57 protein-coding genes and 1 pseudogene (1 of these 58 only partly in view) are annotated in these 56394 nt (G+C 73.4%); 41 read left to right on the top strand and 17 right to left on the bottom strand.

The window, feature by feature from the left end:
* The first annotated feature begins 40 nt into the window (after window positions 1–40).
* Window positions 41–265, top strand: a complete 225-nt coding sequence (locus A4R25_RS14295; protein WP_064447019.1) for a hypothetical protein — start codon at window positions 41–43, stop codon at window positions 263–265.
* A 172-nt stretch (window positions 266–437) separates the two neighbouring features.
* Complete coding sequence (locus tag A4R25_RS14300) at window positions 438–1541, top strand: D-alanine--D-alanine ligase family protein (RefSeq protein WP_043325953.1); 1104 nt, start codon at window positions 438–440, stop codon at window positions 1539–1541.
* Between the two features lie 16 nt (window positions 1542–1557).
* On the opposite strand, the gene A4R25_RS14305 is transcribed toward A4R25_RS14300, so the two are convergent.
* Window positions 1558–2142, bottom strand: coding sequence for a DUF3515 family protein (locus A4R25_RS14305; RefSeq protein ID WP_043325952.1), 585 nt, complete (start codon window positions 2140–2142; stop codon window positions 1558–1560).
* Complete coding sequence (locus tag A4R25_RS14310) at window positions 2143–2376, bottom strand: Lrp/AsnC ligand binding domain-containing protein (RefSeq protein ID WP_013284547.1); 234 nt, start codon at window positions 2374–2376, stop codon at window positions 2143–2145. It lies immediately after the preceding gene.
* Window positions 2377–2539: 163 nt separating this feature from the next.
* Between A4R25_RS14310 and A4R25_RS14315 the strand changes: the two genes are divergently transcribed.
* Both A4R25_RS14315 and A4R25_RS14320 read left to right on the top strand, forming a co-directional pair.
* Window positions 2540–3490, top strand: a complete 951-nt coding sequence (locus A4R25_RS14315) for a thiamine-phosphate kinase (protein WP_064447020.1) — start codon at window positions 2540–2542, stop codon at window positions 3488–3490.
* A gap of 62 nt (window positions 3491–3552) precedes the next feature.
* Window positions 3553–4020: a GNAT family N-acetyltransferase gene (locus A4R25_RS14320; protein WP_064447021.1), complete on the top strand. Its 468-nt coding sequence runs from the start codon at window positions 3553–3555 to the stop codon at window positions 4018–4020.
* Here the strand turns inward: A4R25_RS14320 and A4R25_RS14325 are convergent.
* A complete protein-coding gene (locus A4R25_RS14325) occupies window positions 4017–5273 on the bottom strand; it encodes an ATP-grasp domain-containing protein (protein ID WP_064447022.1) in 1257 nt (418 codons plus the stop codon). The genes A4R25_RS14320 and A4R25_RS14325 overlap by 4 nt on opposite strands.
* A 184-nt stretch (window positions 5274–5457) precedes the next feature.
* Window positions 5458–5649 (bottom strand): 50S ribosomal protein L28, encoded by a 192-nt coding sequence (gene rpmB, locus A4R25_RS14330; RefSeq protein WP_011905179.1) that lies wholly within the window; start codon window positions 5647–5649, stop codon window positions 5458–5460.
* Between the two features lie 210 nt (window positions 5650–5859).
* On the opposite strand from rpmB, the gene A4R25_RS14335 reads away from it, so the two are divergent.
* Genes A4R25_RS14335 through A4R25_RS14345 form a run of 3 tightly spaced genes read left to right on the top strand, consistent with a single transcriptional unit; the run spans window position 5860 to window position 10667 of the window.
* Entirely contained in the window at window positions 5860–7473 is a 1614-nt protein-coding gene (locus A4R25_RS14335; protein WP_064447023.1) for a DAK2 domain-containing protein, read from the top strand.
* Window positions 7470–9671 (top strand): ATP-dependent DNA helicase RecG, encoded by a 2202-nt coding sequence (recG, locus tag A4R25_RS14340; RefSeq protein WP_064447024.1) that lies wholly within the window; start codon window positions 7470–7472, stop codon window positions 9669–9671. The genes A4R25_RS14335 and recG overlap by 4 nt, the downstream gene beginning before the upstream one ends.
* A gap of 60 nt (window positions 9672–9731) precedes the next feature.
* On the top strand, window positions 9732–10667 hold the full coding sequence (locus tag A4R25_RS14345; RefSeq protein WP_064447025.1) for a serine hydrolase: 936 nt from the start codon (window positions 9732–9734) through the stop codon (window positions 10665–10667).
* A gap of 83 nt (window positions 10668–10750) precedes the next feature.
* On the opposite strand, the gene A4R25_RS14350 is transcribed toward A4R25_RS14345, so the two are convergent.
* A complete protein-coding gene (locus A4R25_RS14350; protein ID WP_064447026.1) occupies window positions 10751–11689 on the bottom strand; it encodes a hypothetical protein in 939 nt (312 codons plus the stop codon).
* Window positions 11690–11938: 249 nt separating this feature from the next.
* Between A4R25_RS14350 and rsmD the strand changes: the two genes are divergently transcribed.
* The 9 genes from rsmD (at window position 11939) to A4R25_RS14395 (ending at window position 19672) form a co-directional block, all read left to right on the top strand.
* Window positions 11939–12502: a 16S rRNA (guanine(966)-N(2))-methyltransferase RsmD gene (gene rsmD, locus A4R25_RS14355; RefSeq protein ID WP_064447027.1), complete on the top strand. Its 564-nt coding sequence runs from the start codon at window positions 11939–11941 to the stop codon at window positions 12500–12502.
* Window positions 12499–12975: a pantetheine-phosphate adenylyltransferase gene (gene coaD / locus A4R25_RS14360; RefSeq protein ID WP_043325944.1), complete on the top strand. Its 477-nt coding sequence runs from the start codon at window positions 12499–12501 to the stop codon at window positions 12973–12975. Before rsmD ends, coaD begins: the two co-directional genes overlap by 4 nt.
* Window positions 12976–13116: 141 nt before the next feature.
* Window positions 13117–13614: a hypothetical protein gene (locus A4R25_RS14365; protein ID WP_043325943.1), complete on the top strand. Its 498-nt coding sequence runs from the start codon at window positions 13117–13119 to the stop codon at window positions 13612–13614.
* A gap of 123 nt (window positions 13615–13737) precedes the next feature.
* Window positions 13738–14301 carry a DUF177 domain-containing protein gene (locus tag A4R25_RS14370; protein ID WP_043325942.1) on the top strand — a complete coding sequence of 188 codons (564 nt, stop codon included), beginning with the start codon at window positions 13738–13740 and terminating at the stop codon, window positions 14299–14301.
* A 5-nt stretch (window positions 14302–14306) separates the two neighbouring features.
* Complete coding sequence (rpmF, locus tag A4R25_RS14375; RefSeq protein WP_030500827.1) at window positions 14307–14480, top strand: 50S ribosomal protein L32; 174 nt, start codon at window positions 14307–14309, stop codon at window positions 14478–14480.
* Between the two features lie 132 nt (window positions 14481–14612).
* On the top strand, window positions 14613–15572 hold the full coding sequence (locus A4R25_RS14380; RefSeq protein ID WP_176722757.1) for a phosphate acyltransferase PlsX: 960 nt from the start codon (window positions 14613–14615) through the stop codon (window positions 15570–15572).
* Window positions 15569–16357 carry a ribonuclease III gene (rnc, locus tag A4R25_RS14385; protein WP_043325941.1) on the top strand — a complete coding sequence of 263 codons (789 nt, stop codon included), beginning with the start codon at window positions 15569–15571 and terminating at the stop codon, window positions 16355–16357. Before A4R25_RS14380 ends, rnc begins: the two co-directional genes overlap by 4 nt.
* Window positions 16350–17207: a bifunctional DNA-formamidopyrimidine glycosylase/DNA-(apurinic or apyrimidinic site) lyase gene (gene mutM / locus A4R25_RS14390; RefSeq protein WP_064447028.1), complete on the top strand. Its 858-nt coding sequence runs from the start codon at window positions 16350–16352 to the stop codon at window positions 17205–17207. The genes rnc and mutM overlap by 8 nt, the downstream gene beginning before the upstream one ends.
* 239 nt (window positions 17208–17446) lie before the next feature.
* Complete coding sequence (locus A4R25_RS14395; protein WP_064447029.1) at window positions 17447–19672, top strand: MMPL family transporter; 2226 nt, start codon at window positions 17447–17449, stop codon at window positions 19670–19672.
* 226 nt (window positions 19673–19898) lie between these two features.
* Here A4R25_RS14395 and A4R25_RS14400 read toward each other — a convergent pair whose 3' ends face one another.
* The gene (locus A4R25_RS14400; protein ID WP_064447030.1) at window positions 19899–20768 is read right to left on the bottom strand and encodes an endo alpha-1,4 polygalactosaminidase; all 870 of its coding nucleotides are present in this window, start codon (window positions 20766–20768) and stop codon (window positions 19899–19901) included.
* Window positions 20769–20845: 77 nt separating this feature from the next.
* Window positions 20846–22048: a CAP domain-containing protein gene (locus A4R25_RS14405; protein WP_064447031.1), complete on the bottom strand. Its 1203-nt coding sequence runs from the start codon at window positions 22046–22048 to the stop codon at window positions 20846–20848.
* Window positions 22049–22421: 373 nt separating this feature from the next.
* On the opposite strand from A4R25_RS14405, the gene A4R25_RS14410 reads away from it, so the two are divergent.
* The 3 genes from A4R25_RS14410 (at window position 22422) to A4R25_RS14420 (ending at window position 27145) form a co-directional block, all read left to right on the top strand.
* Window positions 22422–22616, top strand: a complete 195-nt coding sequence (locus A4R25_RS14410) for a hypothetical protein (RefSeq protein WP_013284566.1) — start codon at window positions 22422–22424, stop codon at window positions 22614–22616.
* A gap of 315 nt (window positions 22617–22931) precedes the next feature.
* Window positions 22932–26531, top strand: coding sequence for a chromosome segregation protein SMC (smc, locus tag A4R25_RS14415; protein WP_064447032.1), 3600 nt, complete (start codon window positions 22932–22934; stop codon window positions 26529–26531).
* On the top strand, window positions 26528–27145 hold the full coding sequence (locus tag A4R25_RS14420) for an HAD-IA family hydrolase (protein WP_064447033.1): 618 nt from the start codon (window positions 26528–26530) through the stop codon (window positions 27143–27145). Before smc ends, A4R25_RS14420 begins: the two co-directional genes overlap by 4 nt.
* Before the next feature lie 6 nt (window positions 27146–27151).
* Here the strand turns inward: A4R25_RS14420 and A4R25_RS14425 are convergent, their stop codons facing one another.
* The 5 genes from A4R25_RS14425 to A4R25_RS14445 all read right to left on the bottom strand — a co-directional run bounded on the left by A4R25_RS14425 (window position 27152) and on the right by A4R25_RS14445 (window position 32084).
* The gene (locus tag A4R25_RS14425) at window positions 27152–27679 is read right to left on the bottom strand and encodes a DinB family protein (protein ID WP_064447034.1); all 528 of its coding nucleotides are present in this window, start codon (window positions 27677–27679) and stop codon (window positions 27152–27154) included.
* A 62-nt stretch (window positions 27680–27741) separates the two neighbouring features.
* The gene (locus A4R25_RS14430; RefSeq protein ID WP_043325931.1) at window positions 27742–28230 is read right to left on the bottom strand and encodes a universal stress protein; all 489 of its coding nucleotides are present in this window, start codon (window positions 28228–28230) and stop codon (window positions 27742–27744) included.
* A gap of 2 nt (window positions 28231–28232) precedes the next feature.
* Window positions 28233–29822: an MDR family MFS transporter gene (locus A4R25_RS14435; RefSeq protein ID WP_064447035.1), complete on the bottom strand. Its 1590-nt coding sequence runs from the start codon at window positions 29820–29822 to the stop codon at window positions 28233–28235.
* Window positions 29823–29932: 110 nt separating this feature from the next.
* On the bottom strand, window positions 29933–30358 hold the full coding sequence (locus A4R25_RS14440; protein WP_043325928.1) for a MarR family winged helix-turn-helix transcriptional regulator: 426 nt from the start codon (window positions 30356–30358) through the stop codon (window positions 29933–29935).
* Window positions 30359–30371: 13 nt separating this feature from the next.
* Entirely contained in the window at window positions 30372–32084 is a 1713-nt protein-coding gene (locus A4R25_RS14445) for an alkaline phosphatase D family protein (RefSeq protein ID WP_064447253.1), read from the bottom strand.
* 148 nt (window positions 32085–32232) lie between these two features.
* On the opposite strand from A4R25_RS14445, the gene ftsY reads away from it, so the two are divergent.
* The 8 genes from ftsY to A4R25_RS14485 all read left to right on the top strand — a co-directional run bounded on the left by ftsY (window position 32233) and on the right by A4R25_RS14485 (window position 41956).
* Complete coding sequence (gene ftsY, locus A4R25_RS14450; RefSeq protein ID WP_064447036.1) at window positions 32233–33429, top strand: signal recognition particle-docking protein FtsY; 1197 nt, start codon at window positions 32233–32235, stop codon at window positions 33427–33429.
* Window positions 33430–33437: 8 nt separating this feature from the next.
* A complete protein-coding gene (locus tag A4R25_RS14455; protein WP_174537508.1) occupies window positions 33438–34301 on the top strand; it encodes an aminoglycoside phosphotransferase family protein in 864 nt (287 codons plus the stop codon).
* A gap of 227 nt (window positions 34302–34528) precedes the next feature.
* Entirely contained in the window at window positions 34529–35824 is a 1296-nt protein-coding gene (locus tag A4R25_RS14460) for an ammonium transporter (RefSeq protein ID WP_231915538.1), read from the top strand.
* Window positions 35825–35849: 25 nt separating this feature from the next.
* Entirely contained in the window at window positions 35850–36188 is a 339-nt protein-coding gene (locus tag A4R25_RS14465) for a P-II family nitrogen regulator (RefSeq protein WP_174537509.1), read from the top strand.
* A 17-nt stretch (window positions 36189–36205) separates the two neighbouring features.
* Complete coding sequence (locus tag A4R25_RS14470) at window positions 36206–38470, top strand: [protein-PII] uridylyltransferase (protein WP_064447037.1); 2265 nt, start codon at window positions 36206–36208, stop codon at window positions 38468–38470.
* Window positions 38471–38656: 186 nt separating this feature from the next.
* Complete coding sequence (gene ffh / locus A4R25_RS14475) at window positions 38657–40210, top strand: signal recognition particle protein (RefSeq protein ID WP_064447038.1); 1554 nt, start codon at window positions 38657–38659, stop codon at window positions 40208–40210.
* Window positions 40211–40276: 66 nt separating this feature from the next.
* Window positions 40277–40858: a Uma2 family endonuclease gene (locus tag A4R25_RS14480; RefSeq protein ID WP_064447039.1), complete on the top strand. Its 582-nt coding sequence runs from the start codon at window positions 40277–40279 to the stop codon at window positions 40856–40858.
* A gap of 18 nt (window positions 40859–40876) precedes the next feature.
* Window positions 40877–41956 (top strand): amidohydrolase family protein, encoded by a 1080-nt coding sequence (locus A4R25_RS14485; RefSeq protein WP_064447040.1) that lies wholly within the window; start codon window positions 40877–40879, stop codon window positions 41954–41956.
* Between the two features lie 26 nt (window positions 41957–41982).
* On the opposite strand, the gene A4R25_RS14490 is transcribed toward A4R25_RS14485, so the two are convergent.
* Window positions 41983–42558 carry a TetR/AcrR family transcriptional regulator gene (locus A4R25_RS14490; RefSeq protein WP_064447041.1) on the bottom strand — a complete coding sequence of 192 codons (576 nt, stop codon included), beginning with the start codon at window positions 42556–42558 and terminating at the stop codon, window positions 41983–41985.
* A 92-nt stretch (window positions 42559–42650) separates the two neighbouring features.
* Between A4R25_RS14490 and proS the strand changes: the two genes are divergently transcribed.
* The 12 genes from proS (at window position 42651) to A4R25_RS14550 (ending at window position 51001) form a co-directional block, all read left to right on the top strand.
* Entirely contained in the window at window positions 42651–44057 is a 1407-nt protein-coding gene (proS, locus tag A4R25_RS14495) for a proline--tRNA ligase (protein WP_064447042.1), read from the top strand.
* 76 nt (window positions 44058–44133) lie between these two features.
* Window positions 44134–44781, top strand: coding sequence for a DUF402 domain-containing protein (locus tag A4R25_RS14500; protein ID WP_064447254.1), 648 nt, complete (start codon window positions 44134–44136; stop codon window positions 44779–44781).
* Between the two features lie 242 nt (window positions 44782–45023).
* Window positions 45024–45479 (top strand): 30S ribosomal protein S16, encoded by a 456-nt coding sequence (gene rpsP / locus A4R25_RS14505; RefSeq protein WP_013284587.1) that lies wholly within the window; start codon window positions 45024–45026, stop codon window positions 45477–45479.
* Complete coding sequence (locus tag A4R25_RS14510) at window positions 45454–45714, top strand: RNA-binding protein (protein ID WP_026268109.1); 261 nt, start codon at window positions 45454–45456, stop codon at window positions 45712–45714. The genes rpsP and A4R25_RS14510 overlap by 26 nt, the downstream gene beginning before the upstream one ends.
* A complete protein-coding gene (gene rimM, locus A4R25_RS14515; protein WP_043325915.1) occupies window positions 45714–46253 on the top strand; it encodes a ribosome maturation factor RimM in 540 nt (179 codons plus the stop codon). The genes A4R25_RS14510 and rimM overlap by 1 nt, the downstream gene beginning before the upstream one ends.
* Before the next feature lie 27 nt (window positions 46254–46280).
* A complete protein-coding gene (trmD, locus tag A4R25_RS14520) occupies window positions 46281–47069 on the top strand; it encodes a tRNA (guanosine(37)-N1)-methyltransferase TrmD (RefSeq protein WP_043325913.1) in 789 nt (262 codons plus the stop codon).
* 143 nt (window positions 47070–47212) lie between these two features.
* The gene (gene rplS, locus A4R25_RS14525) at window positions 47213–47572 is read left to right on the top strand and encodes a 50S ribosomal protein L19 (RefSeq protein ID WP_013284591.1); all 360 of its coding nucleotides are present in this window, start codon (window positions 47213–47215) and stop codon (window positions 47570–47572) included.
* A 168-nt stretch (window positions 47573–47740) separates the two neighbouring features.
* A complete protein-coding gene (lepB, locus tag A4R25_RS14530) occupies window positions 47741–48625 on the top strand; it encodes a signal peptidase I (RefSeq protein ID WP_064447043.1) in 885 nt (294 codons plus the stop codon).
* Window positions 48622–49254, top strand: a complete 633-nt coding sequence (lepB, locus tag A4R25_RS14535) for a signal peptidase I (RefSeq protein WP_043325910.1) — start codon at window positions 48622–48624, stop codon at window positions 49252–49254. The genes lepB (A4R25_RS14530) and lepB (A4R25_RS14535) overlap by 4 nt, the downstream gene beginning before the upstream one ends.
* A gap of 90 nt (window positions 49255–49344) precedes the next feature.
* Window positions 49345–49812: an NUDIX hydrolase gene (locus tag A4R25_RS14540; RefSeq protein WP_064447044.1), complete on the top strand. Its 468-nt coding sequence runs from the start codon at window positions 49345–49347 to the stop codon at window positions 49810–49812.
* On the top strand, window positions 49806–50681 hold the full coding sequence (locus A4R25_RS14545; protein ID WP_064447045.1) for a ribonuclease HII: 876 nt from the start codon (window positions 49806–49808) through the stop codon (window positions 50679–50681). The genes A4R25_RS14540 and A4R25_RS14545 overlap by 7 nt, the downstream gene beginning before the upstream one ends.
* Complete coding sequence (locus A4R25_RS14550) at window positions 50678–51001, top strand: DUF2469 domain-containing protein (RefSeq protein WP_011905215.1); 324 nt, start codon at window positions 50678–50680, stop codon at window positions 50999–51001. Before A4R25_RS14545 ends, A4R25_RS14550 begins: the two co-directional genes overlap by 4 nt.
* A gap of 24 nt (window positions 51002–51025) precedes the next feature.
* Here A4R25_RS14550 and A4R25_RS14555 read toward each other — a convergent pair whose 3' ends face one another.
* A complete protein-coding gene (locus tag A4R25_RS14555; RefSeq protein WP_064447046.1) occupies window positions 51026–52132 on the bottom strand; it encodes a sulfite oxidase in 1107 nt (368 codons plus the stop codon).
* The gene (locus tag A4R25_RS14560; RefSeq protein WP_064447047.1) at window positions 52129–52788 is read right to left on the bottom strand and encodes a methyltransferase domain-containing protein; all 660 of its coding nucleotides are present in this window, start codon (window positions 52786–52788) and stop codon (window positions 52129–52131) included. The genes A4R25_RS14555 and A4R25_RS14560 overlap by 4 nt, the downstream gene beginning before the upstream one ends.
* Before the next feature lie 194 nt (window positions 52789–52982).
* Here A4R25_RS14560 and A4R25_RS30630 point away from each other — a divergent pair.
* Window positions 52983–53519, top strand: a pseudogene (locus A4R25_RS30630) (murein hydrolase activator EnvC); the annotation flags it as partial.
* Between the two features lie 57 nt (window positions 53520–53576).
* On the opposite strand, the gene A4R25_RS14565 reads toward A4R25_RS30630, so the two are convergent.
* Both A4R25_RS14565 and A4R25_RS14570 read right to left on the bottom strand, forming a co-directional pair.
* On the bottom strand, window positions 53577–54758 hold the full coding sequence (locus tag A4R25_RS14565) for an aminotransferase class V-fold PLP-dependent enzyme (protein ID WP_064447048.1): 1182 nt from the start codon (window positions 54756–54758) through the stop codon (window positions 53577–53579).
* A gap of 49 nt (window positions 54759–54807) precedes the next feature.
* Window positions 54808–55734, bottom strand: a complete 927-nt coding sequence (locus A4R25_RS14570) for a tyrosine recombinase XerC (protein WP_064447255.1) — start codon at window positions 55732–55734, stop codon at window positions 54808–54810.
* A 426-nt stretch (window positions 55735–56160) separates the two neighbouring features.
* On the opposite strand from A4R25_RS14570, the gene A4R25_RS14575 reads away from it, so the two are divergent.
* Window positions 56161–56394, top strand: partial view of a hypothetical protein gene (locus A4R25_RS14575; RefSeq protein ID WP_043325899.1) — the 5' portion only. It continues 108 nt past the right edge of the window; 234 of the gene's 342 nt are visible here — the first part of the coding sequence; its start codon is at window positions 56161–56163; its stop codon lies off the right edge, out of view.

Consider the following 56394-nt stretch of genomic DNA (forward strand, 5'->3'; position numbering starts at 1 on the left):
CGGTGACGGCCTGCCGCCTGCGGAGCGGAGGTGGCCGGGAATGACCCGGTTCCTCGTGGTCCTCACCGACGTGCGACCCCCGGACGGCGCCGGGCGCGACGAGCGGACCAGCCCCGAACGCCGACGGCAGGTCGTCGGCGCGAGCAGCCGGGAGGCGGCCGACCGGATCGCCGGCGCGTTCATGGCGCTGGGCATGGTGCGGGCCGGCCGGCAGCGCGTCAAGGTGATCGCGGTCGGCCGCCGGCCCCGGCACCCGGTCTTCTGAGCCACGGCCACCCTTGTATCGTTACTCCCTGTATATGTCACCTTGACCGTTTGCCACGCGGCTCCGCGTCTCCCCGGGTATCGACCACCCCCGCCGACAACGCACAGTAAGGTCAATCGGGTGAGCGCCACCGGCGAGCACGGCCAGCCGCAGTCGCGACGATGAGGTGACCATGACCACCCCAGGCAAGACCCGTGTGGCGATCGTCTTCGGTGGCCGCAGCCCCGAGCACGGCATCTCCTGCGTCAGCGCCGGCAGCGTGCTGGCCGCGCTCGACCCGGACGAGTTCGAGGTGGTGCCGGTCGGCATCACCCGGCAGGGCCAGTGGGTGCTCGCCGACGGCGAACCGAGCCGGCTCGCCATCACCGACCGGAAACTCCCGGAGATCACCGCCGGGTCCGGCGCCGAGCTGGTGCTGCGCGCCGACCCGGCCGCGGGCGGCCTGATGGTGCTCGACCCGGCCCAGGGGCCGGTCGCGCTCGCCGACGTGGACGTGGTGTTCCCGGTGCTCCACGGCGCGTACGGCGAGGACGGCACGATCCAGGGAATGCTGGAGATGGCCGACATCCCCTACGTCGGCGCGAACGTGTTCGCCTCCGCCGCGGCCATGGACAAGGAGTTCACCAAGAAGCTCTGCGCCGCCGAGGGCATCCCGGTCGGCCCGTACGCGGTGCTGCGCGCCGGGATGTCGCTGAGCGAGGAGGACAAGGAGCGCCTCGGGCTGCCCGTCTTCGTCAAGCCGTCCCGGGCCGGCTCCTCGTTCGGCATCACCAAGGTCGACGACTGGGCGGACCTGGACGCCGCGCTCGTCACCGCCCGGGAGATCGACAGCAAGGTGCTCGTCGAGGGCGCCGTGGTCGGCCGCGAGATCGAGTGCGGTGTGCTGGAGGGCGAGGCCGGCGGCGCGCCGGAGGCCTCGGTGCTCGCCGAGGTGCGGATGATCGGCGACCGCGACTGGTACGACTTCGAGGCCAAGTACATCTTCGCCGACGAGGTCTGCGAGTACGACGTACCGGCCGACCTGCCCGAGCCGGTCGCGCGGCAGGTGCGCGACTACGCCACCCGGGCCTTCACCGCGCTCGACTGCTCCGGCCTGGCCCGGGTCGACTTCTTCGTGACCCCGCAGATGGACGTCTACCTCAACGAGATCAACACGATGCCGGGCTTCACCCCGACGTCGATGTTCCCGCGGATGTGGTCGGCCAGCGGGCTGGAGTACCCGAAGCTGGTCAACCGGCTGATCCGTACCGCCCTGCACCGCCGCGCCGGCCGCTGAACCGGCCGGCCGGGCGTCAGGCGGAGCAGCCCGAGGGGGCCTGCTTCGCCGAGGGCACGGAGCTGACGATGGTGTCGGAGATCGTCGTCACCCACTGCAGCGGCGGCTCGTACGACTTCGGCACCCGCACCCGGATCGGCGTCTCCCGGTCGACGGTGGTCAGCACCGTGGCGTCGGCCTCCTCGGCCGCGTGCCAGCAGACCTTGTTCACCGTCCACACCTCGTCGGTGGGCGGGAACTGCGCCGGGCTGCCGCCGCAGGCCACCGTCAGCGCCGGGTCGCCGTACGCGGCGTTCTGCTCCGGGCCCGCGGTGACCGGACGCTGCGGCAGGTCACGCACGCTGTCCGGAAGCTGCGACATCAGGGCACGGCAGAGTACGGTCGGGCGCTCGGCCAGCGCCGGGGCGGCCATCTCGACCGGCGCGCTCGACTGTGCCCGGGGGCTCGCCGACGCGCTCGGCCCGGCGTCCGGCGACTCCGGGGCCAGCTTGGCGAACGTGAACCCGGCCACCGCCACCGTCACCGGCACGGCGACCAGAGTCGCCCAGAGCGCGGCGCGGCGGGTGGAGCGGTCCGGGCGCGGGGAAGTCTTCTCGTCCACTTACAGCCGCACCACCGAACACGTGAGGGTGCGGGTGATGCCGGGTACCATCTGCACCTTGCTGACAATGAGTTTGCCGAGCTCGTCGACGGTGTTCGCCTCGGTGAGCACCACCACGTCGTACGGCCCGGTGACGGCGTCGACCCGTACCACGCCGGCCAGGTCCGCGATCAGACCGGCCACGTCACGCGCCCGGCCGACCTCGGTCTGGATGAGGATGTACGCCTGTACCACGACTCGACCTCCGTCCGTCGCCTCCGGGCGACCCGAAGGGTGAAACTACCGTACTGAGCGGCAGTGATCCCTATCGGTTGCCGGTCGTACGCGGTGAGCGAGCACACGCCGGCGCGGACAGGGGTGGAACGTGCGCAACGACGCAGCGGATCGAGGGGACGGCATGACGGTCACGGATGTCGGCGAGTTCGGGCTGATCGACCGGGTGACCGCCCGGCTGGCACAGGGACAGAGCTGCCTGCTCGGCCCGGGCGACGACGGCGCGGTGGTGGCGGCGCCGGACCGGCGGGTGGTCGCATCGACCGACGTGCTGGTGGAGGGACGGCACTTCCGGCGCGACTGGTCGGCGGCGCGGGACGTGGGACACCGCGCGGCGGCGGCCAACCTCGCCGACATCGCGGCCATGGGCGCCACCCCGACCGCGCTGCTCGTCGCGCTCTGCATGCCGGCCGAGCTGGACCCGGCCTGGGCCGAGGAGCTGGCCGACGGGCTGGGCGCGGAGGCGGCGCTCGTCGGCGCGAGCGTGGTCGGCGGGGACATGTCGGCCAGCCCGACGCTCACCATCGCGGTGACCGCGCTCGGCGACCTGGCCGGGCGACCACCGGTGGTCCGCTCCGGCGCCGGGCCCGGCGACGTGGTGGCGCTGGCCGGGCGCACCGGCTGGGCGGCGGCGGGCTACACCGTGCTGTCCCGGGGCTTCCGCACGCCCCGGCTGCTGGTCGAGGCGTTCCGCCGCCCGGAGGTGCCGTACGCGGCCGGACCGGCCGCCGCCGCGGCGGGCGCCACCGCCATGATCGACGTGTCGGACGGCCTGCTGGCCGACCTCGGGCACGTGGCCGCCGCCAGCGGCGTGGCCGTCGACCTGCGCCGGGAGGCGTTCGAGGTGCCCCGGCAGATGCGCGACGCGGCGGCGGCGCTCGGCGTCGACCCGTACACCTGGATCCTGGCCGGCGGCGACGACCACGCCCTGGCGGCGACGTTCCCGCCCGACGCCGCGCTGCCCGACGGCTGGCGGCCGGTCGGGCGGGTGGCGGCCGGCGCCGGCGTCACCGTCGACGGCGCCGGGTACGACGGCCCGCGCGGCTGGGACCACTTCCGCCGAACGGCGGAGTGATCTGCGTCCGACCCCCGGCCGCCCGGCCGGGCGGGGGTCGGAGGCGGTCGTAACCTGGCACGGTGAGCGAGATCGAGATCCGGGAGCGGCGCTTCGACGCGCCCGAGTCGCAGGCGCTGATCCGGGCGGCGCTGGCCGACCTCGGCGCCCGTTACGGCGGCAGCGGCGACGACACCCCTGTCGACGCGGCCGAGTTCACCCCGCCGGACGGCGCGTTCCTCGTCGCCTACCTCGACGGGCGTCCGGTGGGCTGCGGCGGCTGGCGCAGCCACGGCGCGGACGGCGACACGGCCGAGTTGAAGCGGATGTACACCGACCCGGCGGCCCGGGGCCGGGGCGTGGCCCGTGCGGTGCTCGGCGCGGTCGAGCGCTCCGCCCGTGACCACGGCCGCAAACGGATCGTGCTGGAGTGCGGCGACAAACAGCCCGAGGCGATCGCCATGTACACCTCGTCCGGCTACGAGCGGATCCCGAACTTCGGCTACTACAAGGACGCCCCGGGCTGCCTGTCCTACGGCCGCACGCTCTAGCCGACGGTGATGCGGATCTCGTCCGCGGCGCGGCGTGCGGCACTGGCCGCCTCGTCCGGGGTCGCGCCCCAGGCCATCAGGTGCCCGCTGCGGTGCGCCGAGGAGAGCAGTTCCGGCACGGTCTGACCGACCTTCGTCTCGACCTGCACGTCGAGCACGCCCGGCACGCGCAGCGCGTCGCGCTTGCCGTCGACGGCGGTGACCTGTCCGGGCGGCGCGATCAGGAACTCGATGGCCGCCGCGCCGGTCGGCCGCGCCGGCAACGCCGGCCGTTCGCCGCGCAGCACCCGCAGGTACGCCTCGATGACGTCGCGCTCGTAGGCGATCGAGATCAGCGCGGTGATCATGTCGCCGGGCATCCGGGCCGCGCACTCCACCAGCGTCGGCACGCCGTCGACGAGGATCCACTCGCTGTGCAGCATGCCGCTGCGGAAGCCGGCCGCCTCGGCGAGGCGTACCGCGGCGGCGCGCAGCGCGTCGTGCTCGGTGGCGGGCAGCGCGGACGGCACGGTGTGGCCGGTCTCGACCGGGTACCGGCCACCGGCGATCCGCTTGTCGGTGACGTTAGCGAAGATCACCTCGCCGTCGGCGACCAGCAGCTCGACGCTGTGCTCGGAGCCGACCAGCAGCTCCTCCACCAGCACGCCGGTGGGCAGGCCGCGCTCGGTGGCCTCGGCCGGGTCCGGCGGCGCGGCGCTCGCCGCCCAGCGGGCGGGCACCTCGGCCGGGTCGGTGATCAGCTGCACGCCCAGGCTGCCGGAACGGCGGGTGGGCTTGAGCACGCACCGGCCGCCGTGCGCCCGCGCGAACTCCACCGCCCGCGCCGGGTCGTCGACCAGCTCGTAGACGGGGTTGGCCAGTCCGATCCGGTCGGCGAGCAGCCGCATCCGGTGCTTGTCGGAGAAGATGTCAGCGGCCTCCGCCCCGGCGCCGGGCAACCCGAGCCGTTCGGCGAGCCGGGCGGCGGCGCCGACCGCGTACTCCAGGCCGGGCAGGACCAGCCGGGCGTCGGCCAGGGCGGGCTCGCGGGCGAGCAGGGCGTCGGCGTCGAAGCCGGTCTGGTACTCGGCCTCGACCAGTCGCCCGATCATCGGCAGCCGCTCGGCGAACCGGGCCAGGTCGCGGCGGGCGATCACGTCCGGCTCCTCGACCAGTACCACGGTGCCGGCCGGCAGTTGCTGGTCGAACCAGCTCAGTGAGCCGAACGACGCGCCCACCACCACCAGTTGCTCGCGACCCAGATCGAGGTCCACCGGTCACCCTCCCCACGGCTCGCGCCGGAACCGGACGGCCGGCGCAGCAGCACCCTAACCGGCCCGTACCAGCCGGTCGCCGTACGGTCGGTCAGGTGTGCGGCGCGGGTCGGTGGATACGACAGAAGCCGGCGGATCCCGAGGGATCCGCCGGCGACCGACGATGTTCGGTGGCGCTACCGCGTCAGGCGCGGGTGACCTTGCCGGCCTTGATGCACGAGGTGCAGACCTTCAACTTCTTGGTGTTGCCGCCACCGGCCGGGGTGCGCACCGACTGGATGTTCGGGTTCCAGCGGCGGTTGGTCCGCCGGTGCGAGTGGGACACGTTGTGGCCGAAGCCCGGCCCCTTGCCACAGACGTCGCACACGCTAGCCACGGGATACTCCTGGGATTGAAACGTTCATGAGGTCGCCGCCAGGCGCTGCCCGGGCAACCTGGTCAGGTTACCCGATGACAGTCGGTACGCCCAACCGGCCCTTTCGCGAGCCCACCCAGCGTACCGGCGACCCGGCCGGGCCGGCGGGCGGGGCGGACACGCGGCGGACGACCCCGGCGCGTGTCGGTGCGCGCCAGTAGGCTTCCCGACGTGCTGGAGACCCTCGACGCCGCAGCGGTGCGCCGCTGGTGCGCGAGCGGGCTGGCCGCCCTCCGGCGGCACCAGGGCGAGATCGACGAGCTGAACGTCTACCCGGTGCCCGACGGCGACACCGGCACCAACCTGGTCCTCACGCTGACCTCGGCCCAGCAGGCCCTGGCCATGGACCTCGGCACCCTCCCCGACGACGGGCACACCCCGCACGGGCACGCGCTGCGGCTGATGGCCCGGGGCGCGCTGCTCGGGGCGCGCGGCAACTCCGGGGTGATCGTCTCGCAGATCCTGCGCGGCCTCGCCGACACGCTCGCCGCCGCTCCCGCAGTGGGCGGGCGGCAGCTCGCCGACGCGCTGGCCGACGCCACCACAGCCGCCTACGCCGCGGTCGCCCGGCCGGTCGAGGGCACCCTGCTCAGCGTGGTCGCCGCGGCGGCCCACGCGGCCCGTCTCGCGGACAGCGACGACCTGCGCACAGTGGCCCGGGCCGCGGCCGAGGCGGCGGCGCACGCGCTGGCGCGTACCCCCGAGCAGTTGCCGGAGCTGGCCCGCGCGGGCGTGGTCGACGCCGGTGGGCGCGGCCTGTGTCTGCTGCTTGACGCGCTGGTCGAGGTGGTCACGGGGGAGAGCCCGGCGCAGGCGGCGCCCGCGCCGCCCACCCGCCGTCCGCCGGCCACGGCCGTGCGGGAGAGCGGCTCCGACGTGTACGCCTACGAGGTGCAGTACCTGCTCGACGCGGACGACGAGGCCGTGGCCCGGCTGCGCGCCGAGTTGGCAGTGCTCGGCGACTCGCTGGCGATCGTCGGCGACGGCGCCGGCACCTGGAACGTGCACGTGCACGTCAACGACGTCGGGGCGGCGATCGAGGCGGGCGTGGTCGCCGGCCGGCCGCACCGCATCGGCGTGACCCGCTTCGCCGACCAGACCGCCCCGGCGCCCGCGCCGCAGGTGGCGCGCCCGGACGGCCGGGCCGCCGTGGTGGTGGCCACCGGCGCGGGCATCGCCGAGCTGTTCGCCGCCGAGGGCGCCGTGGTGGTGCCGGCCAACCCGTCCACCGGTGAGCTGCTGAACGCGATCCGGGCCACCGGCGCCGCCCGGGTGGTGGTGCTGCCGAACGACCCGAACACGCAGTCGGTGGCGAGCGCGGCCGCGAAGGAGGCGTACGGCCTCGGCGTCAAGGTGAGCGTGGTGCCCACCCGTTCCCCGGTGCAGGCGCTCGCGGCGCTCGCAGTACGCGATCCGAAGCGGCGCTTCGAGGACGACGTGATCGCGATGGCCGAGGCGGCCGGCGCCTGCCGGTACGCCGAGGTGTGCCACGCCGCCCGGGAGGCGCTCACCGTCGCCGGCCCGGCCCGCGCGGGTGACGTGCTGGCGCTGGTCGAGGGCGAGGTGCACCTGATCGGGCAGGATCTGACCGACACCTGCATCGCGGTGGTGGACCGGATGCTCGGCGGTGGCGGTGAGCTGGTCACGCTGCTGTGCGGCGCGGATGCGCCGGCCGGGCTGGCCGACCGGGTCCGTGAGCATGTCGAGCGGGCCTGGCCGTTCGTCGAGGTGCAGGCGTACGAGGGCGGGCAGCCGCACTATCCGCTCCTGGTGGGGGTCGAATGACGAGCGAGGCGGCCACTGTGGACACGCCGCTGAAGAAGCTGGTCGGCGAGCGCACCGCGAAGGCGTTGGCCGGGCATCTCGACCTGCACACCGCGGGCGACCTGATCTACCACTTCCCGCGCCGGTACGACGAGCGCGGCGAGCACACCGACATCCGCTCGCTCGACGTGGGGGAGCAGGTCACAGTGCTCGCCCAGGTGCAGCGCACCGCCGTGCGCCCGATGCGCCAGCGGCGCGGCAACCTGCTGGAGGTCACCGTCGGCGACGGCTCCGGCGGCGTGCTCACCTGCACGTTCTTCGGCAACCAGGCGTGGCGGGAGCGGGAGCTGCGGCCCGGCCGGTGGGGGTTGTTCGCCGGCAAGGTGACCGAGTTCCGGGGCAAGCGGCAGCTCAACGGCCCGGAGTACGTCCTGCTGGGCGAGGGCGGCGAGGGCGAGGCGGCGGCGAACGAGGAGGTCGAGGAGTTCGCCGGTGCCCTGATCCCGGTCTATCCGGCCGCGGCGGCGGTACCGACCTGGGTGATCGCCCGCTGCGTGCGCGTCGTGCTGGACACGTTCACCCCGCCGGACGACCCGCTGCCGGCCACCGTGCGGGCGACCCGCAACCTGGCCGACATCGGCACCGCGCTGCGCGAGATCCACCGTCCGACCAGCAAGGAGGCGCTCTACCGGGCGCGTCGGCGGCTCAAGTGGGACGAGGCGTTCGCCGTGCAGCTCACGCTGGTGCAGCGCAAGCACCGGGCCGCGGCGTGGCCGGCGCGGGCCCGGCCGGCGAAGGCGGGCGGCCTGCTCGACGCGTTCGACGCCCGGCTGCCGTACGAGCTGACCTCCGGCCAGCAGGTCGTCGGGCGGGAGATCGCCGCCGACCTGGCCGCCGCGCACCCGATGCACCGGCTGCTGCAGGGCGAGGTGGGCTCCGGCAAGACCGTGGTGGCGCTGCGCGCCATGCTCCAGGTCGTCGACGCCGGTGGGCAGGCCGCGCTGCTCGCGCCGACCGAGGTGCTCGCCGCCCAGCACCACCGGGGCATCCTCGACCTGCTCGGCCCGCTCGCCCGGGCCGGTGAGCTGGGCGCCGCCGAGGACGCCACCCGGGTGGAGCTGGTCACCGGCTCGCTCGGCGCGGCGGCCCGGCGCCGGGCGCTGGCCGAGGTGGCCGAGGGGCGGGCCGGCATCGTGCTCGGCACGCACGCGCTGCTCTACGAGGGCGTCGACTTCCACGACCTGGGCCTGGTGGTGGTGGACGAGCAGCACCGCTTCGGCGTGGAGCAGCGCGACGCGCTGCGCGCCAAGGCCGACCAGCCGCCGCACGTGCTGGTGATGACGGCCACCCCGATTCCGCGCACGGTGGCCATGACCGTCTACGGCGATCTGGAGACCTCCACGCTGTCCCAGCTTCCGCAGGGCCGCTCGCCGATCGCCTCGCACGTCGTACCGGCCGCCGAGAAGCCCGCGTTCCTCGACCGGGCCTGGCGCCGGCTGCGCGAGGAGGTCGCGAAGGGCCACCAGGCGTACGTGGTGTGCCCGCGCATCGGTGAGGGACCGGTGTCGGACGAGGAGGCGCCGCGGGAGGACGACAACGGCCGGCGCCCGCCGCTGGCGGTGACCGAGGTGGCCCCGCTGCTGGCCGAGGGGCCCCTGCACGGGCTGCGGATCGGGGTGCTGCACGGGCGGCTGCCCGCCGACGAGAAGGACGCGGTGATGCGCGCGTTCGCCGACGGCGAGCTGGACGTGCTGGTCGCGACCACAGTGGTCGAGGTCGGCGTGAACGTGCCGAATGCGACGGTGATGATCGTGCTGGACGCCGACCGCTTCGGCGTCTCCCAGCTGCACCAGTTGCGGGGCCGGGTCGGCCGGGGCTCGGCCGCCGGTCTGTGCCTGCTGGTCACCGAGGCGGTCGAGGGCTCGTCGGCGCGGGAACGGCTGGACGCGGTCGCCTCCACCACCGACGGGTTCAAGCTGGCCGAACTCGACCTGGAACAGCGCCGCGAGGGCGACGTGCTCGGCGCGACCCAGTCCGGCCGGCGCTCGCACCTGCGGCTGCTGTCGCTCAGACGCGACGCCGAGCTGATCCGCGACGCGCGGGCCGAGGCGATCGAACTGGTCGAGGAGGACCCGGACCTGACCCGGCATCCGGCGCTCGCGGCCTCGGTGGCCGCGCTCGTCGACGAGGAGCGCGCCGAATACCTGGAGAAGGGCTGACGGCGGGCCGGTGCGGTCGCGGGGCAGCGGCACGCCCGTGGCGTGCCTAGGCTCGCGCAGATGTCGACACCATCACCCGAACGCGGCGTGCTGCTTCTGGCCCGAGGTGACGAGCTCCTGGTGGACCGGGTCGCCGGGGTCGCCGACGAGGCGTCCGGCCGGCGCTGCACCCCGGCGACCCGATTCCAGATCGCCTCGATCAGCAAGCAGATGGCGGCAGTGGCGGTGCTGCTGCTCGCCGAGCGGGGCGCGGTGAGCCTGTCCGACCCGGTGGTACGCCGGCTGCCCGGCACGCCGCCGCCGCAGTGGTCCGGCATCACGCTGCACCACCTGCTCACCCATACCTCGGGGCTCGGCCACTGGGAGGAGTACCCGGCGATCGACCTGCACGGGCCGGCCGAACCGGACGAGCTGCTCGACCGGTTCGCCGCGCTGCCGCCACTGTTCCCGCCCGGCGCCGGGTGGCACTACAGCAGTCCCGGCTACGTGCTGCTGGCCCGGACCGTCGAGCAGGTGGCCGACCGGCCGTACGCCGAGTTCCTCGCCGGGGAGGTCTTCGCGCCGCTGGGCATGACCGGCAGCTTCGCCGGTTCCGGCGAGGGGCGGCCGGACGTGGCGACCGGGCACGAGGGCGGCCGGGCGGTGCCGTCCTGGGACCTCGCGACGGTGAGCATGGGCGCTGGTGACGTCTGGTGCACCGGGGCGGACCTGCTCACCTGGCTCGACGTACCGCGCCGGGGGCGGCTGCTCGCCAGGGCCTCGGTGGCGGCGATGACCGCGCCGCACGCGCCCACCGGACGGCCCGACGAGGCGTACGGCTACGGGTTCTTCGTCGGCCCGCTGGCCGGCCGGCGGGCGCTGCACCACTCCGGGGACAACGGTGGCTACAAGGCGTTCGCCGCCTGGCTGCCCGACTCCGACGAGCGGCTCGTCCTGCTGACCAACCAGGCCGAGGTCGACCCGGTCGCGGTCACGTCGGTGCTCGACGCGGTCTGACCGCCCGCGCGCCCTGTACCGGACCCGCGGCAGGCACGGCGAGGGCGCGCCGACCGGGTGGTCGACGCGCCCTCGGGTGCGGATCAGGCGGTGAAGCGGATCCGGCGGCGACGGGTCACCACGAACAGCACCGCGCCGGCGGTGAGCAGCAGCGCGGCGCCGCCGACGATGGCGCCGGCGGCCGGGCCGGTGACGGGCAGGCCGCCACCCTGGCCGGAGCAGTCGTCCGGCTGGGTGTACGGGATGGTCTCGGCGTCCTCGACCACGTCGTACTTCACGGTGACCTTGAGACCCGGGTAGGCGTCGAACTCGACCGAGCTGGTCTTGCCCGGCTCGGACGCGAGCGTCCTGGTGACGCCCTTCTCGGTGGTCAGCGTGGCGGTGAACGGCGCGCCCTGGGCCGGGTTCTCCACGACGAACGTCATCGAGTCGCAGTCCTGGTCCAGCTTGAAGATCGGCTCCGCCGGCGGGGCGGACGGCGACGGCGGGGTGGACGGGCTCGGCGGGAGGGACGCCGACGGCGTCGGGGTCGGCGAGGCCGGCGTGCTCGGCGTGGGCGTGGGACTCGGCGGCGTGCTGGGCGACGGCGACGGGCTCGGCGTCACGCAGTCGCGGGCCGGGCGGGCCGTCACGGTCCGCTCGCCCTCGTGCGACTTGCGGCCCCGGTCCCAGTGCGCCCCGACGGTCAGCTTCAGCTCCGGAATCGCGCCGGCGAACGTGTGGGTCTGGGTGCCGGTGAGCGTGCCCTTGCCGGCCGGCTTCAGCTCGGCGCCGACCGCCAGGTCCCCGCTGACCGGGCCGGGCACTGTGGACACGAGCTTGGTGATGCGGCCGGAGATGTCGGTCTCACTGCTGGTCACGGACCAGGTGACGGTGACCGCGCCGTTCGGGGTGGCGCAGTAGCTGCCGGACGGCTCGGGGTGGTGGGCGGCGGCCGGGCCGGCGACGGTGGCGACGCCCGCGAGGCCGAGCAGCGTGCCGGCGGTGAGGGCGGCGGCACGCCGGAGGTGGAGACGATTCACGCCTGCTCCTGACGAGGGGGAGGATGGGAGAGACCGGGCGGAGGGGCCGGAGCCGCGCGTCCGTCCGGCAATCGGGCCAGACCCTAGCGAGATCGACAGTGCGGGCGTTACCGAGATCGACGGGTCGTAAAGGGTCCGTTATGAATCCGAGATCATTGATGTACGTCGAGTCACCCGGCGTCACCTCGGGTGCTCGATCCACCTCGGCGCGCGGGTCGCGTAGCGTCGGGGCATGCGCAGGGAGCGACGGTGACCCGGATCGTGGCCGGCACGCTCGGCGGGCGGCGGATCGCCGCGCCGCCCGGCGCCGGCACCCGGCCCACCTCCGACCGGGTCCGGGAGGCGCTGTTCAGCGCCGTGCACTCGCACGTCGACCTGGACGGGGCACGTTTCGCCGACCTGTACGCCGGTTCCGGCGCGGTCGGCCTGGAGGCGCTGTCCCGGGGCGCCGCGCACGTGCTGCTCGTCGAGTCCGACGCGCGTGCCGCCCGGGTGATCCGGGACAACATCGCCGCGCTCCGGGCCGCTCCCGCCGCGCGTCTGGTCACCGGCAAGGTCGCCACCGTGCTGGCCGCCGGTCCGGCCGACGGCCCGTACGACGTGGTCTTCGCCGATCCGCCGTACGCGGTGCCGGACGCCGAGATCACCGCGATGCTGGCGGCGCTGGTCGACGGCGGCTGGCTCGCCCCGGACGCCCTGGTGATCGTCGAGCGGTCCAGCCGTTCCGGATCGGTCACGTGGGTGGAAGGTGTCACTCCGGAGCGCAGCAGACGTTACGGCGAGACCACTCTTTGGTACGGTCGCCGATCATGAGACGTGCGGTCTGCCCGGGCTCGTTCGACCCGGTCACCAACGGTCACCTCGACATCATCGGCCGGGCGAGCCGGCTGTTCGACGAGGTGATCGTCGGGGTGCTGGTCAACCAGTCGAAGCAGGGCCTGTTCACGGTCGAGGAGCGGATCGACATGCTCCACGAGGTCACCGCCTCGTACGACAACGTCCGGGTCGAGTCGTTCCGCGGTCTGCTCGTCGACTTCTGCCGGGCGCAGCAGGCGAGTGTGCTGATCAAGGGCCTGCGGGCGGTGAGCGACTTCGACTACGAGCTGCAGATGGCCCAGATGAACATCGGCCTGGCCGGCGTGGAGACGTTGTTCATGCCGACCAACCCGCTCTACTCGTTCATCTCGTCCAGCCTGATCAAGGACGTGGCGAAGTGGGGCGGCGACGTCTCCGCCCACGTCCCCGACCTGGTCCGGGAGCAGCTGGCCACCCGCCTCCGCCCCTGACCCTCCGCCGGGGGTGGGCGACGCGCCGGGTGGGGCGGGTGGGGCGTGGGTGGCTCGGGCGCGACATGATGTGTGCAGCGCCGAAGCCGGGCGCAGGCCGCATCATGGAGGGCGGCCGACGAAGACAGGAGTGAGGTACCGGTGGACCCGCTCGATCGCATCGACGAACTGATCGCCATGGTGGAGCAGGCCCGCTCCGTCCCGATGTCGCGCAACAACTGCATGGTCGACCGGGGCGAGATGATCGCCGCGCTCGACGAGTTGCGCGCGGAGCTTCCCGCCGACCTGCGCCGGGCCGCCGCGCTGCTGGAGGAGCGGGACAAGATCATGGAGGCCGGCAAGCGCGAGGCCGACCGGATCATCAGCGAGGGTGAGGCGGAACACGCCCGGCTGGTCTCGGTCAACGAGATCACCGTCTCGGCCGAGCACGAGGGCGCGCGGATCATCGCCGAGGCGCGGGCCGAGGCGCAGCGCCTCCGCGAGGAGGTGGACGACTACGTCGACACCGCGCTGGCGAACTTCGAGCAGTTCCTCACCCGGGCGCTCGCCTCGATAGAGCGCGGCCGGGACAAGATGCACGCGCTGCGCGAGATCGGCACCTTCGCCGGGGACGAGCCGGACCGCCCGCTACCCTTCTGAGCGGCGCGCGGGCCGGTCGCCGACAGCCGGCTGCCGCCGAGCCGGAGGTCCGCCCCCGGTTCGACGGTCCGCCGCCAGGCAGGTAACCTTCTTTGTCGGCCTCTCATCGGCCGGAGTCTGACTATGCCCAAACACTCGCCAAGCACACTCGACCCCAGGTCGCCGCTGGTCCTCGACACGAGGGAACTGCCGCGCCGACCTGGCGCGTTGCGTACGCACAAGCGGGTCGTGCCGGCACCGGCGGACCTCGGCGTGGAGTTGATCAGTGTGCCGGAGGGCGCGGACCTCGACCTCGACCTGAGGTTGGAGTCGGTGTCCGAGGGCGTGCTCGTCTCCGGGACCGTCACCGGTCCCGTCAAGGGCGAGTGCGGCCGCTGCCTGCGCGAGATCGACGAATCGTTGGCCGTGACGATCCAGGAGCTGTACGCGTACGAGAACAGCACCACGGACGACACGACCGATGAGGACGAGGTGGGCCGGATGCAGGGCGATCTGATCGACCTGGAGCCGGCGTTGCGGGACGCGGTGGTGCTGGCGCTGCCGACGAACCCGCTCTGCCGGGAGGACTGCCCAGGCCTGTGCCCCGACTGCGGGGTGCACTGGGACGATCTGCCGGCCGATCACAGCCATCAGCAGGTCGACCCGCGTTGGGCGAGCCTGACGCAACTGACCCGTACAGAGGAGTAAGAACCGTGGCCGTCCCCAAGCGCAAGATGTCGCGCAGCAACACCCGCGCCCGCCGGGCGAACTGGAAGGCCTCGGCGGTGGCGACCGTGGCCTGCCCGCAGTGCAAGTCGGCCAAGCTGCCGCACGCCGCCTGCTCCGTCTGCGGCACCTACAACGGCCGTCAGGTCCTCGAGGTCTGACGCGGACGCCGAGTGACGTCCCCGACCACCGGTCGGGTGACGCGCGCACCAAGGCTCACGCCCGGTGCCCCGGCTCCCTCCACCGCCGACCGGCCCCCGGCCGGCGGGCCGGCGGAGCCGGGCACCGCGCGGATCGCCGTCGACCTCCTCGGCGGGGACGATGCTCCCGCCGTCGTGGTTGACGGCGCTCTGCGAGCGGTACGCACTGATCCCGCCCTGCACCTGATGCTCGTCGGCCCGATCGAGGTGGCCGGCGAGCTGATCGGTGCGCTCGACCCGGCGCAGCGAGCCCGGGTCACGGTCCGCCCGGTGCGGACCGCCGTCGGCATGGCCGACCATCCCACCGCCGCCCGCGGCGAGAGCACGGTACGCACGGCCGTGCAGGCCGTCCGCGACGGCCTCGCCGACGCCGTGGTCTCCGCCGGCTCGACCGGCGCCACAGTCACCGCCGCCGCGCTCGGCCTCGGCCGCTGGACCGGGATACGCCGCCCCGCGCTCGTCGCCACGCTGCCCGCCGTCGAGGGGCCCGTGGTGCTGCTGGACGTGGGCGGCACGCTCGAACCCGGCCCCGCCACGCTGACCCGGCACGCCGTCCTGGGCGCCGCCTACGCGGCAGTGGCGCACTCCGTCACCGCGCCCCGCGTCGGGTTGCTCTCCGTCGGGCACGAGACCGGCAAGGGCGACCGGCTGCGCCGCCACACCGATCCCGCGATCGCCGCCCTGGCGCTGCCCTGTGACGCGCGCTACGTCGGCCTGGTCGAGGGGTACGACATCTCCCTCGGCGCCCGCGCCGACGTGGTGGTGACCGACGGCTTTACCGGCAACGTCCTGCTGAAGGCCATCGAGGGCGCGTACGCGATGGCCGGTGGCCCTCCGCCCGGCGGCGGCGCGCCCCGCGCCGCCGCCCTGCTGGGGGTGGGCGGCACCGTGGTCGTGTGCCACGGCGCGGCCGGCTCCGAGGACGTCGCCTCGGGCATCGCCCTGGCCGCTCACCTGTGGCGCCGCGACGCCGCCGGAACGGTCCGCGCCCTGCTCGCCGACGTTGCGCACGAACCCGCACCTGACCGACACGACACCGAGGTAGCACCATGACCAACGACAAGCGGCGGCGTGCTCCCGTCGGCCACCTGGAGGCGGCCTTCGGAGTGTCGCTCGACCCGGAACTGCTGGAGCGCGCGCTGACCCACCGCTCGTACGCGTACGAGAACGGCGGCCTGCCCACGAACGAGCGGCTGGAGTTCCTGGGCGACTCGGTGCTCGGCGTGGTGATCACCACTGCGCTGTTCCACAACCACCCCGACCTGCCCGAGGGTCAGCTGGCGAAGCTGCGCGCCAGCGTCGTCAACATGCGGGCGCTCGCCGACGTGGCGCGTGGCCTGGGCCCGGACGGGCTGGGCGCGTACCTGCTGCTGGGCAAGGGCGAGGAGGCCACCGGCGGGCGGGACAAGGCGAGCATCCTGGCCGACACGCTGGAGGCGCTGCTGGGCGCGATCTACCTCCAGTACGGCCTGGACACCGCGGCCATCGTGATCCACCGGCTCTTCGACCCGCTGATGGCCGAGTCGGCGGGCCGGGGCGCGGCGCTGGACTGGAAGACCAGCCTCCAGGAGCTGACCGCGGCGCTGGGGCTCGGCGTGCCGGAGTACCGGATCGAGGGCACCGGACCGGACCACCTGAAGACGTTCACCGCCTGGGTGGTGGTCGCCGGCAACCGCTACGGCGGCGCGGAGGGGCGCAGCAAGAAGGAAGCCGAGCAGCGCGCCGCCGAGTCGGCCTGGCGGATGATCACCGAGCGGGCCGAGGCCGAGGCGGCGGGGGACGAGACGGCGGGGCAGGACGAGACGGCGGACGTCGAGGCGGGCGCCGGCCGTGCCTGAGCTGCCCGAGGTCGAGACCGTCCGGGTGGGACTGGCCCAGTGGGTGATCGGCCGGCGGATCGCCGCCGTCGAGGTGCGCCACCCCCGGGCGGTACGCCGGCACGCGCCGGGCGGCGCGCACTTCGCCGACGTGCTCGCCGGGCGGACGATCACCGGCGTACGCCGCCGCGGCAAGTACCTCTGGCTGCCGCTGGACAGCGGTGACGCGGTGATCGGCCACCTCGGCATGTCCGGCCAGTTGCTGTTGCAGCCGGTCGGCGCGGCCGACGAGCTGCACCTGCGGGTCCGGTTCCGGTTCGCCGACGACGGGCCGGAGCTGCGCTTCGTCGACCAGCGCACGTTCGGCGGGTTGTCCGTCTCCGAAGGCGGGGCGGAGCTGCCGGCCGAGATCGCGCACATCGCCCGCGATCCGATGGACCCGGAGTTCTCCGACGAGGCGTTCGTGGCGGCGCTGCGCCGCAAGCGTACGGAGATCAAACGCGCGCTGCTCGACCAGACGCTGATCTCCGGGGTGGGCAACATCTACGCCGACGAGGCACTGTGGCGGGCGAAGCTGCACGGCGCCCGCCCGGCCGACGCGCTCACCCGCCCGGCCGCGCTGCGGCTGCTCGGGCACGTCCGGGACGTGCTCGCCGAGGCGATCAAGCAGGGCGGCACCAGCTTCGACGAGCTGTACGTGAACGTCAACGGCGAGAGCGGCTACTTCGACAGGTCGCTGAACGCGTACGGCCGGGAGGGCGAACCCTGCCCGCGCTGCGGCGCGCCGATCCGGCGGGAGGCGTTCATGAACCGGTCCTCCTACAGCTGCCCGCGTTGTCAGCCGCGGCCCCGGGGCACCCTCCGGGGTTGACCCCGAGCCGATTCGGGGTTGCGCCGGTGTGCATCGCCCGACGGTCCCCGGAGACGCGCCGGAGCGTACCCGGACATGCCCTTTTCCGCCCGGTCCGTGCGGCCGGTTCCGGCCGCGCGGACCGCGCCCGCCGGATCGGGGACGAGCGGGGGCCGTTCCCCGATGCCGGGGCCCCGCCTGCTGCCTAGCGTCATCTGGGGTCGGCGCAGGGCCGGCATCAGGAGGGTGGAACCCGGAACATGGGCAGGCGACCGGTGACCGTGCGGCTGGCACGGTGGAGTGCGGAGCATCCGTGGCGCGCGATCGCGTTGTGGGTGGTCTTCGTGGCGGTGTGTTTCGTGGGCGGCAGCGCCGCCGGGCTGAACGAGGCGACCGACGAGGATCAGGCGATCGGCGAGTTCGGGCGGGCACAGCTGATCGTCGACAGTGGCGGGTTCGACCGGCCGGCGACCGAGAACGTGCTGATCACCGCCCGCTCGGGTTCGCTCGACCAGGCCGCTGCGAAGGCCGCCGCGCAGGACGCGGCCGACCGGCTGCGGCAAATCGACGGCGTGGCGTCGATCGGTACGCCGATGCCGTCGCGCGACGGCAGCGCGCTGCTGGTGCCGATCACCATGTCGGGCGACCCGGGCACCGCCGGGGACCGGGTGCAGCCGCTGCGGGACACCACCGCGAAGGTGCAGGACGCGCACCCGCAGCTGCGGGTGGAGCAGGTCGGCGGCCCGTCGATCGACAAGGCGCTCGACGACACGCTCGGCAAGGACTTCAAGCGCGCCGAGCTGCTCAGCCTGCCGGTGACGCTGGCCATCCTGATCATCGCGTTCGGCGCGCTGATCGCCGCCGGTGTGCCGGTGCTGCTGGCACTCTCCTCGGTGGCCGCCGCGATGGGCCTCTCCACGCTCGCCTCGCACCTGGTGCCGGCCACCGACACCACCGCCAGCGTCATCCTGCTGATCGGTATGGCGGTCGGCGTCGACTACTCGCTGTTCTACGTGCGGCGGGAGCGGGAGGAACGAGCGAAGGGCCGCTCCGGTCTGGACGCGGTGGAGATCGCGGCGGAGACCTCCGGGCACGCCGTGGTGGTCTCCGGCACCGCCGTGATCATCTCGATGGGCGGTCTGCTGCTCGCCCAGGACGCGATCTTCTCCTCGCTGGCCGTCGGCTCGATCCTGGTGGTGGCGGTCGCGGTGATCGGCTCGCTCACAGTGCTGCCGGCGCTGCTGGCGAAGCTGGGCCGCTGGGTGGACCGGCCGCGGGTGCCGCTGCTGTGGCGCCTCACCGCGCCGCGCACCGGGCGGGACGGGCAGCCGGCCCGGCCCCGGTTCTGGCCGGCGGTGCTCAAGCCGGCGCTGCGAGCGCCGGTGGCGACGCTGCTGATCTCGGTGGCGCTGCTGCTCGCGCTGGCCGCGCCCGCGCTCGGCATGAAGCTCAAGTTCCCCGGCCCGGAGGACGTGCCGCGCACCACCGCCGCCATGCAGGCGTACGACCGGCTCACCGCGGCGTTCCCGAGCAACGGCACCAGCCACACGGTCGCCGTGCGGGCGCCCGCCGAGCAGGCCGACCGGGTACGGGCCGCGCTCACCGACCTGGCCGGCCGGACCGCCACGGACCCGCTCTTCGCGCCGGCCGAGGCGGACGGCCCGGAGATCCAGGTGTCGGCGGACCGGCGGGTGTCGGTGCTGGAGGTGGCCACGCCGCACGCCAGCCGCTCCGACGAGGCGTCCCGGTCGCTGCACGAGCTGCGCGAGGACCTGGTGCCGGCCACGCTCGGCGGCATCCCGGGCGTGGAGTACGCGGTCGGCGGCGGCGTGGCCGCCAGCGAGGACTACGCCGCCCACATCTGGGCGAAGCTGCCGATCGTCGCCGCGTTCGTGCTGGCGCTGACGTTCCTGGTGATGGCGTGGACGTTCCGGTCGGTGGTGGTGGCGCTGACCTCGATCCTGCTGAACCTGCTCTCCGCCGGGGCCGCGTACGGGCTGCTGGTGCTGGTCTTCCAGAGCACCTGGGCGGAAGGGCTGCTCGGCTTCACCTCGATGGACGCGATCGTCACCTGGCTGCCGCTGTTCCTGTTCGTGGTCCTCTTCGGCTTGTCGATGGACTACCACGTCTTCGTGGTCAGCCGGATCCGTGAGGCGGTCGACCGGGGCATGCCCAACCGGGAGGCAGTGGCGCACGGCATCACCTCCTCGGCCGGGGTGGTGACCAGCGCGGCGGTGGTGATGGTGGCGGTGTTCTCCATCTTCGCCACGCTCAGCATGATCGACTTCAAGCAGCTCGGCATCGGCCTGGCGGCGGCGATCCTGCTGGACGCCACGATCATCCGGGCGGTCGTGCTGCCCTCGGTGATGACGCTGCTGGGTGACGCGAACTGGTGGGCGCCACGCTTCATGCGCCGCCGTACGGTCGTCGCCCCGGCGGTGGAGCCGCCGCCCGCCCCGGCCCCGGAGCTGGTCGGCGCCCGCTGATTCCGGGTCCGGGCGCCGGTCCGCGCGGCATGTCCGTCGCGGCTTGACATCCGGTCCGGACCGTGCTGGCGGCTGAGACGGCATCCCCTAGTGAGCGATATACCTGAGAGTCATAATTATGACTCTCAGGTATATCGCTTTTGCGTACATCTCTTGAGCCATGGCGTCACGCAGAGTGTCGGCACCTCCGTGGCCGTATCGGCCCAGGTGGCCGGGGACGGGGGCGTCACGGCAGTACGCAGGGGTCCCGCCAGGCGTCCAGTTGCCGGTCCTTGCGGATCGAGGCGAAGCCGTAGCCGACCGAGGTGACGCAGAAGTCCGCCGGCTCACCCGTGTACTCGACGTGGAAGACCGGCTTGCCGGCGTCGACGAACGGCAGCAGCTTCGCGCACTCGCGGCGGCGTACGCACTCCTGGTTGACCGCGAAGTCGAAGTCGGGCGCCAGCGCGGCCACCTGCGCCACGTCGTCGACCAGGCCGGGGGAGAGGTCGAGCTTGCGGGCCAGCCCGGCCAGCCGCCGGTTGAACAGCAACTGGTCGTCGAAGCCCAGCGGGAAACCGGAGCGGTACCGGTAGCCGTCCGCGTCGGCCAGCGCCACCGCGCCGAAGCCCTTGCCCCGGCACAGCCGGAGCCGGTCGGCCAGCACCGGTGACAGCGCGTCCCAGCGCCGTACGTCCAGGAAGCGGCTGCCCGGCCGCCCGGGCACGGCAGCGCCGCGTACGGCGGCCGGGAAGCGGGTGGCGTCCGGATCGTCGGCGGCGTACGTGCCGACCCGGACGTGGCAGACCAGCCTGCGGCCCCGCTCGCGCAGCGCGGCGGTCTCGGTCGAGGTGGTCGCCACCGGGTCGAGGAGGAAGACGTCGGCGTCGACGGTGACGTCCACCGGGGTGGTGAGCTGCCACTGCCACCGCCACCTGTCGGCCTGCGCGACCGGCCAGGGCGTGGGCGCGCCGGGCGGGGTGATCGGCCGCCGGCAGGCCGGCGCCGGGACGAGCAGCGCCGCGGTCAGCGCGAGCGCCACGCCCCGGCGCGGGCCACGTCGGCGGACGCGGGCCGGCCGGGCGCGCGGCACGGCCCACCCCGGCCGGATCCGCATCGACGACTCCCCGGACGCGGGCGGCCCGACGCCGCCCCCGACCGGTCAACGAGCGCCGGGCCCGTCACGACGCGCGGTCAGCGCGGCGTGCCGAAGACCTGCGTCCAGTACGGCCCGTTGCTGCGCGCCAGACCCATTCCGATCTGGGTGTACCCGCAGTTGAGGATGTTCTTCCGGTGCCCCTCGGATTTCATCCAGCCGTCCATCACCTCGGCCGCGCTCTGGTAGCCCCAGGCGACGTTCTCGCCCACCATGCTCCAGCTGTAGCCGGCGCGCTCCACCCGGTCCTTGGGCTCGCTGCCGTCGCTGCCGTTGTGGTCCATCTTCTTGTGGTCCGCCTGGTCCTGGCTGTGCCGCTGGGCGGCCAGGTTCAGCTTGGCGTTCACGGTCAGCGCCTTGCAGCCGGCCTTCGCCCGCTCCTGGTTCACCAGCGTGACGACCTTCTGGAGTTCCGCGCTCAGCGCGGTCGTGGCGGTGGCCTTGGTGGCCGCGGTGCCGCCGCCGCTCGGGGCGCTGCTGCGCTCCTGCTGCCGCGACGGCGCGGTGCTGCGGCTCGGCTTCGGGGTGGCCTTCTTGGACGGGCTCGGCGCGGCGGTGGTCGGTACGGCCGACGGGCTGGCCGACTCGGCAGCGAGCGTGTCCGCCGGGCTGTCCCCGGCGTCCTCGGGCGCCTGCGGCGCGGCGGCCACCGGAGCGTCGGCGGAGGTGCGCTTCGTGCCCTGGTCGTCGCCGGGTAGCAGGACGGCGCCCACGCCGAGACTCACCACGAGTGTCGCCGCGGCGGCGGCCCCGCCGATCACGAGCGGCCGGGACAGGCGCCGCTTGCGGCGTCGCGGCTCGTCGGCCGGGATGTCGTCCGCCGGCTGCCACGTCGCGGCCGGCTGCTCCCAGCCGCCGGCCGGCTGCTCGTGGCCGTGCCACGCCTGCTCCTGGCCCTGCCAGGCGGCCGTGGGCTGCTCGTGGCCGGTCCTGGCCGGCCCCTGGGCGTGCCAGGCATTGGCGGGCTGCTCCTGGCCGTGCCAGGCGGCGGTGGGCTGTTCCTCGCCGTTCCACCGGTCGCGGGGCGGCGGGTAGGAGCCGGCCGGCTCGGCGCCGTAACCGGCGGGGCCGTAGCCGGCGGGGCCGTAGCCGGCGGGCGGCTGCTGCTGCCCTCCGTCGCCGAAGAGGTACGACGACCGCGGCTCGGGCCGGTCGCTGAGCCACGCCGGACCCTCGTCGGTCGGCGGCTCGGGACGCCGGCGGGCGCCCTCCGGTTCGATCGGGTCGTTCCAGCGGTACACGCCTGTCCCCTCCACGGGTTGGTTACGGGCCTGGGTGACGCTACGGGCGCGCTCGGAGCTGCGGCAACGTGGCTAAGAAAGAGTTAAGGCGAAGCAGCCGCCGAGGATGAGGCGTTCACACATTTCCGGCGTACAGTAAAGGCGTCCGGACAGAGCGTGTCCGCGCCTTGTGGCAGCCCCCCGGCGAGTGGCCCGGCCGACGTGGAGATGATCTACGGCCTTGGTCAACTTGACGAAGGAGGGGGTTTCGGCTCAATATAGTGGTGTCGCCAGTCGCGCCCAGCCATGCCCCGATACAGCGGGAATGGTAGCCGCGAACATCATGGGCGCGCGTTGGCCGGCCTTTCCGGCAGCGCACATCAAGGAGTTCAGCATGGCGAAGGCCCTCTACGGCCACGTAAGCGCAGCGCCCGACCGGCGCCTGCTCGACGAGGTCACCCGTCTGCGTGCCAGGGTTCAGGCACTGGAGTTCGAGATCACGCGTCTGCGTGCCGACAACGATCGGCTCGCGGCGGCAGCGGCGGAGGCCGACGACCTCCTCCGTCTGGCCGAGCCCGCGCTGACCTGATCTCCAGTCGCCGGAAAACTGAATCGCACCACACCGAAAAGCGCGCCGACACTCAAGTGCCGGCGCGCAGCCATGTGCGTACCCCTTTTCGCCGTTCCCGCCGTGATTCTCGATCTTGCGAAACCGCCCGGAATTGCGTCCGGTAATTGTGATCATGCATTTCCGTTCCCACCGCGACGGCCGGGCGGAAAGCGGACACCGCAGGTGCCGGGTGGGTCGCGTGGCGGCGACGTCGCGGTCCCGGGTTAGTCTGCGGGTTCACCAGGTCCGCGCAGCCGGCGACGGTACGGCGGCCACCGGACGAGGATCGAGAAGGTGCATCTCAAGAGCCTGACGGTGAAGGGGTTCAAGTCCTTCGCCTCCGCCACGACGTTGAAGCTGGAGCCCGGGATCACCTGCGTGGTGGGCCCGAACGGCTCCGGCAAGTCCAACGTCGTCGACGCCATCGCCTGGGTGCTCGGCGAGCAGGGCGCGAAGGCGCTGCGCGGCGGCAAGATGGAGGACGTCATCTTCGCCGGCACCGCCGGACGCGCACCGCTGGGCCGGGCCGAGGTCACCCTCACCATCGACAACACCGACGGCGCGCTGCCGATCGAGTACACCGAGGTCTCCATCACCCGCCGGATGTTCCGCTCCGGCGAGAGCGAGTACGAGATCAACGGCGACTCCTGCCGCCTGCTCGACATCCAGGAGCTGCTCTCCGACTCGGGCATCGGCCGCGAGATGCACATCATCGTCGGGCAGGGCCGGCTCGACGGCATGCTGCACGCCAAGCCGGAGGACCGGCGGGCGTTCATCGAGGAGGCGGCCGGCGTCCTCAAGCACCGCAAGCGCAAGGAGAAGGCGCTGCGGAAGCTCGACGCGATGCAGACCAACCTCAACCGCCTGACCGACCTCACCGCCGAGCTGCGCCGCCAGCTCAAGCCGCTGGGCCGGCAGGCCGAGGTGGCCCGCCGCGCCGCCGCGATCCAGGCCAACCTGCGCGACGCCCGGCTGCGGTTGCTCGCCGACGACCTGCACACGCTGCGGACCACACTGGACAAGGAGATCGCCGACGAGACCGCGCTGCGCGAGCGGCGCGAGCTGATCGAGGCCGAGCACGGCGAGGTGCAGGGCCGCCTCGGCGAGCTGGAGGCGGCGCTGGCCGAGGACGCCCCGCTGCTCGCGGCGGCGCAGGACACCTGGTACCGCCTTTCCGCGCTCCAGGAACGGTTCCGCTCGATCGAGCAACTGGCCCGGGAACGGCTGCGTCACCTCAGCGCCGCCGGTGACGACGAGCGCCCCGGCCGCGACCCGGAACAGCTGGAGGCGGAGTCGCGGCGGGTGCGCGAGCAGGAGGAGGAGCTGCGCGCCGCGCTCACCGAGGACCAGATCCGGCTGGCCGAGGCGGTCGAGCACCGCCAGGAGCTGGAACGCCAGCTCGCCGCCGCCGAGCGGGAACTGGTCGCCGCCGCCAAGGCGATCGCCGACCGGCGCGAGGGACTGGCCCGCCTCACCGGCCAGGTGAACTCCGCCCGGGCCCGGACCACGAGCGCCGGCGAGGAGATCGAACGGCTCGCCGCCGCGCACACCGACGCGATGGGCCGGGCCGAGAAGGCGCAGGCCGACCTGGACGCGGTCGCCGAGCAGTCGACCGAGGCCGACCGGGACAACGCCGACCTGGACGCCCGGCACGACGAGGCGGTGGCCGTACACGAGCGGGCCCAGGCGGCGGTGCGCAGCCTGACCGACGGGGAGCGCGCCGCGGAGAAGGACGCCGCCACCTGGAAGGCCCGCGAGGAAGCGCTCGCGATGGGCCTGCGCCGCAAGGACGGCGCCGGTGAGCTGCTGGCCCGCGCCGACCAGGTGCCCGGCCTGCTCGGCAGCCTCGCCGGGCTGCTCACCGTCGCGCCCGGTGACGAGGCGGCGCTCGCCGCCGCGCTGGGCGGGCTCGCCGACGCGGTGGCGGTCAGCGGCGTGGACGAAGCGGTCGAGGCGATGCGGCTGCTCAAGATCTCCGACGCCGGCCGGGCCGGGCTGCTGGTCGGCAGCCCCGCCGGGCCGGGCATGGACGGCTCCGCGGACGCGCTGCGCCCGAAGCTGCCCGAGGGCGCCCGCTGGGCGCCCGACCTGGTGGAGTGCTCGGCCGAGATCCGGCCGGCCGTGCACCGGGCGCTGCGCGACGTCGCGCTCGTCGACGACCTGGCCGCCGCGTCCGCGCTCGTCGTTGCGAACCCGGAGCTGCGCGCGGTCACCCCCGACGGCGACGTGGTCGGGGCGTACGCGGCGGCGGGCGGGTCGGCCAAGGCGCCCAGCTTCATCGAGGTGCAGGCCGCCGTCGAGGAGGCGCGGGCCAACCGCGCCACCGCCGAACGGACCGCCGCCGAGCTGCGCGAACAGCTCGCCGAGGCGCGCGCCGAGGTGGCCGCCGCAAAGGAGGCCGTGCAGCACGCCGCCGCCGCCAAGCGGGAGGCGGAGAGCCACCGCAACGCCGCCGCGCGCCGCCTCGCCGAACTGGGCGCGGCCGCCCGATCGGCGAAGGCGGAGACCGACCGGCTCGGCGAGTCCCGGGCACGCGCCGAGGCGGCCCGGGAACGGGACCTCGCGGCGCTGGCCGAGCTGGAGGAACGGCTGCGGCTGGCCGAGGCCACCCCGATCGACGCCGAACCGTCCACCGAGGAACGCGACCAGCTCGCCGCCATGGTGCCGCAGGCACGGCAGAACGAGATGGAGGTCCGGCTCGCGGTGCGTACCGCCGAGGAGCGGGTGGCCTCGATCGCCGGGCGGGCCGACTCGCTGGCCCGGCAGGCCACCGCCGAACGCGCGGCGCGGGAGCGCGCCGCGGCCCGGCGCGCGGCCCGCGCCCGCGGCGCCCAGATCGCCCGGGCCGTGGTCGGCGGCGCCCGCGAGGCGCTCACCCGGCTCACCGTTTCGATCGCCCGGGCCGAGGAGCACCGCGACGCCGTCGCCCGCGAACGCGCCGCCCGCGAGGCCGAGCTGTCCGAGGTACGCGGCGCGGCCAAGCGCCTCGCCGCCGAGCTGGAACGGCTCACCAGCCAGGTTCACCGCGACGAGGTGGCCCGCGCCGAGCAGCGGATGCGCATCGAGCAGCTGGAGGCCAAGGCGGCCGAGGACTTCGGCCTGGACGTGGCCACGCTCGTCGCCGAGTACGGCCCGGACCGGCTGGTGCCGCCCACCGACGCGGACGTGGCGCTGGCCGAGAAGGACGGGCGGCCGGTGCCGGAGCCGGTCCGCTACGAGCGGCCGGTGCAGGAGAAGCGGGCCGCCAAGGCGGAACGGGAACTGGCCCTGCTGGGCAAGGTGAACCCGCTCGCGCTGGAGGAGTTCGCCGCGCTGGAGGAGCGCTTCAAGTTCCTCTCCGAGCAGCTGGAGGACCTCAAGGCCACCCGGCGCGACCTGCTCACCGTGGTCAAGGACGTGGACGACCGGATCCTGGAGGTCTTCGCCAGCGCGTTCGAAGACACCGCGCGGGAGTTCGAGCAGGTCTTCACGGTGCTGTTCCCCGGCGGCGAGGGCCGGCTCGTACTCACCGACCCGGAGGACCTGCTCACCACAGGCGTCGAGGTCGAGGCCCGGCCGCCGGGCAAGAAGATCAAGCGGCTGTCGCTGCTCTCCGGCGGGGAGCGGTCGCTGACCGCCGTGGCAATGCTCGTGGCGATCTTCCGCGCCCGGCCCAGCCCGTTCTACATCATGGACGAGGTGGAGGCGGCGCTCGACGACGTGAACCTGGGCCGCCTGATCACGCTGCTGGCACAGTTGCGGGAGAAGAGCCAGCTGATCGTGATCACGCACCAGAAGCGGACCATGGAGATCGCCGACGCGCTGTACGGCGTGACCATGCGCGCCGGTGTGACCCAGGTGATCAGCCAGCGGCTCAACCGGGCCGACGACGAGGAACAGGTGACGAGCGAGTGAGTCGGGAACGCGCCACGGCGCTCCTGGTGGACTTCGACGGCGTACTGCGCCGCTGGGATCCGACGGTGGCCGCCGGCGTCGAGCGGGAGTACGGGCTGACCGAGGGCGTCCTCGGTGAGATCGCGATGTCCTGGGGTCTACTCCAACCGGTGCTGACCGGCCAGGTCAGCCACGCCCAGTGGATGGTGAGCGTGGCCGACGCGCTGACCCCCGCGGTCGGCGCGGACCGGGCCCGTGCGGCGGTCCAGGAGTGGCAGAGCTACCGCGGCGAGGTGGACCCGGAGGTGCTGGCGTTCGTCCGCGAGGTGCGGGCCGCTGGCATCCGGGTGGGTCTGGGCACGAACGCCACCGACCTGCTCGACGCCGACCTGGCCGCGCTTGACCTGACCGACGAGCTGGACGTGATCGTCAACTCCTCTGTCGTCGGCGTGCACAAGCCGGCGAAGGAGTACTTCCAGGCCGCCTGCGAGGCGCTGGAGACGCCACCGGGGCGGGTGCTGTTCGTCGACGACGAGGACCGTTCGGTGGCCGGTGCCCGGGTGGCCGGGCTGTCCGCCCACCGCTGGAGCGGCCCGGCCGACCTGCGCTACCTGCGGGCGGCGCTGGCGTACTGATCCGGCTCAGGCGCCGGTGACGCCGTCGATGCGTTCCCGGATCAGGTCGGCGTGGCCGTTGTGCCGGGCGTACTCCTCGATCATGTGGACGTACACCCAGCGGAGGCTGACGTCGTTGACGGTGTCGCCCCGGCGATGGCGGAAGGTGTGCTCCAGCGGCAGGCCGGCGACCGCCTCCCGGGCCGCCTCGATCTCCGCGCGCAGCGTGGCGAACGCCTCGGCCGGGTCGGCGTCGGCGACGTCGTTGTGGTCGGCGTCCGGGTCCACGCTGTAGTCGTAGAGCGTCGGCACGTCCTGGCCGGCGGCGCGGATGCGGAACCACCACCGCTCCACGTCGGCCATGTGCCGGACCAGGCCGAGCAGCGTCAGCCCGGAGGGCTCGACACTGCGGGTACGCAGTTGCTCGGCGGTGAGTCCGGCGCACTTGTGCACCAGGGTGTCGCGATGGTGGTCGAGCCAGCCTTCGAGCATGGTGCGCTCGTCGGCGACGTAGGGCTCGTGGCGGCGGTCGATCTCAGGCACGGTCCAGGTCATGGGCGCAGATGTTAAGAGGGGCCCCCTGCACAACGCGAGGCGTTAACAGGGGGCCCTTCCTTTCAGGGCACCACGACGACGGGCCACCGGCCGGTACGGACCAGCCGGGTGGCGACCGAGCCGACCAGCTTGTGCCCGGCCTGCTCGGACGAGCCGACCACCACCATGTCGGCGCGGTGCTCGTCGGCGGCCCGGCACAGCTCGGTGTAGGCGTCGCCGCGCCGGCACAGGAACGTCACCGGCAGGTCCAGTTCCTCGGCCCCGCGCCGGCACTCCGCGCGCAGTTCGGCGGCCAGCTCGTCGTGGGTCTGCTGGACCGCGCCGGCCACCACGCCGGAGAGCATCGCGCTGTACGAGGCCGGCGAGCTGACGAACACCGCCACCAGCGTGGCGCCCTGTCGCCGGGCCAGTCCGGCGGCGTACGCGGCGGCACGCATCGAGGTGCGGCTGCCGTCCACGCCGACGAGCACCACCCGCGGCCCGTCCGTACCCCGCTCGTAGGGCGACGGCCGGGTCCGCGGGCCGTACCGTTCACGTTCCGCGGCGTCCATGGTCAGTCCCGCGTTCCGGCCGGGATCGCCTCGGCCTTCTCGGGCCCGGCGGGGACCGGCTCGGCGTTGGAGCGGCGCAGCGGGACCTCCCGGATGAGGACCACCGCGATCAGGGCGAGCAGCCCGAACGGGGCGGCGGCCAGGAAGATGTCACCGGCGGCGTGCCCGTACGCGGCCTCGACCACGTCCCGGATCGGCCCGGGCAGCGTGTGCACGTCGGGCAGGCCGCCGCCACCCGAGCCGGAGGCGGGGACGCCGAGGCGGCTCAGGCCGTCGGCCAGGTAGCCGGTGACCCGGTGCCCGAGGATCGCGCCGAGCGCGCTCACGCCGATCGCGCCGCCGAGGCTGCGGAAGAAGGACACCACCGAGCTGGCCGCGCCGAGTTCGTCCGGGCGGACCGTGTTCTGCACGGCGAGCACCAGGTTCTGCATGCTCATGCCGACGCCGAGACCGATCAGCGCCATGAACACGGCCAGGCGCCAGTACGGCGTGTCGGCCCGCATGGTGCCCATCAGCGCGAAGCCGGCGGTGAGCAGCACCGAGCCGATGACCAGCCAGCTCTTCCAGCGGCCGGTGCTGGTGATGATCCGGCCGACCACCGTCGAGGAGACCAGCAGGCCGCCGATCATGGGCAGCGTCATCAGGCCGGACATGGTGGGGCTGGCGCCGCGGCTGATCTGGAAGTACTGCCCGAGGAACACCGAGGCGCCGAACATGCCGACGCCGACGGCGATGCTGGCGATCACGGCGAGCGTGATGGTGCGGTTGCGGAACAGCCGCGGCGGGATCATCGGGTCAGCGGCCCGCTTCTCGACCCGGGCGGCGAGCACGCCGAGCACCGCCGCGCCGGCCACCATGGCGCCGCTGGTCCAGGAGATCCAGTCGTACTTGTCGCCGGCCAGGGTGATCCAGACCAGCAGCAGCGAGACGGCGGCGGTGATGAGGGTGGCGCCCCACCAGTCGATCTTCACGTCGCGCTTGACCACCGGCAGGCGCAGCGTCCGCTGGAGCACGATCAGGGCGAGTACGGCGAACGGCACGCCGACGTAGAAGCACCAGCGCCAGCCGAGCCAGGAGGTGTCCACGATCACGCCGCCGATCAGCGGGCCGCCGATGGTGCCGACTGCCATCACTGCTCCGAGGTAGCCGCTGTACCGGCCGCGCTCGCGCGGGGCGATCATCGTCGCCATGATCACCTGGGCGAGGGCGGTGAGGCCGCCCGCGCCGACGCCCTGCACCACCCGGCAGGCGATCAGCTCGCCGGTGGTCTGGGCCTGCCCGGCGAGCACCGAGCCCAGCACGAAGACCACCAGGGAGATCTGGACCAGCAGCTTCTTGCTGAACAGGTCGGACAGCTTGCCCCAGATGGGCGTGGTCGCGGTGGTCGCCAGCAGCGTCGAGGTGACCACCCAGGTGTACGCGGACTGGCCGCCGCGCAGGTCCGTGATGATCCGCGGCAGCGCGTTGGAGACGACCGTGGAGGAGAGGATCGCGACGAACATGCCCAGCAGCAGGCCGGAGAGCGCCTCCAGGATCTGGCGGTGGGACATGTCGACGGCGGTCGCCCGCGCGGGCGCAGTCGCCTGGGTCATCGTGGATTGCCTCCGGAGCGGGGGAGAAAGGTTGCCCTGGGCAACCGTAGAAGCCGTTGCCTTGAGCAACAACTCTTGCCGGGTCGGGTTTGTTCCCCCTCGCCGGAAGATCAGAACGACTCGTTGAAGCGGTGCATCAGCCGGGCGAGGTCCGCCACGTCCTCTTTCGGCCAGCTCTCCAGCGAACGCCTGATCTGTCCGAGTCGCGCCGCGCGCGCCGCGTCGAACCGCCGGGTGCCCTCCTCGGTCAGGCTCAGCTGGGCCGCCCGGCGGTCGGTGGGGTCCGGGTCGCGGCGTACCAGGCCCAGCGCCTCCAGCCCGCCGATCTGCCGGCTCAGCGTGCCCTTGCCGATGCCCAGCTTGACGGCCAGGTCGGTGAGCCGGATCGACCCCGACCGCCGCAGCCAGAGCAGCAGGCCGTACGCGTTGGGCTCCAGGTTCGGGTGGACCTCGCGGGCGATCTCCCAGGACAGCGCCCGGCCCCTGCGCAGCAACGCGGTCAACTCGTGCTCCACGGCGCGCAGCGTCTCGTCCACGCTCAGAGGGTACTCAGTCCCCGTCGCTGAGTTGCTGTTGCGCCACCGGGCGCAGCTCGCCGTCGCTGGTCGTGCCCTCGATCACCACGGCGGCCTCACGGCCCCGGTGGGTGAGCGTGGCCACCGCGTTGCCGAAGTAGGGCCCGGCCAGCTTCCGCCAGCGCACCGGGGGGCGGCGTACCCCGGCCGCACGGGCCAGCGCCCGGGTCGCCCCGGCCGGGCCGGGATTCCAGCCCAGCGTCATCAGCGGGCGCATGCCGGCGGGCACCTGGTTGTGGATCGGTGAACAGGTGAGCTGGTGCACCGGCGTGCGGACGTCACGGTCGGCGAACCGGGCCCGCGCCACGTACGAGTGGTGCACGTCCCCGGAGAGCACGCTGATCGACGCCGGTCGCGCGTACGCCGGCCCGGCGCCCACCCGCGCACCGGTGCGCGGCGCGGTGCCGCTGCCCAGCCGCGCGAACAGCTCGCCCAGCGCCTCGAACGAGCGCCGGAACGCCGCCCAGTGCTCCAGGTCCAGGGCCCGGCGGATCTGCTCGGAGATCCGGGCCACCCAGGGCCGGCCGGAGTCGGCCAGGCGCTCGTTCCACGCCTCGACGTGGTGGATGCCCGGTGGCAGCAGCCACGGCAGCGAGCTGCCCACCACCAGGTGGTCGTACTCGCCGTGCGCCTGGTCGAGGAACCACGACCACTCGCCCGGCGGCAGCATCGCCCGGCTGCCCGGCAGGAGCACCCGGCTGGACCGGTTGTCCAGCATCACCAGGCGGGTGCGGCCCAGGTCCAGCGCGTAGCTCCACTGGTACTGCACGGCCCGCCAGCGCTCGGTGTCGTGCGCCAGGTCGGCCTCCTTGTCGACCCGCTCGCCGAACTCGTGCAGCACGCCGGTGGCGTCCTCGGCGGCGATGACCTTCGCGTACACCGGGTCGGCGGCGATCTCGTCCGGGCTCAGGTTGCCCAGGTGCTGGTAGACCCAGTAGGAGGCGAGGCCGCTGCGGATCCGCTCGGCCCACCACGGCTGCTCGCGCATGTCCGCGCGCCACGACTGCGAGGTGTTCCAGTCGTCGATCACCTCGTGGTCGTCGAAGATCATCACGCTCGGCACGGTGGAGAGCAGCCAGCGGATCTCCGGGTCACGCCACGACTCCAGGTAGAGCTTCGTGTACTCGTCGAAGCTCACCACCTGCGTCGCCGGGGCGTCCTTCGGCCGCTTGCGGCGACGCTTGAGCAGCCGCCGCACGGTCGGCGAGGTCTCGTCCGCGTACACCTGGTCGCCGAGCAGCACCAGCAGGTCGGGCAGCACGGCCTGCTCGGGCGCGGCCATCACCCGCCGGGCGTACGCGTCGAGCGCGTCCGGCGGCAGCTTGCGCGCGGTGGAGTGCTGGGTGGTCTCCCGGCAGGAGCCGAACAGCAGCCGCACCGGCTGGTCGGCGTCGTCGAGCGCGCGGGTCCGGATCACGCTGGGCGGGAACGACGAGTCCGGCAGCGGCCACGCCACCTCGTCGTCGATCAGCACCTCGTAGGTGGTGGCGCTGTCCGGGGTGAGCCCGACCACCACCACGATCGCGTAGTGGTGGTCGTACGCGGAGAAGGTGGGCGCGCTGCCGGTGGCGCCGTCGGCCGTGCGGACGGTGACCACGGCGGGCGAGCTGGTCTCCACCCAGACGGTCGCCCGCGTGTCGACGACCCGGCGCAGCAACGGGCCGATGAGCAGGCGGGAACCGGGCACGACATCCACCTCCGACAAGATCGTTTCGGCTGTTCCCTACCCGGCCGGCGGTTGCGGTACGCCTTCCGGTGTGAGCGTACCCGCAGGTTGTTCGCGTGCCGAGGCGGTGAGTGGGACGCCGTCGCCGGCATCTGACAGGATTTCGGGCATGACGGAATACCTCCTCGTCGCTCTCGCCCTGCTCGGCGTGCTGATCATCGGCGGCCTGAGCCTCGTGGTGCCCCGGCTGCGCCGGCGGCCGGAGCCTCCGCTGCCGCGCACGGAGGTCGACACCCGGGCCGAGGAGGATCTGGCCGGCCCGCCGGTCGAGGCCCCGGAGGCGGACCTCACCACCGGCGTGGTGGTCGAGGCGCCCCCGGTGGAGGCGCCCCCGGTGGAGGCGCCCCCGGTCGAGGTGCCGGAGCCGACCGCCGGCCGGCTGGTCCGGCTGCGCTCCCGGCTGTCCCGCTCCCAGAACGTCTTCGGCAAGGGCCTGCTCGGCCTGCTCAGCCGCGACCGGCTGGACGAGGACACCTGGGAGGAGATCGAGGACAGCCTGATCACCGCGGACGTCGGCATCGACTCCACCCGGGAGATCGTCGACCGGCTGCGCGAGCGGACCCGGGTGCTCGGCACCCGCACCGGGGAGGAGCTGCGCGCGCTGCTCGCCGCCGAGCTGGTGAACGCGCTCGACCCGAGCCTGGACCGCTCGCTGCGGACCGCCCCGAAGGAGGGCGTCCCGGCGGTCGTGCTGGTGGTCGGCGTGAACGGCGCCGGCAAGACCACCACCTGCGGCAAGATCGCCCGGGTGCTGGTCGCGGACGGCCGCAGCGTGCTGCTCGGCGCGGCCGATACGTTCCGGGCCGCCGCCGCCGACCAGCTGGAGACCTGGGGCGGCCGGGTGGGCGCCGAGACGGTCCGCGGGCCCGAGGCCGCCGACCCGGCCAGCGTCGCGTTCGACGCCGTCAAGCGCGGCATCGACACCGGCGTGGACACCGTGCTCATCGACACCGCCGGCCGGCTGCAGAACAAGATCGGCCTGATGGACGAGCTGGGCAAGGTCAAGCGTGTCGTGGAGAAGCACGGCCCGATCGACGAGACGCTGCTGATCCTCGACGCCACCACCGGCCAGAACGGGCTGGAGCAGGCGCGGGTCTTCACCGAGGTGGTCAACGTGACGGGCGTGGTGCTGACCAAGCTCGACGGGACGGCCAAGGGGGGCATCGTGATCTCCGTGCAGCGCAAGCTCGGCATCCCGGTCAAGCTGGTCGGCCTCGGCGAGGGCAAGGACGACCTGGCCCCGTTCGACCCGGCCCAGTTCGTCGACGCGCTGCTCGGCACCGAGCCGCTCGCCCGGGACGCGTAACCTCTCCCGTGACGACTGACGATCGCGCCTACGCGGGGTGGCGCGACCCCAGCCACCCGTCGCCACGCCTCGGGAGACCGTACGTGACTTCGCAGGAGATCCCGCTGCACGGCGGGAACGTGAGCACAGTGGTCCGTGTCGGAGACACGGTCCGGCGCAACGCCGGCCCGTGGACGCCCTCCGTGCACGCGCTGTTGCGCCACCTGGAATACGTCGGCTTCACCGGCGCGCCCCGCGCGCTCGGCATGGACGAGCGCAACCGCGAGGTCCTGTCGTACCTGGAGGGGGAGTGCGGGGAGTACCCGCTGGCCCCGCACTGGGTCACCGACGAGGCCCTGGTCACGGTGGCCACCATGCTGCGGATGTTCCACGACGCGCAGTACGGCTTCACCCCGCCGCCCGGCGCGGTCTGGCGCTCGTTCGGGCCGCCCCCGCCGGACACCGAGGTGATCTGTCACCACGACGCCGCGCCGCACAACGTGATCTGGCGCCCGGACGGCACGCTCGGGCTGATCGACTTCGACCTCGCCTCGCCCGGCGCCCGCATCTACGACGTGGCGTACGCGGCCTGGACCTGGGTGCCGATCTTCTCCGACCGCGACTCGGTGACGCTGGGTTGGAAGCGCCCCGACCGGCCGCGCCGGCTGCGCCTGTTCGCCGACGCGTACGGGCTGATCCCGCGCGACCGGCACCGGCTCATCCGCACCATCCGCAAGCGCATCGTCGACCACGTCGAGGGCATCCGGCGGATGGCCGCCGCCGGTGAGCCGGCCTTCGTCCGGATCGTCCACAAGGGCCACCTGCGTCGCCCCATGCGCGACCTGCGGCTGCTCGACTACGAGCGGCACCAGTTGGAGTACGCGCTCCGCTGAGCAAGATCGGCGTTCTTCACACGCCGGAAACAACCCGTCACGTGTCGGAAATCGCGGAGTGTCGCTGAAGGAAACAGCCGGCGACAAAGCTTCCGCGCAACCGGCTGACGGGCGATGCTGCCAGGTCTTCAGTCGGAGGGAGGAATACGACAACGAGAGGAGGCAGCGTGGAGATCGACACCGGGAACACTGCCTGGTTGCTTGTCTCGACTGCCCTCGTGCTGCTCATGACCCCCGGTCTCGCGCTGTTCTACGGCGGCCTGAACCGGTCCAAGGGCGTTCTGAACATGATGATGATGAGCTTCTCGTCCATCGGGCTCGTCAGCATCCTGTGGCTTTTCTACGGCTTCACCGTCGCCTTCGGCGAGGGCGGCAAGTTCTGGGGTGACCTCGGTCAGTACCTGGGCACCAAGACGTTCGTCGGCGAGAACGACCTGTGGGGCGAGACCGGAATCCCGATCTACGTCTTCATCGCCTTCCAGATGATGTTCGCGGTCATCACCGTGGCGCTGATCAGCGGCGCGCTCTCCGACCGGGTGAAGTTCGCCGGCTGGCTGCTGTTCGCGTTCGGCTGGGCGACCCTGGTCTACTTCCCGGTCGCCCACATGGTCTGGGGCGGCGGGCTGATCGGCGGCGACATCGGCGCGCTGGACTTCGCCGGTGGTACCGCCGTGCACATCAACGCCGGCGCCGCGGCGCTCGCGCTGGTGCTCGTGCTCGGCAAGCGGGTGGGCTGGCCGCGCGAGAGCATGAAGCCGCACAACGTCCCGATGGTCGCCCTCGGCGCCGCGCTGCTGTGGTTCGGCTGGTTCGGCTTCAACGCCGGCTCCGAGCTGACCGCCGACGGGGTCACCGCGCTGGCGTTCATCAACACCCAGGTCGCCACCGCCGCGGCGCTGCTCGGCTGGATCGTGGTGGAGTGGGTGCGTGACGGCAAGCCGACCCTGGTCGGCGCCTCGTCCGGCGCCATCGCCGGTCTGGTCGCCATCACCCCGGCCTGTGCGTTCATCACCCCGGCCGCAGCGGTGCTGCTGGGCGTGGTGGCCGGTGCGGTCTGCGCCCTCGCGGTCGGTCTGAAGTACCGGCTCGGCTACGACGACTCCCTCGACGTGGTCGGCGTGCACTTCGTCGGCGGCTGGATCGGCTGCCTCTGGATCGGCCTGTTCGGCACCGCCTCGGTGAGCTCGCTGGTGGAGACCGACGGCCTGTTCGTCGGCGGCGACGCCAGCCTGCTCGGCAAGCAGGCGATCAGCGCGCTGATCGTCAGCGTCTACTCCTTCGTCGTCGCCTACGCTCTCGGCTTCGTGATCGACAAGACGATCGGCCTCCGGGTCTCCGCCGAGGCCGAGGTCGACGGCATCGACATCGCCGAGCACGCGGAGAGCGGCTACGACCTGTCGCCCACCACGGGCAGCGGCGGTGGCGCGTTCGCGATGGCCGGGATCGGAGCCGGCAAGCCCGGCGCGGAGCCCGCCGCCGAGTCGGACGAGTCCGCGCCGGTCAGCGAGAAGGTCGCCGGTTAACGTTCCTGGGATGGAGGGGTTGGACATGAAGCTGGTGACCGCGGTCATCAAGCCGTACCAGCTGGACGCGGTGAAGGAGGCTCTGCACGCCCTCGGCGTGGCCGGGCTGACGGTCAGCGAGGTCCAGGGCTACGGCCGGCAGAAGGGGCACACCGAGGTCTACCGGGGTGCCGAGTACACGGTCGAGTTCCTGCCCAAGATCCGGGTCGAGGTGCTCACCGACGAGATCGACGTCGACAAGATCGTGGACGCGATCGTCGGCGCCGCCCGGACCGGCAAGATCGGCGACGGCAAGGTCTGGGTGACCGGCGTCGAAGAGGTCGTCCGGGTGCGTACCGGCGAGCGCGGGCTCGACGCCCTCTGACGGCCGGACCTGCCGACGTGACCTCGTTGACCACGGCTGCCACCCCCACCGGGGACGGCGTGCCCGTGGTCAACGAGGTCGTCGGCGTACCCGGGGGCATCGGCGAGCCGGCCCGGAACGCGCGGGCCGAGGCGCTCGACGCCTGGCTGCGCCGGGCCTTCCCGGACCGGGACGGGGTGGCGCTCGTCGCGGTGGGCGGACTGGGCCGCCGCCAGTGCGCCCCCTACGGCGACCTCGACCTGGTGCTGCTGCACGCCGGGGTCCCCGGCATCGACGAGCTGGCCGCGTCGCTCTGGTACCCGATCTGGGACGCCGGACTGCGGCTCGACCACTCGGTACGCACCGTCGCCGAGGCGCTGTCGGTGGCCCAGGACGACGTCAAGGTCGCCCTCGGCCTGCTCGACGCCCGGCACGTGGCCGGCGACCCGGCGCTCACCGACCAGCTCGCGCGTACCGCCACCGACCACTGGCGGCGGACCGCGATCCGCCAGCTCCCCGGCCTGCGCGAGATCACCGCCGCGCGCTGGGAGGCGCACGGCGAACTGGCGTTCCTGCTCGAAGGCGACCTCAAGGAGGCGGCCGGCGGGCTGCGCGACGTGGGCATCCTGCGCGCCATCGCCACCGCCGGGGTCACCGACGCGCTCCGCCCGGCCGTGTACGCGGCGCACCGGCGGCTGCTGGACACCCGCGACGCGCTGCACCAGCAGGTGGGCCGCCGGGTCGACCGCCTGGTCGCCCAGGAACGCGACGGCGTGGCGCGGCTGCTCGGCGCCGAGGACGGCGACGCGCTGCTGCGGCTCGTGGCCGGCGACGCCCGCACCGTCAGCCACGCCCTGGACGACGCCTGGCGGGCCGCCGACCGACTCCGCTCCGGCCGCCACCGGGCCGCCCCCGGCCGGCCGCTGCGCCGCCCGGTCGCGCGGGACGTGGTCGAGCAGGACGGGGAACTGGTGCTCGCCCGTACCGCCATCGGGGCCCGCCCCGACCCGAGCCTGTCGCTGCGGGTGGCCGCCGCGGCCGCCACCACCCGGCTGCCCATCGCGCGGGCCACCTGCGAGTGGCTGGCCGCGTACTGCCCGCCGCTGCCCGCGCCCTGGCCGCCGGCGGCACGGGCCGCGCTGATCACGCTGCTCGGCGCCGGTCCCGGCCTGGTGCCCGCCTGGGAGACCTGCGACCGGTACGGGCTGATCGACCGCTGGCTGCCCGAGTGGACCCGGATGCGCAGCCTGCCCCAGCACAACCCGGTGCACCGGTTCACGCTCGACCGGCACCTGGTGCAGACCGCGTACGAGGCGAGCCGGCACACCCGCGACGTGGAACGCCCCGACCTGCTGCTGCTCGGCGCGTTCCTGCACGACATCGGGAAGGGACTACCCGGCGACCACTCGACCGTCGGCGCGCCGCTGGCCGAGGCGGTGGCCACCCGGGTCGGGCTGCCACCGGCCGAGGCGGAGCTGATCGGCACGCTGGTCCGGCTGCATCTGCTGCTACCCGACGTGGCGACCCGCCGCGACCTGTCCGACCCGAAGACGGTCGCCGGTGTCGCCGAGCGGGTCGGCGACACCGCCACGCTGGAACTGCTGCACGCCCTGGTACGCGCCGACGCCGCCGCCACCGGCCCGGCCGCCTGGTCGGCCTGGAAGGGCCGGCTGATCGCCGAGCTGGTGGCCCGGGTGCGCACCACCCTGGACACCGGCGTGGTGCCCGCTCCGCCGGCCCCCGACCCGGCGCTCGTGGCCGGGCCGCTGCCTGTCGTACACCTGGGGGAGGACCGGGTGTCGGTGGCCGCGGCGGACCGGCGCGGACTGCTCGCCACGGTCGCCGGTTGCCTGGCACTGCACCGCCTGGAGGTGATCTCCGCGGACGCCGCCACCGTGGACGGCCGCGCCCTGGTGCAGTGCCGCGTGCAGCCGCGCTACGGGCTGGCGCCGAACCCCATTGCGCTCAGCGCCGACCTGCGCCGCGCGGTCGGCGGCGACGTCTCGGTGATTCAGCGGCTGCGTGGCCGGGCGCTCGCCGCCCGCAGCCAGGGCGCCGCGCCCCGGGTGGTCTGGCACCGGGAGGCGGCCACCGACGCGGTGCTGCTGGAACTGCGCGCCGCGGACGCGGCCGGGCTGCTCTACCGGGTCACCTGCGCGCTCGACGAGGCTGGCGCCCAGGTGCGGGCGGCCCGGATCTCCACGCTCGGCGGCGACGTGGTGGACGCCTTCTACCTGGTCGGCGGCTGGCCCTCGGACGAGGAACGAGCGCGCATCGAGGCCGCCGTGCTCGCCGCCGTGTAAGGAAGGGCCCCTTGTTAACGCCTCCGGTAGAGGAAGGGACCCCTGTTAACACCCGGCCGACGAGCGGCGCGGGCCCGTGGACGGCCGGGCCGGAGCGAGGGTGCGGGCGGCGGGCTACCCTAACGGTGGGCTGGACCATCGGCCCGCCAGCATGTGCCCGCCGAAAACGACAAACGGGATGTTCGCGTGTTTGACACCTTGAGTGACCGCCTGTCCGGGATCTTCACCAAGCTCCGCGGCAAGGGCCGGCTCACCGACGCCGACATCGACGCCACCGCGCGCGAGATCCGGATGGCGTTGCTGGAGGCCGACGTCGCCCTGCCGGTGGTCAAGGGCTTCATCGCGAACGTCAAGGAGCGGGCGCGCAGCGCCGAGGTCTCCCAGGCGCTGAACCCGGCCCAGCAGATCATCAAGATCGTCAACGAGGAGCTGATCAACGTCCTCGGCGGCGAGGGGCGGCGGCTCCAGTTCGCCAAGCACCCGCCGACCGTGATCATGCTGGCCGGCCTCCAGGGCTCCGGTAAGACGACCCTCGCCGGCAAGCTGGCCCGCTGGCTCAAGAGCCAGGGCCACCAGCCGCTGCTCGTCGCCGCCGACCTCCAGCGCCCCAACGCCGTCGGGCAGCTCCAGGTGCTCGGTGGCCGGGCCGGCGTCGAGGTGTACGCCCCGGCGCCCGGCAACGGCGTCGGCGACCCGGTGCAGGTGGCCCGCGACTCGATCGAGCACGCCCGCCGCGCCGCCCGCGACATCGTCATCGTCGACACCGCCGGCCGGCTCGGTATCGACGCCGAGATGATGCAGCAGGCCGCGAACATCCGCGACGCGGTCCAGCCCGACGAGGTCATCTTCGTCATCGACGCGATGGTCGGCCAGGACGCGGTCCGTACCGCAGAGGCGTTCCGCGACGGCGTGGGCATCACCGGCGTGGTGCTGTCCAAGCTCGACGGCGACGCCCGCGGCGGCGCCGCGCTCTCCGTCCGCGAGGTCACCGGCCAGCCCATCCTGTTCGCCTCCACCGGCGAGAAGCTGGAGGACTTCGACGTCTTCCACCCCGACCGGATGGCCAGCCGGATCCTCGGCATGGGCGACGTCCTCACTCTGATCGAGCAGGCCGAGGCGGCCTTCGACTCCGATCAGAAGGACAAGATGACCGCCAAGCTGATGGGCGAGGAGACCTTCACGCTGGAGGACTTCCTCGATCAGCTCATCGCGGTCCGGCGGATGGGCCCGATCGCCAACGTGCTGGCCATGATGCCGGGCATGGGGCAGATGAAGGACCAGCTCGCCGAGCTGGACGACAAGCACTTCGACCGGGTGACCGCGATCATCAGGTCGATGACCCCGGCCGAGCGCACCAACCCGAAGATCATCAACGGCTCCCGCCGGGCCCGGATCGCCAACGGTTCCGGCGTCACCGTCATGGACGTCAACCAGCTGCTCAACCGCTTCACCGACGCGCAGAAGATGATGAAGCAGATGGGCGGCATGATGGGCCTGCCCGGCGGTGGCCGGCGCAAGGCGACCAAGTCGCCGAAGAACAAGCGCAAGGGCACGAAGGGCGGCGGGCGGCCGCGTACCGGCGCCGGCATGCCGGGAGGCTTCCCCGGCGGGATGCCGCAGCTCCCGCCGGGCCTGGACCCGGGTGACCTGGCGGGTGGGCAGGGTCTGCCGCCGGGCTTCAAGCTGCCGAAGATCGACTTCAACAAGCTGGGCAAGGGCGGCGACAAGGGCCCCCGCTAGCGTGTCGGTGACGGTGGGCGATGTGATCATCACCTAGGGTCGGTTCGCCCCCTGGAAGGAGATGTCATGACCGCGGCGCCGATCCTGCCCGAGCGGCACGAGTGGACGGTCGACGACCTTGGCGACCTGCCCAAGGACCTTCCGTACGAACTGATCAACGGAAGGTTGATCGTGCCGTCGCCCACCGCCCTGCACCAGGAGATCTGCGTCGAGTTGCTGCTCGCGCTGCGCGTCAACTGCCCGCCTGAGTTCCTGGTGAGCATCGACCTGTCCATGCGGGTGGACCGCCGCAACGAGCCGCGCCCGGATGTGGTGGTGATCCGGCGCAAGCACGCCGGCCGGTCGCCGGTCCCGGTCGAGGACGCGCTGCTCGCCGTCGAGGTCGTCTCGCCGACGTCGCACTTCCGCGACCTGTACGACAAGGCGAAGGTCTACGCCCGCTCCGGGGTCCGCTCCTACTGGGTGGTGGATCCGCAGCACGAGCGGATCGCGCTGACCGAGTACACGCTCGACGGCGCCGCCCGCGAGTACGAGCAACTGGCACACACCGAGGACCTGTTCGTCACCGAGCGGCCCTGGAAGGTCTCGGTCGATCTGCCGGCGCTGACCGCGCGGCGCAACGACCTGCTCGCCGTCGAGGAGGACTGATCGGGTAGGACTGTGCACATGGCTCTGCACGTGCGCGGTGTGTTCCTTCCCGACGACGAGGTCCGGGACGTCTGGCTGGTCGGCGACCGGGTCACCTTCGAACCGGTGCCCGGCGCCGAGACGGTGGCCGACGGCGGCTTCGTGCTGCCCGGTCTGACCGACGCGCACTGCCACATCGGCATCGCCCGCGGCGGCAGCCCGATCACCTCGCTCGACCAGGCGCGGGAACTGGCCCGGATCGACCGGGACGCGGGCGTGCTGGCGATCCGGGACGCCGGGTCGCCGTACCCGTACCCCGAACTGGAGGACGAGCCGGACCTGCCGCGACTCGCCCGCGCGGGCCGACACGTCGCCCCGCCCAAGCGCTACCTGCGCGACATCGGCGTGGAGGTGGGCGCGGCGGAGGTCGCCGAGACGGTGGCCGCGCAGGCCGCGGCCGGCAACGGCTGGGTCAAGCTGGTCGGCGACTGGATCGAGCGGGGAGTGGGCGACCTGGCGCCGGCCTGGGACGCCGACACCATGACCGCGGCGGTCGCCGCCGCGCACGCCGCCGGGGTACGCGCGGCGGTGCACACGTTCTCCGAGTCGGCGGTGGAGATCATGGTGCGGGCCGGGGTGGACTCGGTGGAGCATGGCACCGGGCTGAGCCTCGACCTGATCGACCTGATGGCCCGGCAGGGCACCGCGCTGGTTCCCACGATGATCAACATCCGGACCTTCGGCCACATCGCGGAGCAGGCCCGGCCCAAGTTCCCCGGGTACGCCGACCACATGCTCGCCCTGCGCGACCGCTTCCCCGAGGTGGTGCGCGCCGCGCACGAGGCCGGTGTGCCGATCTACGTCGGCACCGACGCGGGCGGCGGCATCGACCACGGGCTCGCGGCCGAGGAGATGCTCCTGCTGCACGAGCAGGCCGGCATGTCCGCGCCGGACGTGCTGGCCGCCGCCTCCTGGCGGGCCCGGGAGTGGCTCGGCTTCCCCGGGCTGGTCGAGGGCGGCCTCGCCGACCTGGTGGTCTACCCCGAAGATCCGCGCCGTGACCTGCGCGTGGTCCGGACGCCCAGCCGGATCGTCCTGCGCGGCCGGGTCGTCCGCTGACGGGCCGTGACCGGCCGCCGTCGTCGCTAGCGCGCCGTCGCCGCCATCAGGAACAGGCGCACCGCCAGGTCGGCCAGCCGGTCGGCGGTCTCGTCGACCGGGCCGCCGGGCAGCACGATGTGGCTCACCACCAGGCGTACGACGCTGTCCGCCGCGAACGCCAGGGCCGCCGGATCGGCGTCGGGCAGGCGGTCACCCGTCCACTCCAGCAGCGCCGCCGCGGCCTCGGCGAGCACCAACTCGGACCGGGTGGTCAGGTACGGCAGCAACTCCTCCGAGCCGCCCCGCGTGCTGGTCAGCACCGCCCGGACCAGCGGGTTCTCGGCGGCTGAGGCGAGCGTGCGGTGGATCGCCGCGTACGCCGCCGCCCGCACGTCGGAGTCGTGCTCGCCGAGCGCGGACCGGACCTGGCCGACGAACCGGTCCACCTCGTGCCGGGCCAGCGCCTCGCCCAGGCCCGCCTTGGTGCCGAACTCGTTGTAGACCGTCTGCCGGCTCACCCCGGCGGCGGCGGCCACCGCGCCCATCCGGACACGGTCCCACCCGAGGGCCACGGTCTGCGCCCGGGCGGCCTCCACGATCGCGTCCCGTGTCTCACCCATCGCCGTCGAAGTCTACGGCCGCGCCGGGCGACACGGCGCGGCCCGGCTCCCCGGCGAACCCCCGCCCCGCACGGCGCATAGGATGTGCGGTCATGGCACGCGTGCTCACTCCCCGTGCGGAGGACTTTCCCCGCTGGTACCAGGACCTGATCGCCAAGGCGAAGCTGGCCGACAACGGCCCGGTCCGGGGGACCATGGTGATCCGACCGGCCGGCTACGCCATCTGGGAGCGGATGCAAGCCGAGATGGACGCCCGGATCAAGGCGGCCGGCGCGGAGAACGCATACTTCCCGCTGTTCATCCCGGAGAGCTACCTCAAGCGGGAGGCCGAGCACGTCGAGGGCTTCTCGCCGGAGCTGGCGGTGGTCACGCACGGCGGCGGCAAGCAGCTCGCCGAGCCGGTGGTGGTGCGCCCCACCAGCGAGACGGTCATCGGCGAGTTCATGGCCAAGTGGATCGACTCGTACCGCGACCTGCCGCTGCTGCTCAACCAGTGGGCGAACGTGGTCCGGTGGGAGCTGCGCCCGCGGATCTTCCTCCGCACCAGCGAGTTCCTTTGGCAGGAGGGGCACACCGCGCACGCGACCCGTGAGGACGCGCGCGCCTACGCGCGGCGGATCCTGCACGAGGCGTACGAGGACCTGATGGTCAACGTGCTCGGCATCCCGGTCGTGGTCGGCCTGAAGACCGCCCGGGAGCGCTTCGCCGGCGCCACCGCCACGTACACGTGCGAGGGCATGATGGGCGACGGCAAGGCGCTGCAGCTGGGCACCAGCCACGAGCTGGGCCAGAACTTCGCCAAGGCGTTCGACATCAGCTACTCCTCGGCCGAGGGTGGCCGGGAGCACGCGTGGACCACCTCCTGGGGCACGTCCACCCGGATGCTCGGCGGCCTGATCATGTGCCACGGCGACGACAACGGGCTGCGGGTGCCGCCGAAGCTGGCGCCGGTCCAGGCGTACGTGATGATCGTCAAGGACGGCGACGGCGTGAGCCAGGCGGCGGCCAAGCTGTGCGACGCGCTGCGCGACGCCGGGGCGCGGGTGGCGCTCGACGACCGGACCGACACCGCGTTCGGCCGCCGGGCCGTTGACGCCGAGCTGCGCGGCTACCCGGTACGCGTCGAGGTCGGCCCGCGTGACCTGGCCGCCGGCAACGCGGTGGTGGTCCGGCGTACGGACGGTTCGAAGGCCCCGACCCCGGTGGCCGACGTGGTCGGCGCGGTCCTCGCCGCGCTGGAGGCCGACCAGCGGGCGCTGCACGACCAGGCGCTGGAGTTCCGCCGGTCCCGCACCGTCGAGGTGTCGACGCTGGCCGAGGCGATCGAGGCGTCCGCCACCGGCTGGGCGCGGGTGCCGTGGTCGGCGGTCGGCGTCGAGGGCGAGGCCGAGGCGAACGGGCAGGGCGTGACGGTTCGCTGCCTGGTGCGCGCCGACGGCTCGGTGCCGGACTCGGAGGACGAGCCCGACCTGGTGGCGATCCTCGCCCGCGCCTACTGAGGGTGTAAGGAAGGGCCCCTTCTTAACGCATTCTGCATAGGCGGGGGCCCTTGTTAACACGACGGCGGGGGTGAGCGTGCGGTTCGAGCCGGGGCGGCTGATCATGCACCGGAACGTGCGGCATGGCCGGATCGGGTGGGTCCGGTCGGCCCGCGTGGTCTCCGACGACGAGCGCGGCCTGCTGCTCTGGGTGGCGCGGACGGCGCCCGTCGCGCACGAGGTGAACGCCGCCGGCCTGGGCATGCGGGCCGTGCCGTTCGCCGAGTGGGTGACGTCGTCCTACCGGCTCGCGCAGGGCCGGTGGAACGGTCCGCCGGTGCTGAAGTTCCTGCCCACCGGCGCGGCCCACTCGGTCTGGTGGTTCCGCGACGCGCACGGGCGCTTCCAGAACTGGTACGTCAACCTGGAGGAGCCCGGCGTCCGCTGGGACGACGGCGCGGTGGCCGGTGTCGACATGGTCGACCAGGACCTCGACGTGGTGGTGTACCCGGACCTGAGCTGGGAGTGGAAGGACGAGGACGAGTTCGCCGAGCGGCTGGCGTTCCCGGAGCACTACTGGGTGACAGACGAGAAGGCGGTACGCGCCGAGGGTGAGCGGGTGATCCGGATCGCCGAGGCGGGCGCGTTCCCGTTCGACGGCACCTGGTGCGACTTCACCCCGCCCGCGGAATGGGATGTACCGGACGAACTTCCGCCGGGGTGGGACCGCCCGCCGGTGCGCTGAGCGGGTGTCGTCCGTCACGGCCCGACCCGCCGCGGGCGTGGTGTCCGGGTCCGGTGTGAGAGTTCCGGGGCGGATCTGGCAGAATGGTTCGCTGGTATCCGGCGCGCGTCCGGCGCCCTCTAACCCGGGCGCGTCGCCAGTTCACCGAGCAGTCTCCGGCCCAAACCCCACTGTGCCGGTCGGCGCTCACCCGCCACACCGCCCGTACGGGCCGGTGAGATCGCAACAGGAGCGAAACAACTGTGGCCGTAAAGATCCGGCTCCTGCGGATGGGCAAGATCCGCAACCCGCAGTACCGCATCGTCATCGCCGACTCGCGTACCAAGCGTGACGGTCGCGCGATCGAGTTCGTCGGTGTGTACCAGCCGAAGGAAGACCCTTCGGTGATCGAGGTCAAGTCGGAGCGGGTCCAGTACTGGCTGTCGGTCGGCGCCCAGCCGAGCGAGGCCGTGCAGCGCCTGCTGGAGCTGACCGGTGACTGGCAGAAGTTCAAGGGCCTGCCGGCCCCGCCGCCGCTGAAGGTCGCCCCCGAGCGGGCCGACCGCAAGGCGGCGTACGAGGCCGAGGCGAAGGCCGCCGCCGGCGTGGCGGACACCCCGGCCAAGCCGGCCAAGAAGGCCGCCGCCAAGGCGGAGGAGCCGAAGGCCGAGGCCAAGGCCGAGGAGCAGACCGGTGCCGAGTCCGGCGAGCAGGCCTGACATGCCGCTGCGTCCCGCTCTGGAGCACCTGGTCAAGGGCATCGTCGACCACCCGGACGACGTCCGGGTGCGGATGGTCGACTCCCGTCGGGGCAAGCGCCTCGAAGTCCGCGTGCACCCCGAGGACCTCGGCACGGTGATCGGGCGGTCCGGCCGGACCGCCAAGGCGCTGCGCCAGGTGATCGGGTCCATCGGCGGGCGTGGGGTACGCGTCGACATCGTCGACTCGTACTGATGCTTCTCGTCGTCGGCCGGATCGGTAAGCCGCACGGCATCCGCGGTGAGGTCACCGTGGAGGTGCGTACCGACGAGCCCGAAGCACGGTTCGCCCCCGGTTCGGTGTTGACCACCGAGCCGGGGGTCACCCCGTCGGAGCCCGGCGCCTGGCGGGTGCCGCCGACGCTCACCGTCGAGTCGGCCCGCTGGCACCAGGGGCGGCTGCTCGTCGCCTTCGAGGGCGTGCTGGAGCGCAACGTCGCCGAGGCGCTGCGCAACACGCTGCTCGGCGTGGACAGCGCCGACGTCGCCCCGCCGGAGGACCCGGAGGAGTTCCACGACCACCAGTTGGTCGGGCTCGCCGTGGTCACCCGCGACGGCGAGCACGTGGGCGAGGTGGCCCGCATCGACCACGCGCCCGCGTCCGACATGCTGGTGCTGCGGCGGCCCGAGGGGCGTACCGCGCTGGTCCCGTTCGTCAAGGCGATAGTGCCCGAGGTGGATCTGGCCGGCGGTCGCGTCGTCGTCGACCTGCCCGACGGCCTGCTCGATCTCTAGCTCTCGACCTCCGGCTGGAGCCACCGCATGCGCGTCGACATCGTGTCGATCTTCCCTGAGTACTTCGCCCCGCTGGACCTGTCGCTGATCGGCAAGGCCCGCGCGAACGGCACGCTGCGGCTGGCCGTACACGATCTGCGGACCTGGACCCACGACGTGCACCGCACCGTCGACGACACGCCCTACGGCGGCGGTCCCGGCATGGTGATGCGGCCGGAGCCGTGGGGTGAGGCGCTGGACGCGCTGGCGCCGGGCGAGCTGAGTCCGGACGGGCACACGCTGCCCCGGCTGATCGTGCCGTCCCCGGCCGGCGTCCCGTTCACCCAGGCCCTGGCGCACGAGCTGGCCGCCGAGTCGCACCTGCTGTTCGCCTGCGGCCGGTACGAGGGCATCGACCAGCGGGTGCTGGACCACGCGGCGACCCGGATGCCGGTGACCGAGGTCTCCCTGGGTGACTACGTGCTCTTCGGCGGCGAAGTGGCAGTGCTGGTGATCCTGGAGGCGGTCACCCGGCTGCTGCCCGGGGTGCTGGGCAACGCCGGCTCGCTGGACGAGGAGTCACACGCGCACGGGCTGCTGGAGGCCCCGCTCTACACGAAGCCGGCGACCTGGCGCGGGCTGGACGTGCCGGAGGTGCTGCGCTCCGGCGACCACGGCCGGATCGCCCGCTGGCGACGGGACGAGGCGCTGCTGCGCACGGCCGGGCGCCGCCCCGACATGATCGGCGCGCTGGCCCCGGAGACGCTCGACAAGCGGGACCGGGCGACGCTGGACCGGGGCGGATTTTCCCCGCCACCGGGGCATGTGGCAAAGTAGAGGGGTTGCCGCATCCGTCCACGCCGTGGGCGGCTGCGAGGACCCTCGACCGGGGCCGGTCTCGCCGGTCACCACCCGGGGGTCAGAATCACCCATCCGCGCATCGACTGACGATGCGCCGTGAGCCTCACGAGGACGCAGCGATGAACATCCTGGACGCCCTTGACGCCCAGTCGAAGCGCACCGACCTGCCCGACTTCCGTGCCGGTGACACCGTCAAGGTGCACGCGCGGGTCGTCGAGGGCAACCGCTCCCGGGTCCAGATCTTCCAGGGCGTCGTCATCCGCCGCCAGGGTGACGGCCTGCGTGAGACCTTCTCGGTCCGCAAGGTCAGCTTCGGTGTCGGCGTGGAGCGGACCTACCCGCTCAACGGCCCGGGCATCGACCGGATCGAGGTCGTGACCCGCGGTGACGTGCGTCGCGCCAAGCTCTACTACCTGCGTGAGCTGCGGGGCAAGAAGGCCAAGATCAAGGAGCTGCGGGAGAAGCAGCCGGCGAACTGACTCGCGTTCGCCACGCCGCCCGGCCTGCGCGGATGTCGTATCGACCAGACCGCATTACCCTGGTCGGTACGGGCGCAGCCGGACGGTGCGAAACGGTCCACTACCGCCCGTGGGGTCTCGAAGGAGACTCCCGGGCGGTAGTGTCGTTTCCGCGGACCGGAGAGTGGCATGGTGCAGATGGTTGACGAGGACGGCGCCGTCGATCCCTGGCGCCGGCGGGCCCGGCGCGGGCGTCGCCAGATGCCGCTCTGGCAGGAGCTTCCGCTGCTGCTCATCGTGGCGTTCTGCCTGGCGGTGCTGATCCGCACGTTCCTGCTCCAGGCGTTCTTCATCCCCTCCGGGTCGATGGAGGACACGCTGCTCGTCGGCGACCGGGTGCTCGTCAACAAGGTCGTCTACGACGTCCGCGACCCCGTCCGCGGCGAGGTGGTGGTGTTCCGCGGCACCGACCGCTGGGTCGCCCAGGAGGCGCCCGCGCCGCCCACCAACTTCGCCGGCCAGGTGAGCCGCACGCTCGGTGACCTGGTGGGCGTCAGCCGCCCCGGCGAGAAGGACTTCATCAAGCGGGTCATCGGCGTGCCGGGCGACAAGATCTGGTGCTGCGACGACGGCCGCGTGGTGGTCAACGGGGTGCCGCTGGACGAGCAGGCGTACGTCTCCGAGGACTCCCCGCTCGAGCTTCCGCCCAATCCGAAGGAATGCCGGTCCCGGCAGTTCACCGAGGTGGTGGTGCCGCCGGGGCAGATCTTCGTGATGGGTGACCACCGGCTGGTCTCGCAGGACGCCCGATGTCAGGGGCCGGTGCCGATCGAGAACGTGATCGGTCGCGCCTTCATGATCGTCTGGCCGTCGCAGCGGTGGACCACCCTGCCCGTACCGGAGACGTTCGCGGACGTGCCGCGCGCGGACGCCGCGGCCGCCTCCGGCCCGGTCCCGGTGGATCCCGACCCGGTGGGCGGAGTCGTCCTGATCGTGCCGGTCGTGGCGACGCTCACGGTTCTCGCGGGTTCGGGGCGACTGCGCCGCACCCGGGGACGTAGGCTCCTCCCGTGATCGACGAGCAGACCGAGAAGCCGCGCAACTCCTTCTGGAAGGAGCTGCCCATCCTCCTGGGTGTGGCGATCCTGGTCGCAGTGCTGGTTCGCGCCTTCGTGCTGCAGACCTTCTTCATCCCGTCGCCGTCCATGGAGAACACCCTCAAGATCGACGATCGGGTGCTGGTCAACAAGCTGGTCTACGACTTCCGCTCGCCGCACCGGGGCGAGGTGATCGTCTTCAAGGCGCCCACCGAGTGGAGCGGCAACCCCGACGGTGAGGACTTCATCAAGCGGGTGATCGGCGTCGGCGGCGATCACGTGGTCTGCTGCGACCGTACGGGCGGGCAGGACCGGCTGGTCATCAACGGCAAGCCGGTCGACGAGCCGTTCATCTTCCCCGGCAACAAGCCCGCCGACCAGGACTTCGACATCACCGTGCCGAAGGGCCGGCTGTGGGTCATGGGTGACCACCGGGAGGCCTCCGGCGACTCGCTGGAGCACTGGCAGCAGTCCGGCGAGGACATCACCGTCGCCACCATCCCGGAGGGCGAGGTCGTCGGGCGGGCTTTCACCATCTTCTGGCCGGTCAGCCGCGCCACCTGGCTCAGCGTGCCGAAGCAGTTCGAGGGGATCCCCAATCCCTGACCCGACGGCTTCCGCGCGCCCCCACGCCCACCCCCGGCCGCCGGCGGGAGGGCGTGGTCGTTCGTCGCAGCCGTCTGGCAGGCTGGTGCGGTGACCGTCTACACCCCTCGTCGCGCGGCCCGGGTGCTGCTGGTCGACGCGTCCGACCGGGTGCTGCTCTTCGAGGGCAGTGATCCGGCCCGGCCGGGTCACCGCTACTGGTTCACCCCCGGCGGCGGGCTGGACCCTGGGGAGGCCCCGGCCGACGGTGCGGCCCGTGAGCTGGCCGAGGAGACCGGCCTGCGGCTGGCCCCGGCCGAGCTGGGCGCGCCGGTCTGGTCGGAGACCGTCGAGTTCCCGTTCGACGGCGTCTGGTACCGCCAGGAGCAGCAGTTCTACCTGGTCCGGGTGGCGGGCTGGGAGGTCGACACCACCGGCTTCAACGACGTCGAGCGCGCGAGCGTGCACGGGCACCGCTGGTGGACGGTGACCGACCTGGCCGCCTCCGCCGAGCGCTACTACCCGCCGGACCTGCCGGGCCGGCTCGGCGCCGTGCTGGTGGGAGGCGGCGCATGCTGACCCCGCCGCGCACGGTGGTGCGCCGCGACGGCGGCCTCTACGCGCTGGAGCGGGCCCTGCAACGGCGGGGCTTCCGCTACGTCGCGGGCGCCGACGAGGCGGGCCGGGGCGCTTGCGCCGGGCCGCTGGTCGCCGCCGCCGCGATCCTGCCCGAGGGGCGCCGGGGCGAGATCGACGAGCTGGCCGACTCCAAGCTGCTCACCCCGGCCGCCCGGGAGCGCGTCCACGACGAGGTGGTGGCGCGGGCCCTGGCGTACGCCGTGGTGGTCATCCCGGCCGAGGAGGTGGACGCCCGCGGGTTGCACGTGTGCAACCTCGCCGCGATGCGCCGGGCGCTCGCCTCGCTGACCACCCGCCCGGAGTACGTGCTGACCGACGGCTTCGGCGTCGACGGGCTCGACGTGCCGGGGCTGGCGGTCTGGAAGGGCGACCGGGTGGCCGCCTGCGTGGCTGCGGCCAGTGTGCTCGCCAAGGTCACCCGGGACCGGATCATGGTGGAACTGGACGGGCGGTTCCCCGGCTACGGCTTCGCCGAACACAAGGGCTACATCACCGCCGAGCACAGCGCCGCGCTGCGCGCGCTCGGGCCCTGCCGGGAGCACCGCTTCTCGTACGTGAACGTGGCCGCCGTCTCCGGACGGGACGGCCGGCCTCCCCGCGCCCGCCGCCCGGCGGGCGCCGACGTGGTGTCGCCCGAGCCCGTGGCCGGGCTGCCGGGACTCGGGGCCGGCGCGTTCGCCGGGCGCCCGGACGAGCCGATGGGGCGCTCCGGCGCGCCAGGGGGTACCGTCGGCGTGGCGTTGGGCGAGCAGCCGCGACCTCCGGCGTCGGTGGGGGAAGATGTGGTCATGGAAGGCGGAGTGCGATGAGCGCGGAAGATCTCGAGAAGTACGAGACCGAGATGGAGCTGCAGCTCTACCGGGAGTACCGCGACATTGTCCGCCAGTTCTCCTACGTGGTGGAGACCGAGCGCCGTTTCTATCTGGCGAACCAGGTCGACCTGCACGTCCGCAACTCGGACGGTGAGGTCTACTTCGAGGTCGAGATGCACGACGCCTGGGTGTGGGACATGTACCGGCCTGCCCGTTTCGTCAAAAACGTCCGAGTGATGACGTTCAAGGACGTCAATGTGGAAGAGCTCGAAAAGCCCGACATCTCGCTTCCCGCAGATTCCGGATTCGGGAGCTGATCCCCGGGCGGCCCGCCGCCCGGATCACCGCTCCGGCACGACCACTTCGACCCGCTGCACCAGGTTGTTCGCGAACCCGCCACGGTTCCACGGCTGCTCGACCGGCTGAGTGCGCCCCGAGGCGTCGGTCGCCCGGGCGCCCAGCACGTACCGCCCCGGGGTCGCCGTCCAGCTCACCGACCATCGACGCCACGCCCACTCGCCGCCGGCCGGCTCGTCCAGGACCGCCGGCGTCCACGTGCCGCCACCGTCCATCGTCACCTCGACCGACGTCACCGGCGCGTGCCCGGACCAGGCCCGGCCGTCCACCGTGCACGGCCCCGGCCGCACCACCCGGGTCCGGGACATGAAGTCCGGGAACCCGGGCGGGCGCACCAGGGCACGCGGTTCGATCCGGGTCACCGGCACGCCCGGGTCGTCGGCGTCGCGCCGCAACCGGTAGGCCACCGCGTTCTGGTAGCCGTCGAACGGCTCGGTCGTCACCGTGATGTCGCGCAGCCACTTCACGTGCGCCATGCCGTACCAGCCGGGCACGATCAGCCGCAGCGGCGCGCCGTGCTGCGGCAGCAGGGGAGCGCCGTTCATCTCGTACGCCAGCAGCACCTCCTCGCGCAGCGCGTCGGCCACCGGCAGCGCCCGCTGGTAGTCCTGCTCGACGCCGCGCTCGATCCCGTGGTCCGCCCCGGTGAACACCACGTCCACCGCGTCGCCGGACAGCCCGGCCTCGCGCAGCAGCGGCGCCAGCGGGGTACCGGTCCACTCGGCGTTGCCCACCGCCTCCACCAGCCAGGGCTGGCTCACCGGGCGGGGCCGCAGCAGCGCCCGGCCGTTGCCCGCGCACTCCAGCGTGACCCGGTGGGTCACCCGGGGCCGGTCGCGCAGCGCCGCCAGGTCCAGCCGCAGTGGACGCTGCACCGCGCCGGACACGCTCAGCGCGTACGCGGCCGGGTCGACGTCCGGGATGTCGTAGTGGATGAGCAGGTAGTGCAGGCCCGCCGGGGTCACGTCGTAGCGCAGCGCCTCCAACGGGATGCCGTGGTTGCGCGCGGCGAGCTGGAGCTCCTCGGCGCTGATCGCCTCGTCCGGCCCGGCGACCCGGGCAGGCCGGCTCGCGTCGTCCACTGTGGTCATTCCTGCTCCGTCCGCTCCAGCACGTCGTAGCCCACGAACGTGAACATCCGTGCACCCGGCACCAGCGGGCGCGGGGTGCCGGTGAAGCGGTGCGCGCCGACCCCCACACCGTCGGCCGGGCTGCCCACCGCGACCGGCTCGAAGCCCTCCTCGGCGAACCACTCGCAGATCACCGGCACCAGATCCGGCTCGCGCCGGTGCCGCGTCCACAGCACCATGCCGCCGGTGGCGCAGAGCGAGGCGCAGTGCCGCGCCGTCGCCCGGATGTCGTCGTCGGTGATGTTGCCGAAGATGCCGCAGACCAGCACCAGATCGGCCGGGGCCAGATCGGCGTAGCCGTCGGTCAGCGCGGCGTCCCCGGTCACCACCTCCACGCCGGTGAGCCCCGCGTCGGCGGCGGCGCGGCGGGCCAGATCGGCGTTGCGCGGGTCCAGCTCGACCAGGCGGGCGGTCACGTCGGCGCCCCGGGGGTGAGCGGCCAGCACCGGGATCAGGTCACGGCCCTGACCGGCGCAGAGACTCAGCGCGCGCAGCGGACCGGGTGGCGCGGCGTCGAGGGCGTCGGCGACACGCCGCCGCACCTCGGCGAGCCGCCGGGCCAGTGCGGACTCGGGCTGGTCGTAGTCGCGGTGCCAGGCGTACCAGTCCTTCGTCACCCGGCCAGCATAGGCGTCCCGGCCGTAGCAGATCCGCCCCGATCTCGGCGCTCGTCCACAGTGGGGGCGTCGTCCACAGGACGGCCGCGTGGTGCGCGCGGGGGAGCACGGGACAGGTCAGGGTACGCGGTGTGCGTATCCCCATCGGTCGGGCCGGCAGGGGCCTGCTGCTTGTGCTCGTGCTCGCCTTCTGGTTGCCGGGCGTCCCCGCGGCGAGCCTTGACGGGCCGGTGGCGGCGGGCGGCTCGGCGGCGGTCCTTGACGGGCCGGACGTCACGACGGAATACCGGGGCGCGCCCGGCGGGTCGGCGACCGCCGGACGGTTCCGGTGGCCGCTGCCCGGTCCACCCCGCGTGGCACGCGGGTTCGACCCGCCGCCGCAGCCGTGGATGTCCGGGCACCGGGGCGTGGACCTGGCAGGCGCGCCCGGCGCGCAGGTCCGCTCGGCCGGCGCCGGGACCGTCCTGTTCGCCGGCTCGGTCGCCGGCCGGCCGGTGCTCACCGTCGGCCACCACGACGGGCTTCGCACCACCTACGAGCCGGTCCGGTCCCGGGTCACCGCCGGCACCCGGGTCGACGCCGGCACCCCGATCGGTGACCTGCTCGCCGGGCATCCCGGCTGCGCCGAGGCGGCCTGCCTGCACTGGGGGCTGCGACGCGGCGCCGAGTACCTGGATCCGCTCGCGCTGCTCGGGCTCGGCCGGGTCCGGCTGCTGCCGCTCGACCCGGGAGCCGACGCCGGTCCCCTGAGTCGTGGCGCCGCCGCCGGCTTCGGCCGGATGCGCCGCTCAGCGCTGGGCGAGCAGCGTGGGCAGCCGGACGGCCAGGCGGTCGTACTCGTCGGGGGTGTTGTAGACCTGGCCGCACAGCCGCAGGTAGCCGCGCCCGTTCCAGCCGGCCACCGACACCTCGGCGGAGAGCCGGTCGGCGATCCGGGCCCGCAACTCCCGGGCCGCATCCAGTGTCGTCGCGACACCCGGCGGCAGCGGCACCAGACGCATGGCGACCGCCGGTCCGCCGGGCTCCGGCAGCCGCTCGGGCGCCACCCCCAGCGCGTCCCCGACGACCCGTTGCCCGTACGCGGCCAGCGCCGCGTTGTGCGCGCGTACCCGGTCCACGCCGAGGCTGCGCAGTGTGAACAGGCCCACCGGGGCGGCCAGCCAGCCGGTGTAGTCGAGCGTCGCCTGCCATTCCACCCGGGTCGGGAAGCCGCTGTCCTGCTCCCACGAGACGACGAGCGGCTGGATCTTCTCCCGCCACGACGGCGCCACCACGAGCACGGCGGTGCCGCGCGGCGCGTACGCCCACTTGTGCAGGTTGCCCACCCAGAAGTCGGCGCCGATCGACGCGACGGTGGCCGGCAGCATGCCCGGCGCGTGCGCGGCGTCCACCAGCACCGGCACGCCCTGCTCCCGGGCCACCGCGACGAGCGCGGCGGCCGGAAACAGCCGGGCGGTCGGCGAGGTCAGCTGGTCGACGATGAGCAGCCGGGTACGCCCGGGGCGCAGCCCGGTGCGGACGATCTCGACCACCTCCTCGTCGGTGGCGGTCAACGGCACCGGCAGGGTGCGGGACACCGCCCCCGTGCGGGCGCACTCCCGCGCGATCGAGAGGGCCACCGCCCCGTAGCCGTGGTCGGTGGTCAGGACCTCGTCGCCGGGGCGCAGCGCCAGCGACTGCAACACGACCGCCGCGCCGGCGGTGACGTTGCCGACCAGCGCGGTGCCGTCCGGGTCCGCGCCGAGGAACGCGGCCAGGTGTCGGCGGGCGTGGGCGATCCGGTCGACCAGGCCCTGGGTGAAGAACCGCAGCGGGTTGGCCTCCATCTCGTCACGCAGGCGCTGCTGGGCGCGCTGCACGGCGATCGGCACGGCGCCGAACGAGCCGTGGTTGAGGTGGCTGACGGAGGGATCGAGGGAGAAGAGCAGCCGAGCACCGGGAATCGGCTCGGGCGGCTGCGGCACCGTCATCCATCGATCCTAGCCCGAGATGGATCATCACCCGGCGGGATTCCGCCGGTCAGGCGCGGGGGTGCGCCTGCCGGTACGCCGCACGTAGCCGCTCGACCGACACGTGCGTGTAGATCTGCGTGCTCGCCAGCGACGAGTGCCCGAGCAACTCCTGCACCGCCCGCAGGTCCGCGCCGCCTTCGAGCAGGTGGGTGGCGGCCGAGTGACGCAGCCCGTGCGGCGTCACCCGGGGCACCCCGGCGGCTTCGGTCCAGTCGGCCACGATCCGCCGCGCGGTGGTCGGGTTGAGCCGCCCGCCCCGCGCCCCGAGCAGCAGCGCCCGGCCCGAGCCGGGCGTCGCCAGCGTCGGCCGCCCGACGCTCAGCCACGCATCGAGCGCCCGCTGCGCCGGCACCCCGTAGGGCACCGACCGCTCCCGGCCGCCCTTGCCGAGTACGCGCACCACCCGGCGGCCCTGGTCGACGTCGGTCACGTCCAGGCCGCACGCCTCGCTGATCCGTACCCCGGTGCCGTAGAGCAGTTCGAGCAGCAGCCGGTCACGCAGCAGCACCGCCTCGGGCGTGTCCGCGCCCGGTGCTCCCTCGGGTTGCGGGGCGTCGGCGGGCCGGGCCGCCTCCATCAGGGCGGCGGCCTGGTCGGCCCGCAGCACGGTGGGCAGTTCGCGCCGGGCCCGAGGGCTCGCCAGCGGCGCGGCGATGTCGTCGGCGAGCAGGCCGGTGCGGTGCGCCCAGGCGCTGAACGTCCGGGCCGCGGCGGCGCGGCGGGACATCGTCGTCCGGGCCGCGCCCATGGTCCGCTGTTTCGCCAGCCAGCTGCGCAGCACGGCGAGGTCCAGCTCCGGCAGCTCGGCGCAGCCCATCCGGACCGCGTGGTCGAGCAGCGACACGAGATCCGTGACGTACGCGCGAACGGTGTGGACGGACCGGTTGCGCACCCGCGACAGGTGGTCGGCGAAGTCGTCCACCGCTTCGCGCATCGACGCGGGCAGCTCCTCGTGCGCGTCCCGGGTGCCGCGCTGCCGCTTGCTCACCGCGGCACCCCGACCTGGCGCACGCGGTCGTAACGGGGGCGGACAGCGATCACCGGTCCAGCGTACGGCCGGAGCGCCGCCGCGCGCTGAGCCGCCGCACGCCTTCACCGCGCCGGCCGGGCCGTCGGCGCCGCCGTGGCCGCGGTGTGCCGTGCGCCGCCGCGCCAGTGCCTTCCGGCGTGACGATCGCGCCGCGCCGAGCAGGGTGGCTAAACCGGGCCTGGACAGAGGAAACTCATGCTGCGGCCAGGCACAGGGCGGCAACCGGACGGCAGCGTGGCTGAGCCGGCGCGCCCCACGGGTGGCCGATCCGGCCGCGATCGGACAGCCGCGTCCCGCGACGGTGACGCCCGGTACGAAAAGGGGCCGACAGTGGGAGTGGACGCGGTCCTCTACCGACAGATATCGGCGGGCAGCAGTCGTCGCCGGCCCGCGTACGTCTCGATCGAGGTCGTCGCGGATCCGCAGGACGTGCTGCTCGGTCTGCTGGCGCGGGTCCGCGGCGGCGGCCGGACGCCGCTGCTGGATCGCGTCGATCCGCTCGGCGAGCTGACCGTCGACACCGATCGGATGTCGCAGCTGCTCGCCGACCTGCGGTGCCTGGCC

The sequence above is a fragment of the Micromonospora sp. NBRC 110037 genome, assembly GCF_001652995.1.
GTDB lineage: Bacteria > Actinomycetota > Actinomycetes > Mycobacteriales > Micromonosporaceae > Micromonospora > Micromonospora chalcea.

Coding starts and splice junctions, on each gene's coding strand:
- A4R25_RS14295 (WP_064447019.1), top strand. CDS start 41: ATGACCCGGTTCCTCGTGGTCCTCACCGACGTGCGACCCCCGGACGGC.
- A4R25_RS14300 (WP_043325953.1), top strand. CDS start 438: ATGACCACCCCAGGCAAGACCCGTGTGGCGATCGTCTTCGGTGGCCGC.
- A4R25_RS14315 (WP_064447020.1), top strand. CDS start 2,540: ATGACGGTCACGGATGTCGGCGAGTTCGGGCTGATCGACCGGGTGACC.
- recG (WP_064447024.1), top strand. CDS start 7,470: ATGACGAGCGAGGCGGCCACTGTGGACACGCCGCTGAAGAAGCTGGTC.
- A4R25_RS14345 (WP_064447025.1), top strand. CDS start 9,732: ATGTCGACACCATCACCCGAACGCGGCGTGCTGCTTCTGGCCCGAGGT.
- coaD (WP_043325944.1), top strand. CDS start 12,499: ATGAGACGTGCGGTCTGCCCGGGCTCGTTCGACCCGGTCACCAACGGT.
- A4R25_RS14370 (WP_043325942.1), top strand. CDS start 13,738: ATGCCCAAACACTCGCCAAGCACACTCGACCCCAGGTCGCCGCTGGTC.
- rnc (WP_043325941.1), top strand. CDS start 15,569: ATGACCAACGACAAGCGGCGGCGTGCTCCCGTCGGCCACCTGGAGGCG.
- A4R25_RS14395 (WP_064447029.1), top strand. CDS start 17,447: ATGGGCAGGCGACCGGTGACCGTGCGGCTGGCACGGTGGAGTGCGGAG.
- A4R25_RS14400 (WP_064447030.1), bottom strand. CDS start 20,768: ATGCGGATCCGGCCGGGGTGGGCCGTGCCGCGCGCCCGGCCGGCCCGC.
- A4R25_RS14410 (WP_013284566.1), top strand. CDS start 22,422: ATGGCGAAGGCCCTCTACGGCCACGTAAGCGCAGCGCCCGACCGGCGC.
- A4R25_RS14425 (WP_064447034.1), bottom strand. CDS start 27,679: ATGACCTGGACCGTGCCTGAGATCGACCGCCGCCACGAGCCCTACGTC.
- A4R25_RS14430 (WP_043325931.1), bottom strand. CDS start 28,230: ATGGACGCCGCGGAACGTGAACGGTACGGCCCGCGGACCCGGCCGTCG.
- A4R25_RS14435 (WP_064447035.1), bottom strand. CDS start 29,822: ATGACCCAGGCGACTGCGCCCGCGCGGGCGACCGCCGTCGACATGTCC.
- ftsY (WP_064447036.1), top strand. CDS start 32,233: ATGACGGAATACCTCCTCGTCGCTCTCGCCCTGCTCGGCGTGCTGATC.
- A4R25_RS14460 (WP_231915538.1), top strand. CDS start 34,529: ATGACCCCCGGTCTCGCGCTGTTCTACGGCGGCCTGAACCGGTCCAAG.
- A4R25_RS14465 (WP_174537509.1), top strand. CDS start 35,850: ATGAAGCTGGTGACCGCGGTCATCAAGCCGTACCAGCTGGACGCGGTG.
- A4R25_RS14480 (WP_064447039.1), top strand. CDS start 40,277: ATGACCGCGGCGCCGATCCTGCCCGAGCGGCACGAGTGGACGGTCGAC.
- A4R25_RS14485 (WP_064447040.1), top strand. CDS start 40,877: ATGGCTCTGCACGTGCGCGGTGTGTTCCTTCCCGACGACGAGGTCCGG.
- A4R25_RS14490 (WP_064447041.1), bottom strand. CDS start 42,558: ATGGGTGAGACACGGGACGCGATCGTGGAGGCCGCCCGGGCGCAGACC.
- proS (WP_064447042.1), top strand. CDS start 42,651: ATGGCACGCGTGCTCACTCCCCGTGCGGAGGACTTTCCCCGCTGGTAC.
- rimM (WP_043325915.1), top strand. CDS start 45,714: ATGCTTCTCGTCGTCGGCCGGATCGGTAAGCCGCACGGCATCCGCGGT.
- trmD (WP_043325913.1), top strand. CDS start 46,281: ATGCGCGTCGACATCGTGTCGATCTTCCCTGAGTACTTCGCCCCGCTG.
- rplS (WP_013284591.1), top strand. CDS start 47,213: ATGAACATCCTGGACGCCCTTGACGCCCAGTCGAAGCGCACCGACCTG.
- lepB (WP_064447043.1), top strand. CDS start 47,741: ATGGTGCAGATGGTTGACGAGGACGGCGCCGTCGATCCCTGGCGCCGG.
- A4R25_RS14545 (WP_064447045.1), top strand. CDS start 49,806: ATGCTGACCCCGCCGCGCACGGTGGTGCGCCGCGACGGCGGCCTCTAC.
- A4R25_RS14550 (WP_011905215.1), top strand. CDS start 50,678: ATGAGCGCGGAAGATCTCGAGAAGTACGAGACCGAGATGGAGCTGCAG.
- A4R25_RS14555 (WP_064447046.1), bottom strand. CDS start 52,132: ATGACCACAGTGGACGACGCGAGCCGGCCTGCCCGGGTCGCCGGGCCG.
- A4R25_RS14565 (WP_064447048.1), bottom strand. CDS start 54,758: ATGACGGTGCCGCAGCCGCCCGAGCCGATTCCCGGTGCTCGGCTGCTC.
- A4R25_RS14570 (WP_064447255.1), bottom strand. CDS start 55,734: ATGCGCGAAGCGGTGGACGACTTCGCCGACCACCTGTCGCGGGTGCGC.